Annotated in this window: 55 protein-coding genes and 1 rRNA gene (2 of these 56 only partly in view); 32 read left to right on the forward strand and 24 right to left on the reverse strand. The window is 34.3% G+C overall.

What is annotated here, in order from left to right; translation table 11 throughout:
* The 8 genes from rrf to C8C85_RS17070 form a co-directional block, all read left to right on the forward strand.
* A 5S ribosomal RNA gene (gene rrf / locus C8C85_RS17035) occupies nucleotides 1–101 on the forward strand (it extends 9 nt beyond the left edge of the window).
* Between the two features lie 578 nt (nucleotides 102–679).
* Entirely contained in the window at nucleotides 680–1,510 is an 831-nt protein-coding gene (locus C8C85_RS17040) for a 1,4-dihydroxy-2-naphthoyl-CoA synthase (protein WP_116798084.1), read from the forward strand.
* 88 nt (nucleotides 1,511–1,598) lie between these two features.
* Nucleotides 1,599–2,114, forward strand: a complete 516-nt coding sequence (locus C8C85_RS17045; RefSeq protein ID WP_116798085.1) for a PH domain-containing protein — start codon at nucleotides 1,599–1,601, stop codon at nucleotides 2,112–2,114.
* A complete protein-coding gene (locus C8C85_RS17050) occupies nucleotides 2,114–3,643 on the forward strand; it encodes a PH domain-containing protein (protein ID WP_116798086.1) in 1,530 nt (509 codons plus the stop codon). Before C8C85_RS17045 ends, C8C85_RS17050 begins: the two co-directional genes overlap by 1 nt.
* Before the next feature lie 72 nt (nucleotides 3,644–3,715).
* Complete coding sequence (menA, locus tag C8C85_RS17055; RefSeq protein ID WP_116798087.1) at nucleotides 3,716–4,678, forward strand: 1,4-dihydroxy-2-naphthoate octaprenyltransferase; 963 nt, start codon at nucleotides 3,716–3,718, stop codon at nucleotides 4,676–4,678.
* A 43-nt stretch (nucleotides 4,679–4,721) separates the two neighbouring features.
* Entirely contained in the window at nucleotides 4,722–5,399 is a 678-nt protein-coding gene (locus tag C8C85_RS17060) for a metal-dependent hydrolase (protein ID WP_116798088.1), read from the forward strand.
* A 135-nt stretch (nucleotides 5,400–5,534) separates the two neighbouring features.
* Nucleotides 5,535–6,740 (forward strand): tetratricopeptide repeat protein, encoded by a 1,206-nt coding sequence (locus C8C85_RS17065; protein WP_116798089.1) that lies wholly within the window; start codon nucleotides 5,535–5,537, stop codon nucleotides 6,738–6,740.
* Between the two features lie 90 nt (nucleotides 6,741–6,830).
* Entirely contained in the window at nucleotides 6,831–7,874 is a 1,044-nt protein-coding gene (locus C8C85_RS17070; RefSeq protein ID WP_116798090.1) for an o-succinylbenzoate synthase, read from the forward strand.
* A 98-nt stretch (nucleotides 7,875–7,972) separates the two neighbouring features.
* Here C8C85_RS17070 and C8C85_RS17075 read toward each other — a convergent pair whose 3' ends face one another.
* The 3 genes from C8C85_RS17075 to dnaX form a co-directional block, all read right to left on the reverse strand.
* Entirely contained in the window at nucleotides 7,973–8,530 is a 558-nt protein-coding gene (locus tag C8C85_RS17075) for an acetate uptake transporter (protein ID WP_116798091.1), read from the reverse strand.
* A gap of 111 nt (nucleotides 8,531–8,641) precedes the next feature.
* A complete protein-coding gene (locus C8C85_RS17080) occupies nucleotides 8,642–9,061 on the reverse strand; it encodes a DNA polymerase III subunit gamma/tau (RefSeq protein WP_243412128.1) in 420 nt (139 codons plus the stop codon).
* A 230-nt stretch (nucleotides 9,062–9,291) separates the two neighbouring features.
* The gene (dnaX, locus tag C8C85_RS17085) at nucleotides 9,292–10,377 is read right to left on the reverse strand and encodes a DNA polymerase III subunit gamma/tau (RefSeq protein WP_116798092.1); all 1,086 of its coding nucleotides are present in this window, start codon (nucleotides 10,375–10,377) and stop codon (nucleotides 9,292–9,294) included.
* Nucleotides 10,378–10,603: 226 nt separating this feature from the next.
* On the opposite strand from dnaX, the gene C8C85_RS17090 reads away from it, so the two are divergent.
* The 8 genes from C8C85_RS17090 (at nucleotide 10,604) to C8C85_RS17125 (ending at nucleotide 17,220) form a co-directional block, all read left to right on the forward strand.
* Complete coding sequence (locus C8C85_RS17090) at nucleotides 10,604–11,734, forward strand: NAD(P)/FAD-dependent oxidoreductase (protein WP_116798093.1); 1,131 nt, start codon at nucleotides 10,604–10,606, stop codon at nucleotides 11,732–11,734.
* A 347-nt stretch (nucleotides 11,735–12,081) separates the two neighbouring features.
* Nucleotides 12,082–12,594, forward strand: a complete 513-nt coding sequence (locus C8C85_RS17095; protein ID WP_116798094.1) for a hypothetical protein — start codon at nucleotides 12,082–12,084, stop codon at nucleotides 12,592–12,594.
* A 270-nt stretch (nucleotides 12,595–12,864) separates the two neighbouring features.
* The gene (locus tag C8C85_RS17100; protein WP_116798095.1) at nucleotides 12,865–13,575 is read left to right on the forward strand and encodes a methyltransferase domain-containing protein; all 711 of its coding nucleotides are present in this window, start codon (nucleotides 12,865–12,867) and stop codon (nucleotides 13,573–13,575) included.
* Between the two features lie 45 nt (nucleotides 13,576–13,620).
* Nucleotides 13,621–14,673 carry a type III polyketide synthase gene (locus tag C8C85_RS17105; protein WP_116798096.1) on the forward strand — a complete coding sequence of 351 codons (1,053 nt, stop codon included), beginning with the start codon at nucleotides 13,621–13,623 and terminating at the stop codon, nucleotides 14,671–14,673.
* A 44-nt stretch (nucleotides 14,674–14,717) separates the two neighbouring features.
* Nucleotides 14,718–15,146 (forward strand): 3-hydroxyacyl-ACP dehydratase FabZ family protein, encoded by a 429-nt coding sequence (locus C8C85_RS17110; protein ID WP_116798097.1) that lies wholly within the window; start codon nucleotides 14,718–14,720, stop codon nucleotides 15,144–15,146.
* A gap of 12 nt (nucleotides 15,147–15,158) precedes the next feature.
* Nucleotides 15,159–16,427, forward strand: coding sequence for a beta-ketoacyl-[acyl-carrier-protein] synthase family protein (locus C8C85_RS17115; protein WP_116798098.1), 1,269 nt, complete (start codon nucleotides 15,159–15,161; stop codon nucleotides 16,425–16,427).
* Between the two features lie 50 nt (nucleotides 16,428–16,477).
* The gene (locus tag C8C85_RS17120; protein WP_116798099.1) at nucleotides 16,478–16,732 is read left to right on the forward strand and encodes an acyl carrier protein; all 255 of its coding nucleotides are present in this window, start codon (nucleotides 16,478–16,480) and stop codon (nucleotides 16,730–16,732) included.
* Entirely contained in the window at nucleotides 16,729–17,220 is a 492-nt protein-coding gene (locus C8C85_RS17125) for a 4'-phosphopantetheinyl transferase superfamily protein (RefSeq protein WP_116798100.1), read from the forward strand. Before C8C85_RS17120 ends, C8C85_RS17125 begins: the two co-directional genes overlap by 4 nt.
* A gap of 9 nt (nucleotides 17,221–17,229) precedes the next feature.
* Here the strand turns inward: C8C85_RS17125 and C8C85_RS17130 are convergent, their stop codons facing one another.
* Both C8C85_RS17130 and C8C85_RS17135 read right to left on the reverse strand, forming a co-directional pair.
* Nucleotides 17,230–17,829 carry a 3'-5' exonuclease gene (locus C8C85_RS17130; RefSeq protein WP_243412129.1) on the reverse strand — a complete coding sequence of 200 codons (600 nt, stop codon included), beginning with the start codon at nucleotides 17,827–17,829 and terminating at the stop codon, nucleotides 17,230–17,232.
* Nucleotides 17,829–19,745, reverse strand: coding sequence for a DUF294 nucleotidyltransferase-like domain-containing protein (locus C8C85_RS17135; protein ID WP_116798101.1), 1,917 nt, complete (start codon nucleotides 19,743–19,745; stop codon nucleotides 17,829–17,831). The genes C8C85_RS17130 and C8C85_RS17135 overlap by 1 nt, the downstream gene beginning before the upstream one ends.
* Nucleotides 19,746–19,918: 173 nt before the next feature.
* Here C8C85_RS17135 and C8C85_RS17140 point away from each other — a divergent pair, with 173 nt between their 5' ends.
* On the forward strand, nucleotides 19,919–20,425 hold the full coding sequence (locus tag C8C85_RS17140; protein ID WP_116798102.1) for a DUF2911 domain-containing protein: 507 nt from the start codon (nucleotides 19,919–19,921) through the stop codon (nucleotides 20,423–20,425).
* Nucleotides 20,426–20,645: 220 nt separating this feature from the next.
* Here the strand turns inward: C8C85_RS17140 and C8C85_RS17145 are convergent, their stop codons facing one another.
* Complete coding sequence (locus C8C85_RS17145; protein WP_116798103.1) at nucleotides 20,646–21,107, reverse strand: SRPBCC family protein; 462 nt, start codon at nucleotides 21,105–21,107, stop codon at nucleotides 20,646–20,648.
* A gap of 122 nt (nucleotides 21,108–21,229) precedes the next feature.
* On the opposite strand from C8C85_RS17145, the gene C8C85_RS17150 reads away from it, so the two are divergent.
* Nucleotides 21,230–22,459 (forward strand): multidrug effflux MFS transporter, encoded by a 1,230-nt coding sequence (locus C8C85_RS17150; protein WP_116798522.1) that lies wholly within the window; start codon nucleotides 21,230–21,232, stop codon nucleotides 22,457–22,459.
* A 178-nt stretch (nucleotides 22,460–22,637) separates the two neighbouring features.
* Here the strand turns inward: C8C85_RS17150 and C8C85_RS17155 are convergent, their stop codons facing one another.
* The 6 genes from C8C85_RS17155 to C8C85_RS17180 all read right to left on the reverse strand — a co-directional run bounded on the left by C8C85_RS17155 (nucleotide 22,638) and on the right by C8C85_RS17180 (nucleotide 31,362).
* Nucleotides 22,638–23,894, reverse strand: coding sequence for a PAS domain-containing sensor histidine kinase (locus C8C85_RS17155; RefSeq protein ID WP_116798104.1), 1,257 nt, complete (start codon nucleotides 23,892–23,894; stop codon nucleotides 22,638–22,640).
* A gap of 233 nt (nucleotides 23,895–24,127) precedes the next feature.
* Entirely contained in the window at nucleotides 24,128–25,774 is a 1,647-nt protein-coding gene (locus C8C85_RS17160; protein WP_116798105.1) for an alpha/beta fold hydrolase, read from the reverse strand.
* Between the two features lie 124 nt (nucleotides 25,775–25,898).
* On the reverse strand, nucleotides 25,899–27,170 hold the full coding sequence (locus C8C85_RS17165; protein ID WP_116798106.1) for an NAD(P)/FAD-dependent oxidoreductase: 1,272 nt from the start codon (nucleotides 27,168–27,170) through the stop codon (nucleotides 25,899–25,901).
* 236 nt (nucleotides 27,171–27,406) lie between these two features.
* Nucleotides 27,407–28,741 carry a DEAD/DEAH box helicase gene (locus C8C85_RS17170; RefSeq protein ID WP_116798107.1) on the reverse strand — a complete coding sequence of 445 codons (1,335 nt, stop codon included), beginning with the start codon at nucleotides 28,739–28,741 and terminating at the stop codon, nucleotides 27,407–27,409.
* 445 nt (nucleotides 28,742–29,186) lie between these two features.
* On the reverse strand, nucleotides 29,187–30,725 hold the full coding sequence (locus C8C85_RS17175) for a DEAD/DEAH box helicase (protein ID WP_116798108.1): 1,539 nt from the start codon (nucleotides 30,723–30,725) through the stop codon (nucleotides 29,187–29,189).
* 109 nt (nucleotides 30,726–30,834) lie between these two features.
* Entirely contained in the window at nucleotides 30,835–31,362 is a 528-nt protein-coding gene (locus tag C8C85_RS17180) for a DUF6155 family protein (RefSeq protein ID WP_116798109.1), read from the reverse strand.
* Nucleotides 31,363–31,467: 105 nt separating this feature from the next.
* Here C8C85_RS17180 and C8C85_RS17185 point away from each other — a divergent pair, with 105 nt between their 5' ends.
* Entirely contained in the window at nucleotides 31,468–31,743 is a 276-nt protein-coding gene (locus C8C85_RS17185; protein ID WP_116798110.1) for a DUF3817 domain-containing protein, read from the forward strand.
* Nucleotides 31,744–31,747: 4 nt separating this feature from the next.
* A complete protein-coding gene (locus C8C85_RS17190; protein ID WP_116798111.1) occupies nucleotides 31,748–33,004 on the forward strand; it encodes a mechanosensitive ion channel family protein in 1,257 nt (418 codons plus the stop codon).
* Between the two features lie 150 nt (nucleotides 33,005–33,154).
* On the opposite strand, the gene C8C85_RS17195 is transcribed toward C8C85_RS17190, so the two are convergent.
* A complete protein-coding gene (locus C8C85_RS17195; protein ID WP_111410862.1) occupies nucleotides 33,155–33,541 on the reverse strand; it encodes an acyl-CoA thioesterase in 387 nt (128 codons plus the stop codon).
* A 70-nt stretch (nucleotides 33,542–33,611) separates the two neighbouring features.
* Between C8C85_RS17195 and C8C85_RS17200 the strand changes: the two genes are divergently transcribed.
* From C8C85_RS17200 to C8C85_RS17250, 11 genes are all read left to right on the forward strand, one after another.
* Nucleotides 33,612–34,010 carry a glyoxalase gene (locus C8C85_RS17200; RefSeq protein ID WP_116798112.1) on the forward strand — a complete coding sequence of 133 codons (399 nt, stop codon included), beginning with the start codon at nucleotides 33,612–33,614 and terminating at the stop codon, nucleotides 34,008–34,010.
* A gap of 344 nt (nucleotides 34,011–34,354) precedes the next feature.
* Nucleotides 34,355–34,915 (forward strand): gluconate 2-dehydrogenase subunit 3 family protein, encoded by a 561-nt coding sequence (locus C8C85_RS17205; protein ID WP_116798113.1) that lies wholly within the window; start codon nucleotides 34,355–34,357, stop codon nucleotides 34,913–34,915.
* A gap of 48 nt (nucleotides 34,916–34,963) precedes the next feature.
* Nucleotides 34,964–36,667: a GMC oxidoreductase gene (locus tag C8C85_RS17210; protein WP_116798114.1), complete on the forward strand. Its 1,704-nt coding sequence runs from the start codon at nucleotides 34,964–34,966 to the stop codon at nucleotides 36,665–36,667.
* A 20-nt stretch (nucleotides 36,668–36,687) separates the two neighbouring features.
* Nucleotides 36,688–37,842, forward strand: coding sequence for a Gfo/Idh/MocA family protein (locus C8C85_RS17215; protein WP_116798115.1), 1,155 nt, complete (start codon nucleotides 36,688–36,690; stop codon nucleotides 37,840–37,842).
* 176 nt (nucleotides 37,843–38,018) lie between these two features.
* On the forward strand, nucleotides 38,019–39,071 hold the full coding sequence (locus tag C8C85_RS17220; RefSeq protein WP_116798116.1) for a sugar phosphate isomerase/epimerase family protein: 1,053 nt from the start codon (nucleotides 38,019–38,021) through the stop codon (nucleotides 39,069–39,071).
* 21 nt (nucleotides 39,072–39,092) lie between these two features.
* Entirely contained in the window at nucleotides 39,093–39,455 is a 363-nt protein-coding gene (locus C8C85_RS17225; RefSeq protein WP_116798117.1) for a c-type cytochrome, read from the forward strand.
* Nucleotides 39,456–39,470: 15 nt separating this feature from the next.
* Complete coding sequence (locus C8C85_RS17230; RefSeq protein WP_116798118.1) at nucleotides 39,471–40,934, forward strand: Gfo/Idh/MocA family protein; 1,464 nt, start codon at nucleotides 39,471–39,473, stop codon at nucleotides 40,932–40,934.
* Between the two features lie 25 nt (nucleotides 40,935–40,959).
* Nucleotides 40,960–41,670: a DUF1080 domain-containing protein gene (locus tag C8C85_RS17235; RefSeq protein ID WP_116798119.1), complete on the forward strand. Its 711-nt coding sequence runs from the start codon at nucleotides 40,960–40,962 to the stop codon at nucleotides 41,668–41,670.
* 39 nt (nucleotides 41,671–41,709) lie between these two features.
* Entirely contained in the window at nucleotides 41,710–42,939 is a 1,230-nt protein-coding gene (locus C8C85_RS17240) for a nucleoside permease (RefSeq protein ID WP_116798120.1), read from the forward strand.
* A gap of 20 nt (nucleotides 42,940–42,959) precedes the next feature.
* Complete coding sequence (locus tag C8C85_RS17245; RefSeq protein WP_116798121.1) at nucleotides 42,960–43,853, forward strand: hydroxypyruvate isomerase family protein; 894 nt, start codon at nucleotides 42,960–42,962, stop codon at nucleotides 43,851–43,853.
* Nucleotides 43,854–43,880: 27 nt separating this feature from the next.
* Nucleotides 43,881–44,753 (forward strand): sugar phosphate isomerase/epimerase family protein, encoded by an 873-nt coding sequence (locus C8C85_RS17250; RefSeq protein WP_116798122.1) that lies wholly within the window; start codon nucleotides 43,881–43,883, stop codon nucleotides 44,751–44,753.
* A 106-nt stretch (nucleotides 44,754–44,859) separates the two neighbouring features.
* Here C8C85_RS17250 and C8C85_RS17255 read toward each other — a convergent pair whose 3' ends face one another.
* The 11 genes from C8C85_RS17255 to pckA form a co-directional block, all read right to left on the reverse strand.
* Complete coding sequence (locus tag C8C85_RS17255; protein ID WP_116798123.1) at nucleotides 44,860–46,512, reverse strand: M1 family metallopeptidase; 1,653 nt, start codon at nucleotides 46,510–46,512, stop codon at nucleotides 44,860–44,862.
* Between the two features lie 154 nt (nucleotides 46,513–46,666).
* Entirely contained in the window at nucleotides 46,667–47,266 is a 600-nt protein-coding gene (gene hisIE, locus C8C85_RS17260) for a bifunctional phosphoribosyl-AMP cyclohydrolase/phosphoribosyl-ATP diphosphatase HisIE (RefSeq protein WP_116798124.1), read from the reverse strand.
* A 45-nt stretch (nucleotides 47,267–47,311) separates the two neighbouring features.
* Nucleotides 47,312–48,067, reverse strand: a complete 756-nt coding sequence (gene hisF / locus C8C85_RS17265) for an imidazole glycerol phosphate synthase subunit HisF (protein ID WP_116798125.1) — start codon at nucleotides 48,065–48,067, stop codon at nucleotides 47,312–47,314.
* A gap of 54 nt (nucleotides 48,068–48,121) precedes the next feature.
* A complete protein-coding gene (locus C8C85_RS17270) occupies nucleotides 48,122–48,487 on the reverse strand; it encodes a four helix bundle protein (RefSeq protein WP_116798126.1) in 366 nt (121 codons plus the stop codon).
* A gap of 105 nt (nucleotides 48,488–48,592) precedes the next feature.
* Complete coding sequence (hisA, locus tag C8C85_RS17275) at nucleotides 48,593–49,318, reverse strand: 1-(5-phosphoribosyl)-5-[(5-phosphoribosylamino)methylideneamino]imidazole-4-carboxamide isomerase (RefSeq protein WP_116798127.1); 726 nt, start codon at nucleotides 49,316–49,318, stop codon at nucleotides 48,593–48,595.
* Between the two features lie 7 nt (nucleotides 49,319–49,325).
* Entirely contained in the window at nucleotides 49,326–49,913 is a 588-nt protein-coding gene (gene hisH, locus C8C85_RS17280) for an imidazole glycerol phosphate synthase subunit HisH (protein WP_116798128.1), read from the reverse strand.
* 77 nt (nucleotides 49,914–49,990) lie between these two features.
* On the reverse strand, nucleotides 49,991–51,127 hold the full coding sequence (gene hisB, locus C8C85_RS17285; protein WP_116798129.1) for a bifunctional histidinol-phosphatase/imidazoleglycerol-phosphate dehydratase HisB: 1,137 nt from the start codon (nucleotides 51,125–51,127) through the stop codon (nucleotides 49,991–49,993).
* A gap of 4 nt (nucleotides 51,128–51,131) precedes the next feature.
* Nucleotides 51,132–52,178 (reverse strand): histidinol-phosphate transaminase, encoded by a 1,047-nt coding sequence (gene hisC / locus C8C85_RS17290; RefSeq protein WP_116798130.1) that lies wholly within the window; start codon nucleotides 52,176–52,178, stop codon nucleotides 51,132–51,134.
* Nucleotides 52,168–53,460 carry a histidinol dehydrogenase gene (hisD, locus tag C8C85_RS17295; protein WP_116798131.1) on the reverse strand — a complete coding sequence of 431 codons (1,293 nt, stop codon included), beginning with the start codon at nucleotides 53,458–53,460 and terminating at the stop codon, nucleotides 52,168–52,170. Before hisD ends, hisC begins: the two co-directional genes overlap by 11 nt.
* A gap of 68 nt (nucleotides 53,461–53,528) precedes the next feature.
* On the reverse strand, nucleotides 53,529–54,386 hold the full coding sequence (gene hisG, locus C8C85_RS17300) for an ATP phosphoribosyltransferase (RefSeq protein WP_116798132.1): 858 nt from the start codon (nucleotides 54,384–54,386) through the stop codon (nucleotides 53,529–53,531).
* 434 nt (nucleotides 54,387–54,820) lie between these two features.
* A complete protein-coding gene (gene pckA / locus C8C85_RS17305) occupies nucleotides 54,821–56,440 on the reverse strand; it encodes a phosphoenolpyruvate carboxykinase (ATP) (RefSeq protein ID WP_116798133.1) in 1,620 nt (539 codons plus the stop codon).
* A 285-nt stretch (nucleotides 56,441–56,725) separates the two neighbouring features.
* Here pckA and C8C85_RS17310 point away from each other — a divergent pair, with 285 nt between their 5' ends.
* Nucleotides 56,726–57,671, forward strand: partial view of a putative transporter gene (locus C8C85_RS17310; protein WP_116798134.1) — the 5' portion only. The gene runs 755 nt beyond the window's last position; 946 of the gene's 1,701 nt are visible here — the first part of the coding sequence; it begins with the start codon at nucleotides 56,726–56,728; the stop codon falls past the right edge of the window.

Raw genomic sequence — 57,671 nt, forward strand, 5'->3', positions numbered from 1 at the left:
TATTGCGGCGGGGCTCACCTCTTCCCATCCCGAACAGAGTAGTTAAGCCCGCCTGCGCAGATGGTACTGCAGTTATGTGGGAGAGTATGTCGCTGCCTTTTTTTACAAAACCCTTCATCAATTTGATGAAGGGTTTTTTGTTTTACAACAGTTTTAAATGAACAGATTTTTTGATGTTTTTTCAATCTTATTCTAAAGAGATGAAGACGTAAAAGAAGCGTGAGAATTAAAACAATGATTGGATGAACTGAATTTTCAGCGAATAGTTAATAGAATTTAGAAAAGTTATAATATATAGTGTCTTATATTGTCTTAATTTTTTATTTTGTGTAGGTATTTCGGTTAAATTAACATTTTTTATAGGCGTAAAATTGCAATGATTTATGAAAACATAAGCTACTGTTGTTATTAAAGATGTTATGTGTGCGAGAGGGATAGAAGCAAGCTACCGAAGTAGCGCGAATAGCCCGACCGTATTTTTAGAAAGTGCCGTATAAGTGCAAAGTAGATTTGGCTCTTTCCAAAAATGGGGTCTCGCCCTAATTTCTTGCATCAATAGATAAATATGCTTATTTTGAATTTTATTTATTGGCTGTAATGTAGTTTTAAAATATTTTATGCTTTAAAAATGTAAAAAAATGGTTTATTTTTACAGTAAAATAATTTAAAAGTTAATAGAATGGATTGGATTACCGCCAAAGAATTTGAAGATATAACCTATAAAAAATGTAATGGTGTTGCTAGAATCGCATTTAACAGACCTAATGTGCGCAATGCGTTTAGACCAAAAACAACATCTGAATTATACCAAGCTTTTTATGATGCGCAAGAAGACACATCTATAGGAGTGGTTTTGCTTTCTGCAGAAGGGCCATCTTCTAAGGATGGTGTGTATTCTTTTTGCAGTGGAGGAGATCAAAATGCCCGTGGACATCAAGGTTATGTTGGGGATGATGGACAGCATCGTTTGAATATTCTTGAGGTGCAACGATTAATACGCTTTATGCCAAAAGTGGTTATAGCTGTTGTTCCGGGTTGGGCAGTTGGCGGTGGACACAGTTTGCATGTGGTTTGCGATATGACTTTGGCTAGTAAAGAACATGCTATTTTTAAACAAACTGATGCCGATGTAACCAGTTTTGATGGAGGATACGGTTCAGCTTATCTTGCCAAAATGGTCGGGCAGAAAAAAGCACGTGAGATTTTCTTTTTGGGACGTAATTATTCGGCTCAAGAAGCTTTTGAAATGGGTATGGTTAATGCCGTTATTCCGCACGCGGAGTTAGAAGACACTGCTTACCAATGGGCTCAAGAAGTTTTAGGTAAATCTCCTATGGCTATCAAAATGTTAAAATTTGCTATGAATCTTACAGATGATGGTATGGTGGGACAACAAGTGTTTGCGGGAGAAGCAACAAGATTGGCATATATGACCGAAGAGGCCAAAGAAGGTAGAAATGCATTCTTAGAAAAACGTAAACCGAATTTTGAAAAAAAATGGCTGCCATAAGAAAAGTTTAAAGGTTTAAAAGTTTCAGGTTTTAAGTTTCACATTTGTGCTGAAACCTGAAACTTGAAATCTGAAACAAAAGTTATAAATGGAAGATTTTACAAACGAAACTATCGATACTACGCAACTTCCAAAATATGAGGAAGTTGAATTCTCTGTTTTGCATCCCAATTATTGGAAAGTTATTTTGATAAGCCTATCGGTTTTCTTTTTGATTACTGGAATTGGTTTAGGACTTGCATTATATTTTAATGAGGAATTAGCTGTGTTTATTACGGAATTGAGTATAGCTTATGTTGTTTTGTTGCTCATTGTGCTTTTCTTTTGCAGATTGGGTTTCAAGAAAAAAGGTTTTGCATTTCGTAATCATGATGTGTTGTTCAGACATGGAATAATTGCGACGAATACTCTTGTAATTCCATATAACAGAGTGCAACATGTAGCTTTACATGAAGGGTTATTATCCCGATTTTTTGGTTTGGCAAAAATAGAAATTTTTACTGCTGGTGGTAGCTCCAGTGATATTGAAATTCCTGGAATTGCTAAAGAACAGGCCGAAAATATCAAACAGCTTTTGATGGGTAAAATTCAAAAACAATTGTGATGGAGGAGGATTTCGGTAAGCCTCAGCGACAGTCCATTGTGGGGATTTTTGTAATGTTCATTTATTCTATTCAGGGTTATGCAAAAGCATTTTGGCCTTTATTGGTAATTTGTATCCTTAAATTTAATGAGTTTGATAAATTAAATGTATTAATAGGTGTATTGATTGTTTTGGCTTTTTTTTCTATTATGGGAATTATATCCTATTTAAGATACTTGAACTTCACATTTTATATCGATCACGAAAATAATGAGTTTATTATAACTGAGGGTATTTTAAATAAAACTATAACAACTATCCAGCTTTATAAAATTCAGCAAGTAAATGTCAATCAGTCTTTAATCCAAAGATTAGTAGGTGTCTATGAATTGGTTGTCGATACAGCAGGTTCTAATAAAAAAGAGGGAAGTATCAAGGCAATTTCGCACGCTTTGGCGTTGGACCTAAAAGCTCGGTTATTGGAAAATGAGAGTAAAAAGGCTTTGGTTTTTCATGATGACATCACCGCTTCAGATGAAATTTCAATTGAGAAAAGAAGCGATGTTGAAATTCCGTTTATAAAGATCAGTTTTTTGAGTTTATTGAAAATTGGAATTACCTCAAATTATGTAAAAAGTTTTTTTGTTTTGTTGGCTTTTTTTATTTCGCTCTATGATCATATTAAACAAATTACAGGAAAAGATGTTTTAAATGATCAAAATATTGAGGATTACGTAGACAGAAGCCAGATTGCGACAGCATTTTTAGCATTATTTATCGTTTTCTTTTTGACGGTAATTGTCATTAATTTGGTAAGAACTATTTTTACTTACTTTGATTATAAAATTGCAAGACAAAAAGGCTCTTTGTTACTGTCTTATGGTTTGTTGAATACTAAAAGTACTATTATAAAGCCAGAGAAAGTTCAAATTACAAGTGTTACACAGAATTTTTTCCAAAAGAAAATGAATGTTTTACAGCTAAAAATAAAACAGGCAACTGGTGGAGAAAAAGAAGGCAATAAACAGCTTATCGAAATTCCAGGTTGTAACGAATTAGAAAAAGAGGGAATTCTGAAACTGTTATTTAAAAAAATTCCTGAAAAGGGAGTAATGTTAAAGCCTAATTTTAGAAAACTCGGTTTTTCTGTTTTTCTAACAATTGGATTGCCATTATTAGGGTTCTATTTTATTAGAGATTTCATAATGGAACAATTGCCCATGAGTGATTATTTAGTATTGTTGTATGTTATTTTTGTTGGAATTATTCAATTTTATATATTCAAAAACAACCGACTCTACATAAACAATGACTTCATAATCTTGCAGAGTGGTGCTTGGGATGTTACGAACAAAATTATTTTACCCAGTAAAATTCAGGCGATTACAACTTCTCAACTATTTTGGCATAAAAATATCAATATTGGATCATTAACTTTGCATACTGCTGGAGGGAATATTAGTTTTCAATTGGGTAATTTTACAGCTATAAAACAATACGTTAATCTTTGGTTGTACGAAATGGAAACTTCCGATAGTAATTGGATGTAAAAAATAGTTTCAAGTTTCAGGTTTCATGTTTGAAGCTTGAAAATAGGAGACTTTAAACTTTAAACAAAAAATATGAAACACTGGATTGAAGCAGCAAGATTAAGAACATTACCATTATCAGTTTCTGGAATTATAGTAGGAAGTATGTATGCATTGGCAAACCCTACCGAGAATGTACTTACACCAACAGAAGTTTTTAATTGGGAAATTTTTGCTTTTGCCTTATTGACAACTTTAGGGTTACAGGTACTTTCTAATTTTGCCAATGATTACGGCGATGGAGTTAAAGGAACCGATAATGAAGATAGAGTAGGGCCAAAACGTGCAATCCAAAGCGGTGTGATAACGCCACAAGCGATGAAAAAAGCACTTGTGATTACTTCTGTACTAACTTTGGCTTCTGCAATATTCTTGATTTATGTTGCTTTTGGTGAAACCAATCTTGTTTATTCCTTATTTTATTTAGTATTGGGAATTTTGGCGATTGCTTCAGCGATTCGTTATACAGTGGGAGCTTCGGCTTATGGATATCGTGGATATGGAGACATTTTTGTTTTTGTATTTTTCGGTTTAGTAAGTACTTTGGGAGTTAATTTCTTGTATTCAAAACAATTAGATTTGGTACTTATTTTGCCAGCTATGGCAATTGGATTATTAAGTGTAGGAGTTCTGAATTTAAACAATATGCGTGATCAAGCTTCGGATGCCAAATCTGGAAAGAATACTATGGTGGTCAAAATGGGTGCCGATGCAGCCAAAAAATATCATTATTTTCTAATCGTTACCGCAATGGTTTCAGTAGTTGTTTTTGCTATTTTGGAAGATTTCCGTTTTGATCAATATTTGTTTTTACTAGCATATATTCCGTTGACCAAACATTTAATCACGGTTTCTAAAAACCAAGATCCAAAACTACTTGATCCAGAATTAAAGAAAGTGGCATTGAGTACCTTTTTGCTTTCGATATTATTATCTTTATGTATGATTTCTTTAATTTCAGACATCATTGTGAATGTTTTCTTGGGAGGAAGGTAATTTTATAATTTTTGCAATATTTTAATTTTAAATCTAAAATAAAATGAAAATAACATTCTACGGTCACGCCTCTTTAGGAATTGAAGTTGGTGGTAAGCACATCCTTGTGGATCCTTATATTTCGGCAAATCCAAAAGCCGCACATATTGATATTAATACGCTAAAAGTAGATTTTATCTTATTGACTCACGCACACGGAGATCATATTCTGGATGTTGAAGCAATTGCAAAACGTACCAATGCAGTGATTGTCTCCAACGCTGAAATAGCTGGATATTATGGAAAAAAAGGTTTTCAATCACATCCTATGAATCACGGTGGAAGCTGGAATTTTGATTTTGGGAAATTAAAATATGTAAACGCCATTCACTCTAGTTCTTTTCCGGACGGAAGCTATGGTGGGAATCCTGGTGGTTTTGTAATCGAGGGTGAACATAAAAACATCTACATTGCTGGCGATACTGCACTTACAATGGATATGAAGCTCATTCCGATGCGAACCAAACTCGATTTGGCGATTTTGCCTATTGGAGACAATTTTACAATGGATGTCGATGATGCCATAATTGCTTCCGATTTTATCGAATGCGATAAAATTCTAGGTTATCATTACGATACATTCGGATATATCGAAATCAATCACGAGGAAGCCATCAAGAAATTTTTTGATAAAGGAAAAGATTTGATGTTGCTTGAAATAGGCAGTTTTATCGAATTATAATTAGGAGCTATTTCCTGCTATTCGCTACAATCTTGTGAGCCGAACCCCGGCTCACAAGGATTTTTCCTTCTATCAGGGCTAGGGCATTCCTTTATTTAATATCTTTTATTTTAAAGAAAGATCAATATTTTCATAATGAAGAAAAAATATTTTCTATTATTTATTGCACTTCAATTCTCCATCAACGCCTTCTCGCAACAAGATGGTTATTGGGATAAAGACAGATCCACAACCAAAGAAATAAACGTTTCGGCAAGAGATCGAATTATTATCAAAACCGAAGATTTACCGCTCGGTACTACCGAAATCGTATATAGAATCACACTTTTGGACGAAAATCAGCAACTGGCAAGCAGTTTGGTTTCTGTCTTAAAATCAATTCCCGATCCAACTGGAATCAGTCAGGGTTCTGCTGGAGCCGTTTTTGTCTTGTCAAAAATTTCTGGTGACGATAAATGTACTTATGCTATTTTTTCTGATGATAAATTAGCTGCAGAATATAAAGATTCGGGAAAAACTCTCGAATCCTGTTTGATTCAGGACGAACCTGTCAGTAAAGATGCCAAACGTCTTTCTGTTGATAAATCAAGTTGTCTTAACGGAAATTCTACCGTTTTATGGTTTGGTTTTGAAAGCAAGAACTGGATTATGAAGCAAAAAATTATTCTGGAAGTCGTGCCTTGGGTAGATAAAAAATTAAGCCGAGGATGGAGTTTGGATAACCGAAAATCCATTATTGATCAATGTAAAACCTCCAATTTGGCTCAAAAAATGGTTAATTCGGATAACTTTTGCGTATGCGTATTAGACAAAATTCAAACTAAGTACAAATACCAAGAGTTTCAAAAATTATTACCGGTAGAACGTTCCAAAGTTTTTAAAGATGCTGGAGATAATTGTTTTGGCGAAACGAGCACCTCTAGTGCGGTTTATGCCGACTTGCGTAAAGAAGCATCACTTTTGATAAAAAAGGGCAAATATGGTGATGCAATTGAGAAATTAGGGGTAATTATAAATGATGGTAAAGCTACAGTTCTGGATTATAATGCAATTGGGAGCAGTTATCTTTTGACCAAACAATACGGAAAGGCTTTAAAATACCTCAAAGATGGTGAAAAACTTGATGATACTGAGTTGTTGATTCAATTGAATTTAGCCCACGCCTATTTGCTAAATGATAATTACAAAGAAGCCAAAAAAATCTACAAGAAATACCAAAATCAAAACGTAACCGATAGCTTGAGTTGGACTCAAAAAACAGAACAAGATATTCTGGCTTTCAAAAAAGCAGGAATTCAGAACGAGGATTTTGAGAAAGTGCAGAAATTGATGAAAGAGTAAGCGATAGTTGGCAGTATTCAGTTTGGAGTGAGCAGTATTTTGTTTGCGATAATTTAATTTTTAGTATTCATTAAATCTAAAATCTAAAATATGATAGCGTCTTATCATAAATACATTCTAAACTTCAAACGTCCATCAGGAACTTCCCGTGGTGTAATGACCGAAAAAGAGACTTGGTTTATTGTTTTGGAGCAAAATGGTAAAAAGGGGATAGGTGAGTGTGGAATACTAAGAGGGCTGAGTATTGATGACCGTCCCGATTATGAGGAAAAATTGAAATGGACTTGCGTCAATATTCATCTCGGGAAAGATAAACTTTGGGATGCTTTATTAGAGTTTCCTTCAATACAGTTTGGAGTCGAAATGGCGTTCCTGTCTTTGGCTAGTGAAACTCCTTTTTTACTTTTTCCTTCAAGCTTCACAAATGGTGCAAAATCAATCGAAATAAATGGGTTGGTTTGGATGGGAAAAGAGGCTTTTATGAAGCAACAAATCGAAGAGAAATTAGCCGATGGTTTCCGATGCATTAAACTCAAAATTGGTGCCATAGATTTTGATAAAGAACTGCAATTATTGCGTTTTATTAGACAACATTTCACTGCGGAACAAGTCGAAATACGAGTTGATGCAAACGGTGCTTTTGCTTTAAATGATGCTTTATTTAAATTAAGTCAATTATCTGAATTTAAACTACATAGTATTGAGCAGCCGATTCAAAAAAACAACACTGACAGTATGGCAGAGTTGTGTAAAACGACACCTTTTCCTATTGCATTAGATGAAGAACTGATAGGAGTGTTTACAGCTGTTAAAAAAGAAGAATTGTTACTCAAAATAAAACCGCAATACATCATTTTGAAGCCTAGTTTTGTGGGTGGATTTCAGGGTACTCAAGAATGGATTTCCTTGGCTGAAAAACACAATATCGGATGGTGGATTACTTCGGCTTTGGAAAGTAATATTGGATTGAATGCTATCGCTCAATGGACATTTACATTGAATAATTCAATGCCACAAGGATTAGGAACAGGGGCATTATATACCAATAATTTTGATTGTCCATTACTGGTTTCTCAAGGACAATTATGGTATAGTAGTGAATTGGATTGGAATTTGGAAATTGATGCTTTTTAGGTCTTTAAACAAAAAAAAATAAAACGTATTAAAAGTAAAAAGCACAAAACAGATATTGTTTTGTGCCTTTTACTTTTAGTATAATTAGAATTCTGATATTAGTAAGGTAGTACTCTTTTGTTTTTTGTTTCTTCCAAAAGTTCGGCTACTGCTAAATAAAAAGCACTGCTACCACAAATTACACCAATCATACCAGCAACAGGAGATAAAGCTTCAATTCCGGTAAATTTTTCTATAGCCAAAACGAAAAACAAAATGGTTAATGATAAAAAGACAAATTGCTGTACTTTGCTGCCACCCCAAGTTCCCCACCACATAAAAGCAGTAAAAATCCCCCAAAGAGTTAAATAACAACCGAAAAATGGTGCAGGAGTTGTTCCAGCCATTTCAAATCCAGTATTTGGTAAAAGCCAAATTCCGACCAAAGAAATCCAGAAAAAACCATAGGAAGTAAAAGCAGTTCCTGCAAATGTTTTTCCGTTTTTATATGATAGTATTCCGGCAATTATCTGTGCCAATCCTCCATAAAAAATGCCCATTGATATGATAACGGCACTTACCGGGAAAAATCCCAAATTGTGGATATTTAATAAAATTGTGGTCATTCCAAAGCCCAAAAGGCCTAAAGGTGCTGGATTAGCTGTTTTGTTCTCCATTTTTGGTTTGTTAGTAGTTAATAAAGGTTAATTATAGCATGATGGTTGAATGCTTATTGGTGTAAAAATAACATTTATTGTAGGATTTCCTATTTTTGTAGAATTGATTTTTTAGGCATCTAAATCCAAGCCAAAAGTGGTTCTCAATAATTCAATATTTGGATTGATTTCCAGAAGTCTGTTGTAACGATCCTGGTCAGTAAAGCTTCTTCTTATTTCGATGCTTTCATTTACATTCACTTCGATGGTAATGTCGTGATTGTGTAAATGACCACGCAAATGTCCTAAAAGACCAATCATTTCCTTTTCAAAATCTAATTTTGATCCCTCATTCGGAAGTTCAAAAGTGATGCTGGTACCGTCTAATTTTGGATCATTGATCAATAATAAGGATTCCATTATTTTGAATCCTTTTTCTCCTAAACGCTGAGCATATTTAGTCCATTGCAAAAGCATTTCGGTTTCTGTAAAAGCCTCAGAAGGTAAATTGGTGTTTTCTTCCTTTACAAATCCTTTTAAGTTTTCTTCCAAAGATTTTTTGGCTCGAATACTGGAAAGTGATAAAGCTGAAAACTTAACTTCGTTGTTTGAAGGTGTTGAAACTGCAGGATTTGGAATCTGAGGTTTTTCTTCAGCAACTGCAATTGGTTTTACAGTTTCAATCTTTTCATTTTCATTGGAATTGCCATTGACATTGCTTTCTTTTTTAACAGCTTCAACTATAGAGTAATCTGCAGCTTTTCTAAAATAAGTAGGCGGAATTATAAATTGCTCAACTTTTTTTTTTCTCCATCATAAGTGATAGAGGCTAGTTGCATCAAGCAAAGTTCGACAAGAAGTCGTTGATTTTGACTGGCTTTATATTTTAAATCACAATCGTTGGCAATATCGATTCCTTTCAACAAAAAGTACTGACTACATTTTTGAGCCTGAATTCCGTACATTTTTTGAGCTTGTTCTCCAACCTCAAGTAGTACAAGTGTTGCAGGTGTTTTGCTTACCAATAAATCTCTGAAATGTGTGGCTAATCCTGAAACAAAATGATGACTGTCAAAACCTTTAGCAAGAATATCGTTAAACGCCATCAATAAATCTGGGATTTTGTTTTCCAGAATTAAATCGGTAACGTTAATATAGGTTTCGTAATCTAAGACGTTTAGATTCTCGGTAACGGCCTGACGGGTTAAGTTATTTCCGCAAAAAGAAACTACTCTGTCAAAAATAGACAAAGCATCACGCATAGCGCCATCCGCTTTTTGAGCAATAATATGTAGTGCATCATCTTCAAAAGCGACACCTTGACTGGTTGCAACATCAGCAAGATGTTCTTTAGCATCTTTTACGGTGATTCTTTTAAAGTCAAATATCTGACAACGCGATAATATCGTTGGGATAATTTTATGTTTTTCTGTTGTTGCCAAGATAAAAATGGCGTGTTTTGGCGGTTCTTCCAATGTTTTTAAAAAAGCATTAAAAGCAGCAGAAGATAACATATGAACCTCATCAATGATATACACTTTGTATTGTCCGGTTTGTGGAGGAATACGAACTTGATCTATTAAATTTCGGATATCATCAACTGAATTGTTGGAAGCAGCATCTAATTCGAAGACATTAAAAGCAAAATCTTCGTTGGGATCATCATAGCCTGGCTGATTTATTTTTCGAGCCAAAATACGAGCGCAAGTTGTTTTTCCAACACCACGAGGTCCAGTGAATAATAGAGCGGAAGCTAAATGGTTGTTTTCTATGGCATTAAGTAATGTATTGGTAATCGCTTTTTGTCCCACCACATCTTTAAATGTTTGGGGACGGTATTTACGTGCCGATACTACAAATTGTTCCATAGGTTTTTTTATTCGAAAGCAAATATAGGACTTGAAAAATCAAAAAGCAAGAACCAAAATTTTAATTTTTTAAGCTTATAGTTTTCTTGTCAAAATGCCATTCGAGTACGATTTTCGAACTACATTTGTGTATTTCACTTACATTTTTAATTATTATAACGAGTATTTAGGCTTTTCAAAGACAATCAGAACATTTTATTAACATTCTTTATAAATTTACTTCTATATGATTACTAATAAGTTGGTTACAATTGTTGGAGGAGGATTGGCAGGGCTGACGGCAGCAATACATTTGTCAAAAATTGGTTTACAAGTTATTGTTATAGAAAAAAATGAATATCCAAAGCATAAAGTTTGCGGCGAATACATTTCAAATGAAGTTTTGCCTTATCTGAATTGGCTTTCGCTGGATATTTCAGAATTAAATCCTACTCATATCTCAAAATTGGATTTTTCAACCCCAAATGGAAAATTAATCAATTGTGATTTACCACTTGGTGGATTTGGTGTCAGTAGGTTTGCATTGGATGCGTTTTTATGTAAAAAAGCTATCGAAAATGGGTGTGAAATTGTTCAGGACAATGTAGATGATATCGTTTATAAAAACGGCTTTTTTACTGTTTCGACTTTAAAGAGTCGAATCATTACTTCTGAAATTGTTATTGGAGCCTTTGGAAAAAGATCTAATATTGATCAGAAATTAAAAAGAGGGTTTATTCAAGAAAAATCACATTGGTTAGCTGTGAAAGCCCATTATTCAGGTGAATTTCCTAATGATTTGGTGGGTTTACATAATTTTGAAGGAGGGTATTGCGGTGTTTCAAAAGTCGAAAATAATGCTATTAATATTTGTTATTTGGCAAGTTACGAGTCATTCAAGAAATACAAAAGCATTGAGGAGTTTCAGAGTCAAATAGTAAATAATAATCCTCATTTGAAACAGATTTTTGATACGAGTAAAATGCTTTTTGAGACTCCATTGACGATCAGTCAAGTGTCATTTGATAAAAAAGCAAGCGTAGAAAATCATATTTTGATGATTGGGGATACTGCGGGTTTAATCCATCCCTTATGTGGTAATGGTATGGCGATGGCGATTCATGGTGCCAAAATAGTTTCTGAGTTGATTGGTGATTTTCATACAGGCAAGATAAAATCGCGAGAGGAATTGGAGAAAAAGTACATTGCGGAATGGAATGCTAATTTTAAAAAAAGATTGGGAATTGGTCGTGTTTTGGCTTTTATACTGCAAAAACAAAAAGTCTCGGCTTTTTTGATGAAAATAATGATTGAATTCCCGTCTTTAATGCCATTTATTATAAAGCAGACCCACGGGAAAGTAATTGCCGTGAAATGATTTGAATAAAAAAGCAATTGCAATGTATGTTCTAAAAATAATTTTGTAAAAATATTCTTGAAAGAATACTTGGTGTTTAACGGATAAGATTTTAAGTAAAAATCATACTCTGTTATGTATAAAACAAGTTATGGAGCTTTTAAGTATCATTCCCCAAATTGATAAATCTGAATATTTTAATTTTTTGTAAAAATGCAAATGAGGTTTGTTTCAAATTCTCACTATTGCGCAAAGATGATGCCCCTAAATCATTTTTAAATATTGTTAACACTGCCTACAACTAAAGCTATTCATAGATTCATATGTAATTGCTGTGGAAAACGTAACAACCAAAAAATCAAAATAAAATGAAAACATCAATTTATTTACTATTAGTATCGGGTATGTGCTATGCGCAAACTTCTACAACTACAGTACATTTCTATTACGGAACGTCACAAATAGCTGGAAGTGAAATGACGTTCAATATACGAGGCACAGAATCTTCCTATATTGGCGGAGGATTTAGCGGAGCACTAAATCAGAAAAAATCCGATGGTACCATCGCATACGGACATATAAGTGAATCAGAGATGCAATATGCTACCAAATCATTAAATGAGGAATGGTGCTCAATTTATGGTGTAGGCGGTACCGGATTCATTAGAAAAGTGTTAATCAAATACAAAGCAGGATTGTCTGTTTATAACAAAAAAATAACATTCGATAATGGTCAGTTAATATACAATAAAATTGATAAAGTATTGTATAAACCTCTTGTTGGCGTTGGAGCAATGTATGAAATTAATAAAGATTTTGGTGTTGAAATAGGCGTGGATACCTTCAATAAATTCACTGGTGGATTTGCAGTGTTATTTTAAATAAAAAGCGCAAAAAATCACCTCAAAAAATACTAATTAAGAAAGAAATCATATACGATTCGGTATTTCGGAAGAATTTTGATATGTCTAAAATTAAGATCGTCATGTAACTGAAATAATAGAGTTACAATGAGAAGCATTCATTTTGCACAATTGTAGTTTTTAATGATTTTTGTGCTTGGCCGAATTTTTTTTTCATAACTTACAAGCGATTAGAGCGCTTATGGCAAAAAAAGCAATTGAATTTAATTTTGAAATAATTAAAAATTAATGCTTGTAAACACAGAACATCGGACCGGTAATCCTGAAATAATGGATGATTTTACTTTGGAGGGAGATGCTTTGAAATTAGCATTGGATAAAATAGCGCAAATAAACCAACTTTTAGGAGGGAACCGATTGACTTTGAAAGGTGTTGCGAAATTATTAAAAAATGAATCCAATTCAAGCCCGGTCACAATTGTAGATGTTGGTTGCGGTAATGGGGATATGTTGCGAAAATTAGCCGATTTTGGTTTTCAGAATAATCTAAATCTGGAATTGATAGGGGTTGATGCAAATCCATTTACCGTGAATTACGCTATCGATTTGTCTAGAAATTACCCCAATATTAAATACCGATGTGAGGATGTTTTTAGTCAATCTTTTAATGAGTTAAAGTTTGATATATTACTTTGCACCTTGACTTTACATCATTTTAGTAATGATGAAATCATTGAATTATTAACGATATTCAATAGAAATTCCAAACTAGGTTTTGTTGTGAATGATTTACATCGCAATTCAGTTGCGTATCGATTATTTCAGGGATTTTGTTTTGTTTTTCGAATGAATAAAATGTCACGGGAAGATGGCTTGACCTCTATATTGAGAGGTTTTAAAAAAGACGAGCTGATTGCATTTTCGGAAAATTTGAGATTTAAAAAATACAGTATTCAGTGGAAATGGGCTTTTCGCTACCAATGGATTGTGGAGAAATAAAACGATGTTGATTTTTGAAATTTAGATAAACCCCAAAAGAAAATAATGAGTGTAAAAATAAAATGTGTTGCCAAGCAATTGCCAAAGTTTTCAAGAACTACAGAGGAGATTCTTCCTTTTTTGGATATTTGGTTAGAAGGTCAAGAAGAGCGTTTTATTCGAAAAGTTAAAAAAATTTTTGAAGGTGCAGGAGTAGATAAGCGTTATTCGATAATGGATCCGTTAGAGGTTTTTGAAAACACCTCATTTGAAGATAAAAATGATATCTATATCAGGGAAGTGATTGATTTGGGTGAAAAAGTCCTGAGCAAAGCATTGAAGAAAGCCCGATGGCTCCCTGAGGATTTGGATTATATCATAACTGTGAGCTGCACTGGAATAATGATTCCTTCGTTGGACGCTTATTTGATTAACAGTTTGAAATTAAGGCAGGATATAGTGAGATTGCCGGTGACCGAAATGGGTTGTGCGGCGGGAATTTCGGGAATTATATATGCAAAGAATTTTCTTCAGGCTAATCCAGGTAAAAAAGCGGCGGTTATTGCGATTGAAAGTCCGACAGCTACGTTTCAATTAAATGATTTTTCGATGGCGAACATTGTGAGCGCTGCAATTTTTGGTGATGGAGCGGCCTGTGTTTTGCTTTCATCAGTTGAAGAAGAGGAAGGGCCAGAGATTTTGGCAGAAGAAATGTATCATTTTTTTGACAATATTCATATGATGGGATTTAAGCTTACCAATTCAGGATTGCAAATGGTTTTGGATATTGATGTTCCGGAGACGATAAGTTCTCATTTTGGCGATATTATTCATCCTTTCCTGAAAAAGAATAATTTGAAAATATCAGATATTGATCATTTAATTTTTCATCCGGGAGGAAAAAAAATCGTTCAGATTGTTGAGGATCTCTTTTTCGACCATGGAAAAAATATAGACGATACCAAAGCTGTTTTGAAGCTTTACGGGAATATGTCAAGCGCAACCGTGTTGTATGTTTTAGAGCGATTTATGGATAAAAAACCCGAAAAAGGCTCTAAGGGCTTGATGTTGAGTTTTGGACCCGGATTTTCGGCTCAAAAAGTATTGCTGCAGTTTTAGAATACTAGTGAGATTCTGTGTATTGTTTGTTTTAAGTAAAATCAATGGAAAAAAAAGATATAATTTCAAAATTGCCCTATTCCAAACCTTTCTTGTTTGTGGATGAAATAGTAAGAATTAATGAAGATGGCGTGGAGGGAGAATATACTTTTGATGAAAATCTGGATTTTTACAAAGGTCATTTTAAAGGAAATCCAGTTACTCCCGGAGTGATTTTAACGGAGGTTATGGCTCAGATTGGGGTGGTTTGTTTGGGGATATTTTTATTAAATGAAAAACTAAATTCAATGTCGGTAATCGCCTTAACATCAACTAGTATTGATTTTTTAAAACCTGTTTTTCCAAATGAAAAAGTAACTGTAATTTCTCAAAAAATCTATTTTAGATTTGGAAAATTAAAATGCAAAGTCAGTATGAAAAATGCAAAAGAAGAAATTGTTTGCAGTGGAATAATTGCAGGTATGATAGTTTAAAATTAATTAAAAATGAAAAATCGAGTTGTTATAACAGGTCTTGGCGTAGTCGCTCCAAATGGGGTAGGTCTTGACACGTTTCAACATGCGATTAAGAACGGAATTTCCGGAATAAAACATTTTGAGGAATTGGAAAGATTAAAATTTTCGTGCCAAATTGCTGGAATGCCAGATGTTTCTTCTGAATTGGCGTTGCAATATTTTTCTGAACTAGAACTTAAGAATTTTAATGCGACAGGGATTTTATATGGTGTTATAGCGGGAATTGATGCATGGAAAGACGCCGGCTTGTCAATGAAGGTGCAGGAAGAGCCCGATTGGGACAGTGGGACTATTTTTGGATCGGGAACCTCTGGTATTGAAAAATTCAGAGAAAGTATTTATAAAATTGATGATTTAAAATGCAGGAGTTTGGGAAGTACCACTGTGATCCAAACAATGAATAGTGGGATAAGTGCTTATTTAGCGGGAAAATTGGGTTTGGGCAATCAAGTTACGACCAATTCTTCAGCTTGTACGACTGGAACCGAAAGTATTATTATGGCGTATGATCGTATAAAATCAGGTCAAGCCAAGCGTATTCTGGCTGGAAGCACCAGTGATTCCGGTCCTTACATTTGGGGAGGATTTGATGCTATGAGGGTTTGTACATTTAGACATAACGATTCTCCTGAAACAGGTTCAAGACCTATGTCGACGAGTGCATCAGGGTTTGTGCCTGCTAGCGGGGCCGGTGCTTTAGTTTTGGAAGATTTGGAGGCGGCTATGGCAAGAGGCGCTAGGATATATGCAGAAGTGCTAGGAGGAAATTTAAATTCTGGAGGACAAAGAGGTTTGGGTACCTTAACGGCTCCAAATCCTATGGCTGTTCAAAAATGCATTCAAAATGCGATTAAGAATGCGGGAATTACAGGTAAAGATGTTGATTTGATTAATGGCCATCTTACTGCTACGAGTAAGGATAGTTTGGAAATTTCGAATTGGAGCATGGCTTTAGGTAGACGAGGAGTGGATTTTCCTTATATTAATTCATTGAAATCAACTGTGGGACACTGTTTATCGGCTGCGGGGAGTATAGAAAGCGTGGCCAGTATTTTGCAATTGCATCAAGGTTTTATTTTTCCGAATCGCAATTGTGAAGATTTGCACCCAGAAATTACCGAAATCATTGATTCGTCAAGAATTCCATTGCAACTGATTGAAAAAAATTTAAATATTGTCATGAAAGCCAGTTTTGGATTTGGAGATGTGAATGGATGTGTTGTTTTTAAAAAATATTAATCTTAGTAAATGATAAGTTTTAGTAATTGGTTTAACAAAATATAAACTTTATGAGTAGAGAAGCGACAATAGAACAGTTAAAGAATATAGTAAAGCCTTATGTTCAAAATCAGGAAGCATTTGATTCTCTTACAGAAGAAACTGATTTTGTGAATGATTTGAGAATCAATTCGGCTAATTTGGTTGATGTGATATTAGATATTGAAGAAAAATTCGATATTATAATTGATAATGAATCGATGGAGAAAATGGTCAATGTAAAAGCAGCTATTGGTGTTATAGAGACCGAATTATTAAAACAATGATTGGTAATGATATAGTTGATCTTGATTTAGCCCGAAAAGAAAGCAATTGTAAGCGGAAAGGATTTTTGGATAAAATTTTTTCTCAGCAAGAACAATGCTTGATTCTTAATAATTCTAATCCGGAGACCATGGTTTGGAATTTATGGAGTAGAAAAGAAGCTGCGTATAAAATTTACAATCGAGAAACAGGGATAAGCGGTTATTTTCCACGGCGATTGCAATGTCATTATGAAGACGAAATTTCTGGAACGGTTTCTATTGATGGGTTTGTTTTTTATACCCAAACTTATATTACTGAATTTTATATTTACTCAATTGCTGTTTCCAAAATGGATTTTTTTAGTAAAATAAAGCCTTTGGATTCTTTAGAAAATATAAAAAAAGAAAATGGAATCCCTTATATTTTGGATGCTTTTTCAAATGCAATTGCTCCAGTTTCCATAACACATCATGGACGTTTTCAAAGGATAATTGCATTGGACTGGTAGCTTGAAAATTTATTTGATTCCTAATCTGTTCTTCAGTTTTAAAAACAGCAATGCGATAGTGTATGCCTCTTCAGAAGGAGATTTTCGGTAGCTTTTCGGTAATTTAAAAATTTCTGATAATTCGTCAAGTGAAAACTGTTTGTCGTTGACATCTATCAGTTTACGATACATCACATCAATGTCTAAAGCTTCGTTTTTTAATCTGCCGCAATCCAGTCTCATCAGAGCACTATTGATCATGTCGACATCAAAATCCACGTGATGTCCAATTAAAACGGCATTTCCAATATAATCTATAAAAGCTTCGATTGCCTCTGGTTCACTTAGTTTTTTCATCTTGCTTTCCAAAATGAATTCATTTGATAAACCATTATCGTGAAAATACTTGTATTGCAGTAAAATAGATTCAAAACTGTCACCTATATGAATTTTGTTATTCACGATGGCAAAGGAACCAATAGACAAAATAACATCCTTATCGGGATTAAGTCCAGAAGTTTCAGTAGAAAACACCACATAGCGTTTTGATTTGTGTTCAAACTTAGCGAGGTAAGTTTTCCAAAAATCAGGATATTCTTTATTTATATTTTTTAGCCAATCTAGCATCATTATGAAAATTGCGTTAGTTTGAAATTACTTTTAATTAATTCTTCCAGTTCTTTCATTGGGGCTAAGGCATTCTTTAGTTTTTCTTTATCTAATTTTGTTAGTTCGCTCAGGTTTATATATTGTCCTGAATTTTCATTTTTTAAACCTTCATTTACTCTAAATTTTGATAAAGTCAAAAATGCTTCAGCACAATTTAAGTAAATATCTGCATTTTTCGCATCAATAATTGCTAATTGTTTGAAACGCAGGTAGGTATTATTTAATCCTTTGATGTTGAAATGCAAGGCAAATAATCTGGCTCCGTCAATTAAAGGCATTAATGCTCTGGTTTTTATGTCAAATTTATTTTTGTTAGGTTCGTCTTCTTCTACTACAAATTTCTTGAAAAAGGTAAGAGGAGAATTTTTTCTTAATGCATCATTTCCTAAGAAGTCAAAAAACAATGTGTTATGATCCAAGTCTTTTAGAATCACATTTTCAATAGCTTCAAATATCTTTTTTTCTCCAAAAACAAGTTCCAGGTCAAAAAAGATGCTACTAAGATCATTACTATTTTCACCTGGAGTATTCATCCAGCTGTCGTATTGTTTAGTCCAGTCTGTCAATGATTTACACCAAAGCATATTGCTTGCCATATGACCATTTGGACATAATTCATAACCAACTTTTTCCAGTGTTGCAGTTGTTCTTTTTGCTAATTTCAAGAAATAATCTCGTACGTCTCTATATTTATCGGGAGCTACATCTTCAAATATTAATAAACTGTCTTGATCAGTCAGTAATAATTGCTCTTTTCTACCTTGGCTTCCCGTGCTTAGCCATGCAAAGCGTGCAGGAGGAGAGCCTAAATCCAAAATAGACAATTCCACAGCACGTTTTAATATAGCTGAATTTATTTCGCTCGCAATATTGTTTATATTAGAAAGCGGAATATTTTTATGGATTGAATTCTGAATCAATTCAGTCAATCTTTCTCGTAGATGTTTTAGTTCCTTTCCATTGGATGATCTTTTGATTTCTTTGATCAAAACACCTGGGTTATTGGCTTGGGCTATAATCAGATCATGTTCTGAAATCACTCCTTTCACGGAGGATTTATCTGTTCCGTCTGAAGTGACGCACAAATGGGTTACATTGTTTTTTAGCATCAAAAGCTGGGCTTCGGCCAAAGAGACATTTTCTACAACGGTTACAACCGGAGCAGACATGATAGCTTTCATGGTTACGGTCAAAGGAAACTGCCCTGTTGCAATTTTGGAACACATATCAGTATGGGTAACTATTCCAATGGGTAATTGATTGTCACAAATAACTACACTGGTAGAACTGTTTTCTGTCATTAGTAGAGCAACATCTTTGGCAATGTCATTGATAGTTGCCGTAAGTGGTAGTCTATTATAGGTCAATGACTGAAAATATTGCATTTCAGATTTTTGATCAATATAGACGACATTATCATTGGCTAATTTGCCTCTTAGGTTTTCTTTTTCTTTTGGATTCCAGGTGTTCGTGGCGAAACTTTCTAAAAGAAAATTCAATACATCCGGATTATTGGCTACAAAAGGCCTAAAAGTGATAATTGGTATGGCATAAATAATACTTTCTTCACGGGCTTTGGCCGTCATCATGTAATTATTTTTGGCAAAAAATGGTCTTAAACCCAAGACATCACCTGCATGGCACTTATTCAACAAGGTTTCTTCGGCATCAGCGATAACGGATAAATGAATCACACCGGAGGCAACTACATAGAAACAATCATGCAGTTTGTCATTTATTTGGAATAAAGTTTCATTTTTTTCCAGGTTCAAAACCCGAATACTTGTAGCAATGGCTGATAGTTCTTGAAAAGTCAAGTTGTCGAATGGTGGGTATTCTTTCAAAAAGTCAGCGATATTTTCTGCAATTGTATTCATAGTCTTGTTGTAAAGTAATGCTTGTAAAAATAATAAAAATAGATTTTAAAAGTAAGGCTATAAAAACTAATTTTGATAAATTGCGGTATAGTTAAATTTTTCATAAAATACTATGTCTTAGAATGATATTGAATGCAATTATTTAATTTTAATGCTAAATAAATAAATAAACTATGAAAATTTTAAAAATCTCATTACTAGTGGTGTTCTCGTTTTTTGCGATTTCATTTGTAAATGCCCAAGAGAAGCCCAAGAGTCCCCCAGAAAAAGCGACTGGAACGATTAATGGAGCAACGATTCAAATTAATTATGGAAGTCCTTCGGTGAGAGGCCGAAAAATTTGGGGAGAATTAGTTCCTTTTAATGAAGTTTGGCGTGCTGGAGCTAATGAAGCTACAACTTTTGAAACCGATAAAGATCTTACCATTGAAGGTTTGAGATTGCCGGCGGGAAAGTATTCGTTTTTTGTTATTCCTAATCAAAACGAATGCGTCGTTATTTTTAATAAAGAAGCCAAGCAATGGGGCGCATATAAATACAATGACAAAGTTGATCAACTGCGTGTAAAAGTAAAACCACAAATAGCTGATTCAGCTACGGAAAAACTAACGTATATTATAAATGCAACCGATGTAGAATTAGTTTGGGAAAAATGGATTATTGGTTTTAGCGTAAAATAATTTTTTTTATAATTTTTATAAATCATCGTCATTAAATTGGCGATGATTTTTTTTGCTCTGATTTATTGTGAAAGTGGCAGAATAGAAGGTGTTTTTTTTAATGATAAATATAAAAGAAATACTAAGGATATACCGTGTTCAAAATATTCTATTTTACATAATATAAATTATAGTTCATTTTGCGCTATACAAAAAATAGCGAAAGGAGCCTTTTTTACCATTATTGAGCCATCTTTACCAACTCAACTTCAAGTCTGTCGAAGTTCTCTTCGTTTTTGTCAACTACAAATGGTCTTAATTTATTGGATTCTTCTGCTGTATCGAAAATCATTTTGAAAACAATTTTGGTTTTGTCACTGGAGATTTCTTCAAATGTTGTCAAAATTTTAAAAAGTGGTTTTGAATGACGTTTCCAGGCAATTAGATTTGGTTCGTCAATTTTTATAAATTCAACTTCATTGGGATAATTTCCTTTGTCTGGGCCGTGCATAATAAAACTCCATTTGCCGCCTGGTCGTAAGTCAAATTCATTGAAAGTATTTGTGAATCCTTTTGGTCCCCACCAATTTTTTAAATGATTTGGATCAGTCCAAGCTTTAAAAGAAAGATCTATGGGAAAGTTCATAATTCTCGTAGTTACAATTTCACAGTCTGGTGTTGTTGGGAAAATTTCTGATTCCATTGGTGTATTTTTTATCGGTTGTAATAATTGCGATTAGTTTTCAAAAAACAGACAGAAAGTTAGTAAAAAAAATAGAAACCTCAATACTTCAAAAGCTATCTTTGCAAAAGACAAAAATGATTATGACAAAAGGGAAATACATACAGCTGATCTTAATTTTGGGTTCGATGACTGCGCTTGGACCATTTTCGATTGATATGTATTTGCCCAGTTTTTCAGGGATTGCCAAAGATCTTCACACTACAGTGACTTTAGTTTCCGAATCTTTATCCAGCTATTTTATCGGAATTTCATTTGGGCAATTGTTATATGGGCCGTTACTGGATCGCTATGGTCGAAAAAAACCTTTGTTTATTGGTTTATTGGTTTATATTTTGGCTTCTTTAGGATGCGCTGTTGTGGCTGATATTCATGTTTTTATAGGACTTCGGTTTATTCAGGCTGTTGGGAGTTGTGCGGCCACAGTAGCTTCGGTTGCGATGGTTCGGGACTTGTTTCCGGTAAAGGAAATACCTAATGTTTTGTCCAAATTAATGCTGGTTCTTGGACTTTCTCCAATGTTGGCACCCACTATTGGAAGCTATGTAACAACCTATTACGGTTGGCATCCCATATTTTTTATCCTTACGTTTCTGGGAGGTTTTGTGCTAATCGCATCACAGTTGGGCTTGCCTGATACACACAAACCAGATCGTACTATTTCATTAAAACCCAAACCTATCATTAATAATTTTGTATCAATTATCAAAGTACCGCAGTTTTATACCTATGCTTTGACAGGCTCAATTGCGTTCTCAGGATTGTTCACTTATGTTGCGTCCTCTCCAATTTTGTTTATGGATATTTTGAAAGTGGACGCGACGGTTTATGGTTGGATTTTTGCTTTTATGTCGGTGAGCTTTATTGGCTCCAGCCAATTGAATTCTTTATTATTGAGACGATTTTCCAGCGAACAGATGATTTTTGGTGCTTTGGTTGCCCAAATAACAATCAGTGTAACCTTTTTGATTTTGGCTCTTAATGGACTTTTGGGATTGTATGGTACAATCGCCATGCTATTTCTGTTTTTGGCTTGCTTGGGTATTTCTAACCCCAATACGGCAGGATTGACCCTTGCTCCTTTTGCAAAAAATACAGGAAGTGCCTCGGCATTGATGGGTGCCACTCAATTGGGAATAGGTGCTTTATCTTCTTTCGCGGTGGGTATTTTTGTCAAAGATTCGATGGTACCGATGGTTGCGATAATGACTTGCACTACTATTATCGCTTTTATTATTTTGAATATTGGTAAAAGAAAAATCAAGGAAACCGTTGTGAATTCTGGAGATGATGAGATTATGGTAGGACATTGAGATTACTATAAATCGCATTTTAATGAATTTTCAAGGTTATAGTCTTATTTTTCGATAGGTTTATTCTCGTTCCTTTTTTCTAAATTAATTTCTCGTAAAGTCACGAAGACGTTAAGTTTAGAACTATTTATTTTGGTAGAAAGAATGAGGCTTACTTAATAACATTGATTTTTAAAAACTAGGCACTTTCATCAAACATAATTTCATCTGAACTGCCTATCTTGTATAGAGGTTTCTCAATGGGTAATGTAAAATAAAAAGTAGAACCTTCCCCTTCAATGCTTTCTACCCATATTTCACCGCCATTTTTTTCTAAAAAGCCTTTTACCAATAATAAACCTATTCCAGCGCCTTTATTCTCTTTTCTTGTTTCAGAAAGTGTTTTCATTTGCGGAGTGAAAAGTTTTTCCATGATTTCTTTAGACATTCCAATTCCGGTATCTTTCACCTGAACAATAATTTTATCCTCTTTGCTACTTGCTGAAATCTTTATTGAACCTCCTTTTTCCGTATGTTTTATTGCGTTTGAAACGATATTTTGAATGATGGAAATTAACATTTTGCTATCGGCAAATACTGAAGTGTTCTCTTCGATTTCATGATGAAGATTTATAGTGTTTATTGACGCCGTTTCATTTAAAGTTTCAAAAACTTTTTCAATGTATTCAATAAGTTTCAATTTTGTTGGAGAAAAGGTATCTGATGCGTATTTTATTCTTGCCCATTCCACTAAATAGTCCAACATTTCCAATTCATCTGTTGCCGATTTATAAACCAAATCAAGCATTTCCTGCACAGTATCAGAATTCATTTTGCGAAAATTTTCTTTTAGATATTTTGCAGTTCCTATAATTGCTGACAGCGGACTTCTCAAATCGTGCGAAAGTATCGCCATAACACTCTCTTTATGAGTATTAAGATCTTCCAATTCTTTAATGTAATTTTTTATCGCATCCTCTGATTGTTTTCTGTCAGTCAAGTCCCTTAAAACCTTGACGTAGCCTAACATTTCACCGTTTAAACCGATGAGCGGAAAAACCAATCCATAAGCATAAAACAGGCTCTTGTCTTTGGCAATGTGCCATCTATTGTCTGTTGCTCTACCTTCTTTTAAAGCGGTTTCGATTTCTTTTTTTGGAATACCATTTTTTAAATCTTCCTCTGTAAATATTAGATCAAAAGGTTCACCAATAACTTCATCTGTTTCGTAACCAAATATTTTTGTAGAGCCTGAACTCCAGCTATTTATGATAAAGTCATTGTCTAATGTAAAAATGGAATAATCTTGTAAACTGTCAATTATTTGACTATAAAACTCAGCCGTTGGTATGTATTTGTTTTTAAGGACTTTTGTGAAGTTTTGTTTGGTTTCCATTGGATTTATTTTAGTCATTATGATGAAATAGTAGGTATTATACAAAACACCATTGCTCATAATGTTGCTTTATTCAGCTAGTTTGATGCTAAATTAAGCCTAATCTTCGGATTTGTAACGAGACATCCAATAAAAACTATTTTTTAATTTAGTCAAATGCTAAAATCTATTGTAATTGCAGGAAGTTTCTGTTTTTGGTATTGAGAAACAACAGGATAATCTTTATTGTGGATTTACTTTACGGGGATGGATTGCAAATCTACGCTATCGGGTTCTTAGTGTTATATGTTTATTTATTTTCTTAAGAATTCGAAGATTAATTCATTTAATTTTTTTGGTTGTTCAAAAGGTATATAATGTGTTGCATTCGGAATGATTTCTAATTCAGAATTCTGTATCAATTTCTGTATCTCTTTAGAATGTTCTTCTTTTATTACATCATCGCTTCCAGCAATTATTAATACTGGATTAGTAATATGAATGAGTTGTTTTGAAGTTATATCTGGATGATTTAACATCAGTTTGATTAAACGTTGATTGCCTGCCTCATTTTCTGAAATTTGTTTTTTTAAATCATTTATGAAATATTCACTCACTCCAGAAGGATTTAAATTGGCGCCGATTGTCACCAGTTTATTTACCAATTCAGGATGTTGCGAATTGAAAATCAATCCTGTATTTCCGCCGTCGCTCCAACCAATAATACTCATTTTTTCAAAATTCAGATGCTGAATGACCTTATATAAATCATCAGCGAATTCTTCATAAGTATAGTCCTCTTTTGTTAAGTCTGTGCTTTTTCCTTGACCCCGAGTATCAATTGCAATTACATGATAATATTTTGAAAAAAATGGTATCTGTTGATAGAAATCCGAAATACTCCCATTGTTACCGTGAAGAAATATTAAAGGATGTCCTTTTCCATATTCTTCATAATATATTTTTGCATTTCCTAAATCAATATATTTTCCATCCATACTTTTTCCATAACTTGTTTTTAGCGCTTTTTCTTTATTTGTAATAACTTCAATCAAAGTTTTAGTCTCACTATTATCGGCGGTATTAGTATTATCGGTGCTATTATCTTCTTCAGTTAGATTCTTTTCGTCTTTATTTTTAGTATAACTGATTTTAAGGTTTGAAATAAAACCTCCTTCACTTGACTCCCAGATTCCCTGACTTTGATATCTGAAAAGTAAATTTTTGGAAAGTGTTTTTTTTGCTGACAGTCCAAATATAAATTCAGTATCTTCTAATGGTTTGTAATCAACTAATTGTAGGGTTATAGCAATCTTATCCAGATGATTAAAAACTAGTTTATATTTTGATAAATCAATGTTCTGCCAGCCAGTTGTAGAAGTTTTATAAATGATGTTCTCGTCAAGAAGCGATTGATCAGGAACATTATTTTTGATACTGTAAATATTGAGTTTTAAAGTGATTTCCTTAAATTTTGAACTTGGTATAATATGATAATTATAAGATTTCAGCTTTGTTTTTTGATAAACTGGAAAGAAACTACCTTGTTCAATTGTTGGTACATTTTTATCAAACATCTTTGAAAATGTTAGAAAAGGTCTGGTTTTTTGTCCAACAACTTTTTCTTTCATTTTATTTGTCTTAATGACAACTTCATTAAGATTCGTTGTTTTATAATCTAAAATAATTTTAGGATTTGCTTGTAAGTCAGTTATAGAAACAATCTTGTTATTATATCCAATAGAACTAAAAACTATTTCTTTATTGTCTAAATTATTTGGAATTTCAAATTTATACTTTCCGTTTTCATCAGTAATTGTTCCTAGTTTTGTGTCTTTTATTCCAATTGAGCAATAAGGAACTATTATATTGTCTATGCTTTTTACATTTCCTTCAATTATCGTTTGTGCGTAACAGTTTAAGCTAACTGAAAGAGTAATTGCGAAAAAAAATCTATACATTTTTTGTTTTTAATTTCTGATAAATATAGATATCATCTTGCTTAAAATAGTTTAATTTAATTGAATTTTAACAATTAAATACAGAAGTATCTTGCATAGAATATCAGTTTTTATTTCTTAAGTATCACACCTCCCCTTTCGTTCTCTTCTCAGGTCTGATAATCATTCGTAACGATTGATCTTTGGAAAAATAAGCAATCATCCAATGGTAAAAAGTATTTAATCTATTGCGATACGTTATCAAGGACATCAAGTGAACAAATAACCAAATCATCCAAGCCAAAAAGCCATTGAAATGCATTTTGGGTTTGGGTAAATCGACAACAGCTTTGTTTTTTCCAATGATTGCCATTGAACCTTTGTCGTTGTATTTAAAGGGTTTCAAAGGTTTGTTTTGAATCATTAATTTGAAGTTTTCGGCAAGGTTTAATCCTTGTTGGATTGCCACTTGCGCTACTTGGGGGTGACCTCCCGGGAAATTTGCATCGTTGATTTGGATGCAGGTATCGCCAATGGCGTAGATGTTATTGGTAGCGTTAACTTTGTTGAATGCATCGGTAGCCATTCGTTTGCCACGACCGTAACTTTCTGCCGGAATTCCTTCAAATTCCCTTGCCGAAACTCCTGCCGCCCAAATTAAGTTCTTGGTTTGTATGGTTTTCCCATCGGCGAAGAAAACGGTATCGTCTTTGTAATCAACCACTCGGGTATTTAGTTTGACAACGACTCCAAGTTGAGTCACTGCTTTGAGCGTATCGGCTTGTGATTCCAAGCTCATAGGCGATAACAAGGCATCTCCCCCATCGATCAAATAGATATTACTGGCGGAGGTTTGTAATTCGGGATATTCTTTAAGCAAAATGTTTTTTCGCATCTCGGCAAACATTCCGGAAACTTCCACTCCTGTTGGGCCTCCTCCAACTACAACAATGGTTAAATGTTTTCTGCGTTCGTGTATGTCTTTGCAAATGGCAGCTTTTTCCAAATTTTTCAATAAGGCATTGCGCATTTCGATGGCATCATTGAGGGTTTTCATCGGAATGGCATTTTTCTTGACATTTTCCATTCCAAAATAACTCGTTTCGGCTCCCGTTGCAAAAACTAAGCAGTCATACTGCAATTCGCCGTTATTGAGGATGATTTTGTTTTCGGCAGGAATTACTTTAAGTAATTCGCCCAAGCGAAACTGCAGATTCTTTTTGCCTGCAAAAAACTTTCGGAAAGGATAACTGATGCTCGAGGGTTCCAAAAAGCCTGTGGCAACCTGATAGATGAGTGGCGGAAAGAAATTATAATTGTTTTTGTCAACAAGGGTTACTTCAATTCCTTTTTGGTTGGTGAGTTCTTTGGCTAAATTAATTCCGGCGAAACCTCCGCCTATTATTACTATTTGCATATTGAGACTTTTATTTATAGTGATTAGCAGCTATGAGATTAACTCATAGAGTAAATGTATAAGCTGTTTTTTACCGCAGATTCGCAGATTTTAATAAAAATTTTATCTGTAGATTAACCGCTTTCAGCGGAATTAGCGCGAATTAATTTCTCTAAAATTATAAAATTCAACTTTTCAATAAATAATCTGCGAATCTGCGGTAACCATAAAAGTACAATATATATTAGGAGCAAATATTAGTTTTTGAATTTTTTAACAGGCTTTTCTGCTATTTCAGTTTTGTTTTGCAACAAATAATTGGCCAACAATTTTTCTATTAATTCGTCTTTGGTAAGATGATGAAAAATGGTTTTTATTTTTGTTTTTAATTCGGTGTCAACGTCGTGATTGGGCTTGGTTTTGAAGATTTGTTTCGCCCATAAAAGGGTGTTGTTCTCTTCAATACTAGCTACGGATGGTTTTTTGTATTTGGTAAACTGGATTCCCAATTCTCTTTCGAAATCGGCAATTTCAGCTACTTCTTCGGGTTGCAATACAGTCAAAGAAAGTCCTTTGGCTCCTGCCCTAGCCGTTCTACCGCTACGGTGAACGTACACTTCATACACATCCGGTAAATGATAATTCACTACATAAGAGATTGCTGCCACGTCAATTCCTCTTGCTGCCAAATCGGTTGCCACCAAAATATTGATGTGCCCCTCACGAAATTGCTCCATGATTCGGTCACGAATTCCTTGAGACAAACTTCCGTGTAAAGCTCCTGATGAAAATCTATTGATTGCTAGGTTTTTGGCCAGTTTATTGACAGCAGCTTTGGTTTTACAAAAGATAATTCCGCGTTCTCCATCTTTAGAATTCAGGAAATGCATTAAAACATCCAATTTTTCTATAGGATCTACCACAATATAATTATGATCAATGCCTTGATTACCCACAGTTTCCATACTGGCGCTTACCGTCACTACGTTTTTGTTTAAGTAATTCTGGATTAATTGCTTGATTGTTCCAGGCATAGTCGCCGAAAACAAAAAGGTTCTGTAGGTTTTAGGTAATTCGGTTATGATTTCGTCCAAAGCTTCTTTAAGGATAGACACCATTTCATCGGCTTCGTCGAGAACTAGAAATTTGGTTTCTTTTAGGCTAATGGCTTTGCGCTGCAACAAATCGATCAAACGACCCGGTGTGGCCACGACGATATGTGTTGGTGATTTTAATCTTTCGATTTGTGGTTTGATTGGGATTCCGCCACAAACCGCTGCGATGGAAACTTCAGGAAGATACTTGGCGTAACTTTCTAAATTATTGAAAATTTGTTGTCCCAATTCTCTTGTAGGCACTAAAATTATTGCTTGTACGACAGAAACATTGGTGTCTACCAATTGCAACAATGGTAAACCAAAAGCTGCGGTTTTTCCCGTTCCTGTTTTGGCAAGTCCTACGATATCGGTAGTGTTAGCTAACAATAGCGGAATGGTTTTTTGCTGAATTTCGGTTGGGGTTACAATTTCCATTTCGGTAATCGCTTTTAGTATTCCTTTTGAAACCCCTAAATCTGAGAATTGTGTTGACATGCTTTTTTGTTTTTTTAATTGTAAAATGCTCTTGAATAGCAAAATGTTGTTTTAGCCCGGATCGTAGCGGCATCCTTTTCTTGCCTCCTTTAGGCAAGAAAAGATATAGCGGACAGCCGGAAATAGCTCCTAAAAATTATTTATATAAATCAACATGACTATCCGTGACTAATACCAAACCTATAAAATTGGCCACGGATTAAAAAGATTTACACAGATTTTATTATTTATATAAATGAACATGACTATCCGTGACTAATACCAAATCAATAAAATTGGCCACAGATTAAAAAGATTTACGCAGATTTCTTTAATAATGAGTATGAAATCTGTGAGAATCTGTGTAATCAGTGGCAAAAAAAGTATACTTGGTACACTTTTGGACAGTCATATAAATCAAAATAGAGACACATTGTATTGCGTCTCTATGTTGAAATTTAATGTTTTAATCGGCTTCGTTCATGACTTTTTCACGGTATTTTTTACCGATTAATAAGGTCATTTTTAGTTTATAATCGTCCATTAGCCATTCTCTGTAGTTCTTGCTACATTGGCTAAGGCATTTTGAAAAACGTTTTACGCGATATTCGATATCGGCTTCCAATTCTTTTGAAAGCGCTTTGGCTTCCTGTAATTCTTCGGTATTGTCCACACACATGGCTGCGTGTTGGTCAATTGATTTTTCTAAAACTACTTTGGATCTTAAGTTCTGAGCTATAGCCAGTTTGTGTTCTTCATCTACATCAAAAGTAACGTCTGCCGTTTTGCTGAATTTGGCACGTAATTCTGGTGGCATCGAATATTTGAAATGCGTTTCTATTTCGCTGTCATCCCTTAAATTCTCTAAGTAAAACTCAGGTGATTTAAAAATATGTTGCCAGTTTACTGGATCGCTCCAGAGTCCGAAACGAGCAGCATTATTTCCTAAATCAATTACGGCAAATTCGTCTTTTCCGGGTAATTTTCTAGAACCACGACCAATCATTTGGAAATATAAAGTCAGGGATTTGGTCGCTCTGTTCAAAATAATAGTTTCAACGGTAGGTTCATCAAAGCCCGTCGTGAGGATTCCGACAGAAGTAAGAATAGCATCAGGTGTATGTTTAAACCAATGCAGAATCTCTTTTCGTTCTTCGGTACTGCTAGTGTTATCGAGGTGGCGAATACCGTAGCCTGCTTCCCTGAAAGTCTCATACACATATAAGGATGTGTTGATTCCGTTGTTGAAAATCAAGGTTTTTTTGCCTAAAGATTTCTCGGTGTAAGCATGCAATAATTTTTCTTGCATAGCCATATTGGTATATAAATCATCGGAAGATTTTACAGTGTAATCTCCGTTGATACCTACTTTTAAGGATGTTAATCCAACATCATAACTATAGGTAACCGCTTTTGCCAAGAAACCGTTTTCTATTAATGAGCTAATGGTGTCACCCACGATTAGTTCATCATAGCTTTGGTGCATTGGTAATTTTATGTTTGAACTCAAAGGAGTAGCTGTTACTCCCAGTATGAAAGCATTTTTGAAAGATTTTAATAATTTTCGGAAGGAATTGTAATGCGCCTCATCGATAATAACCAAACCAATATTGTCTAAATGTAGTTTTTCGTCATTGATACGGTTTTTCAAAGTCTCGACCATGGCCACAAAACAAGAGTAATCATTTTGGTCTGGAAGTTCTTTTACTTTGCTGTTGATGATTTTATTTTTTACGTCAAAACCCTTCAACATTTTTGAAGTTTGCTTACACAACTCGATCCGGTGTGTTAGTACCACCACTTTTTTGTTGTGTTGTGACAAATAACGGCGAACGATCTCAGAAAAAATTACTGTTTTTCCTCCACCGGTAGGCAATTGGTATAATAAATGATGTTGTGCAGGGGCATTGTCTATACGCTCAAATATGGCGTCAATGTCTCCTTGTTGGTAAGCGTAAAGTTCTTTTTTGGCTTCGATTTCAATTTCTAAACTCTCTTGATGCATTGTATATTTTTCGATTTTTGCAAAAATACGCCTAAAAAACAGTTATTCGGCCAATTTTTTTTAAAAATATATAGGACGGATTAATTAAAATCAATTACAAATTGGGCTCTCAGTCCTCCAAAAGTTCAATAGTTGTTTTGAAATCAGCGACATTCTTCCATTTTTGGGAAGAAGCTTCATCGCAAATAGCGATTAATCGACTTTTGAATTCACTGATAATTCCATTTGAAATGATGAATTTTGAGGCTTGTTCGAAAGAATTGAACATGCTTTTATAAAATAATTCTTGTTTTATTATGTTTTCTGAAGAAAAAGTTTGGGCAATTTCAATATTATACAACATCACATCGGCTATGACAAAGGGATCAACCCCCAATAAAATAAAATGCTTGATGTATTTTTGAGCAACCGAGCGTCTCATTTTTGGCTTTTTTCTTTTGCCTTTGTTTTGCAATGGAAAATATTCATGGGAGATTTTGAGTTTGCACTCCTGTAACAAGGTTTCTTCCTTTGGATTGAAAACAAAATTGTAATAGACTTTTACGGGAAGGAACTTTTCATACAATTCAAGTATTTGCTCTTCTAATTGCTCTTTATTGAGTTCATTCAAATATTTTTTTAAATCGCGCTTGCTCATTTTCAAAGTTTAAGAATACAAAAGTAATTTAGTTTTCTAATGAATACATCAATAATGATTGATATTGACTAATTTTGCCCTTTATAATTGAAAAAACAACTACAAATGCTTAAAATTTTCAAGATTACTGCCATTTTAGAAGGCATCTCTTTTCTGGTTTTATTTTCGAATATGCTTTTTATTAAAACAAACAATCCCGAACTTTATCATACTATGTTACGTCCGTTGGGAATGACTCATGGTGTATTATTTATTGGTTACGTTTTATTGGCTTTTTTATTGAAAAAGGCTCAAAATTGGAATTTTAAAGCCTTTGGGATTATACTAATTGCTTCATTAGTTCCGTTTGGTACCTTCTATATAGAAAAAAAATACTTGTAAAGTTATGGACAAACTCATTCAATTCATTTTTGAATTCCTCTACCCTATTTTTAGACATTGGGGAATGAGCAGAACTACATCGACTTATTTGAGTTTGTTTTTCAATACTATTTTGCTTTGCTTTTTGGCTTATGGCTTGTACGTGGTTTTCCGATTTATCTTGGTGACTATAATGGCCATTGTCGCCCAAAGAACCAAAACTAGATTTGATGATTTATTAGTAAGCAATAAAACAGCTAAGTATATTGCTTATTTGGTTCCGTTATTTTTTGTCTTTAAGTCGGTTCCAGTGATTTTGGATAAGTTTGAATACTGGGAAAGCATTTTTGGCAAAACCGTGGGTGTTTATATTGTTTTACTTATTTTATGGATTATCCGAACCATTTTTAATTCCCTACGCGATTATTTGAAATTAATTCCGAGATACAGCGACAAGCCGATTGATAGCTTCATTCAGGTTATAATGATTGTGCTGTGGATGTTTGGAATTGCTTTGATTATTTCGAAACTGTTTGATATTGATCAAAAGGAATTGTTGACCATTTTGGGAGCTGTTTCGGCAGTGATTATTTTAGTTTTCAGAGATACTATTTTGGGTTTTGTGGCAAGTGTTCAGGTTGCTATAAACGATATGGTGCGCATTGGTGACTGGATTACGATGGATCGTTATGGTGCCGATGGTGATGTGATAGAAATCAATCTGGCTACGGTTAAAGTTCGGAACTTTGACAATACCACAACCACGATTCCAACCTATAGTTTGAGTTCCGACTCCTTTCAAAACTGGAGAGGAATGCTTAACTCTGACGGAAGGCGTATCAAGCGACATATCATAATCAAAGCCAATAGTATTCGTTTTCTAGAAGATCAGGAACTCCTTGATTTAAAAAAAATAGATCTTCTAACCTCTTATATTAATCTTCGAAAAAGCGAAATTGACAACTACAATTTGGGAAATAAAATCGATAAAACGCTGGCTATAAATGGTCGCAACTTAACCAACCTAGGTTTGTTCCGAAAATACATTACCCAATACCTACAGCAATATCCTGGATTGAATAAAGAAATGCTAATGCTTTGCAGACAATTACAACCCACTCCATATGGTATTCCTCTGGAGATTTATGCTTTTTCTAAAGACAAACGTTTTGAGAATTATGAATACATCCAATCGGACATATTTGATCATATTATTGCTTCAGTTTCTTACTTTGGTTTGGAAATTTTTGTAATGCCATCTGAAAATATTGTTAAGCCGTAAGATAAGACCGAATTTTAAAAAAAAATATAATCTTCTTAAATCTGCTGAATTTGAATGCAATGCAAATTCAATAGATTTAAGAAGATTTTTTTAATGATTAAAGTTATTAAAGATTTTGAAACTTAGCGGCTCAGAAGCTTAGTCTCTCTTTTAACCTATTCTGTCTTTTACATATTCAATTTCGGTTTTTCCATGCGCTTTTGGTTTTCCGTCTTCGCCTAAATTTACCATTGTAGTGCTGTCTATGGTAATGATTGTTTCGCGTGTCATCATATTTCTGGCTTCACATATTAATTCAATAGAACTGCGCCCAAATTTTACAACATCAATTCCAATTTCGATAATATCTCCTTGTCTGGCAGAACTTCTAAAATTAATCTCAGACATGTGTTTAGTAACAATTCTGGAATTTTCTAATTGTATAATGGTGTACAAAGCCAGCTCTTCGTCGATCCAAGCCAATAATTTTCCGCCAAATAATGTCCCGTTAGGGTTTAAGTCTTCTGGTTTTACCCATTTTCTAGTATGAAATCGCATATTTTTTGATTTAATAATGCTAAAATAAGACATTGCTAACAGTAATTTTTATATTTTTAAAGAAAAAAAGATGAATCAGAGAGATCAATTAATCAGAGAAATTCGAGGAGAATCATTGGGAAATGTGAGTAATCAGTCGTCTTCAGATGAGTTGTTTCAAAATGAAGTACTTAGACCCATTTTGAAATTGCAGAACGATTTGTTTATCGCCTCTTTTTTAAATTATATCAGTAAATACAAAAGAGATTTTTACACTAAATCGGTTGAAAACAAATTAGCTATTATTGAAAATGCGATTCAAAAAGACATTAAATTCCGAAATGCCTTAAAGGGAATGATTATCGCATTGTTTACTACTGATGAATATGCACTATATATTCAGAATTCTTCCAGTCTGAATAAAAGGATGATGAATTTATTGGTCGAAAGATTGAAAAGTCAAGTTCAGTTGTTTGATAAGGAGAAATAATTAGTCTAGTTAGTGTGTTGTTTTAACGCAATGAAATGAGTTTTTAATCTTATTGATAATTTTTAATAAGATTTTTACAGTATATAAAGCCTCATAATTATTTTATACCAAAATTTTCTTAAAAAGCACCTTCTTAAATCTTTGCATTTTTTCTTGCTTCTTGGAGCTTGACGTCGTGTATTTTTTATATTATTCACTAAAACGTTTTATTAATTGTGAATTCTTAATTTGTTTTATTTAATTAACGCATTTATGGCGAATATGTTTGTTTTTTATTTATTATTGTAATGTATTGATAATTGCATTATTGATAATTATTAAATAATATTTTTAATATTTCGCAAATGGAAAGACGAGAGGCACTAAAAAAGTTAGCTTATTTGATGGGAGGAGCAATTTCTGCCACCACAATGGGTGTATTATTTGAAAGTTTTACTGTATTCGATCCCGAACAGAATACCTATTCTTTTACGGTTACGGATGAAGAAATTTTAGCTGAATTTTCAGAAATTATTTTACCGACAACTGCTAAATCTCCTGGAGCAAAAGCTGCAGGTGTTGGTGCTTTTATTCCTTTAGTTGTAAAAGATTGTTATCCTCCAAAACTGCAAGAAGTCTTTAAGAATGGATTTGAAGATATGTTGGCAAAATGCAAAACTAAATTCAACAAAGAATTTCTAAGTCTCAATACCGAAGAAAAAAATCAACTCATGAATGAATTAAAGCAACAGGCTATCGATAGCAATAAGGAACCTTCTTTCTTTTTGATTGCTAGAGATTTGACCCTGTTGGGTTATTTTTCTTCGGAAATTGGTTGTACAATGGCTAGAGAATATTTGCCTATACCAGGGAAATATGATGGTAATGCCGAATACAAACCGGGTCAGAAGGCTTGGGCCACATAATGCCGAAGTATTTGTAACTAATTTTATTAATTCCTAAAAAAGAGACTCGTGAATATCAATACTGATTTAAAGAAGCAAAATACTTATGACGCAATTGTCATAGGTTCAGGAATAAGTGGAGGATGGGCAGCCAAAGAATTAACGGAAAAAGGATTAAAAGTCCTAATGTTAGAACGTGGTATGAACATCGAGCACATAAAAGATTATGATTCGGCGATGAAAGCCCCTTGGGAAATACCGTATGCCGGAAAAATGACAGAAGAACAAAAGCGAACTCATCCCGTGCAAACCAGAGATTATCCGTACAGTCAGGCTAATGAAAGCTGGTGGGTAAACGATTTAGAATGTCCTTATACCGAAGACAAGCGTTTTGATTGGTACAGAGGTTTTCATGTAGGAGGAAAGTCTTTAATGTGGGGACGTCAGAGTTATCGCTTAAGTGATCATAATTTTGAAGATAATGCCAGAGATGGTCACGGAAATGACTGGCCAATTCGATATAAAGACATTGCCCATTGGTATGATTATGCAGAAAAATTTGCCGGAATAAGCGGCCAAAATGAGAATTGGCCTTTATTACCAGACGGTCAATTTTTACCTCCTATGGATATGAATTGCGTTGAAAAATCAGTAAAAGAACGCATTGAAAAGCATTATAATAAATCCAGAATTATGACAATTGGACGAACTGCAAATCTTACTCAACCTCATTTAGGTAGAGGTAGTTGTCAATATAGAAATTTATGCAGTAGAGGTTGTCCATTCGGAGCCTATTTTAGTACACAGTCTTCTACATTGCCAGCAGCTATGGCTACTAAAAGACTAACTGTTCGCCCCTACTCGATTGTTAATCATATTATTTATGATAAAGAAACCAAAAAAGCCAAAGGGGTAATGGTTATTGATGCCCAGACTAATGAAACTATGGAGTTTTATGCAAAAATCGTTTTTGTAAATGGTTCAACTTTAGGATCAGCCTTTATTTTATTGAATTCAACTTCCGAAGCTCATCCAAATGGTTTGGGTAATGGCAGTGGACATTTGGGACATAATTTAATGGATCATCACTTTAGATGTGGTGCTGAAGGTAGTGCTGAAGGGTTTGAAGATAAATATACTTATGGACGAAGAGCCAACGGAATCTATATTCCAAGATATCAAAATTTTAATGGAGACAAACGCGATTATTTGCGTGGTTTTGGATATCAAGGTGGAGCCAGTAGAGGAAATTGGCATAAAGAAGTGGCCGAATTAGCCTTTGGAGGTGATTTCAAAGAAACATTATCAAGACCTGCAGACTCTTGGACAATGGGATTAGGAGGCTTTGGTGAAATGTTGCCTTACTACGAAAATAAAGTATATATCGATCATTCCAAAAAAGACAAATGGGGACAACCGGTATTGGCAATTGACTGTGAATACAAAGAAAATGAAGCAAAAATGCGTGAGGACATGATGTATGATGCTGCCGAAATGCTGGAAGCTGCAGGTATGAAAAATGTAAAACCCTATGACAATGGTTGTTTTCCAGGAATGGCTATTCATGAAATGGGTACAGCCCGTATGGGGAATGATCCAAAAGAATCTGTGTTAAATAAATGGAATCAAATGCACGAAGTGAATAATGTGTTTGTGACTGACGGTTCTTGCATGCCTTCAACTGCGTGTCAAAATCCTTCATTAACATACATGGCTTTAACTGCCAGAGCTTGTGATTATGCAGTAAAAGAATTAAAGAAAAAAAATATTTAGATTTTTGGATTATTTAGATTATGAGAAAATTAAAAATGGGAATGATTGGCGGTGGCAAAAATGCTTTTATTGGAGCAGTTCATCGCATTGCGGCCAACATGGATGGATTGATCGAATTGCATTGTGGTGCTTTTAGTTCCAATCCTAATTTATCTCTTGAATCTGGTAAAGAATTAGGTTTGGCAGAAGATAAATGTTATGGATCTTATGTTCAAATGATTGAAACGGAAGCAAAGTTACCTCTAAACGAGAGAATGGATTTTGTTTCAATCGTGACTCCAAATCATGCCCATTTTGCTCCTGCAATGTTAGCATTAGAAAGCGGTTTCCATGTTGTTTTGGACAAGCCGATGACTTTGACTTTAGCGGAAGCTAAATTATTGGAACAAAAAGTTAAAGAAACTGGGCTTTATTTGTGTTTGACACACACTTACGCTGGCTATCCAATGGTAAAACAGGCCCGTAATATGGTAGCTGAAAATGATTTTGGAACCATTCGAAAAATAATGGTTGAATATCCTCAAGGCTGGTTAAGCACTGACTTTGAAAACGGAGGAAATAAACAAGCAGCTTGGAGAACAGATCCATCAAAGAGTGGTATTAGCGGTTGTATGGGAGACATTGGAACTCATGCTGCCCATTTAGCAGAATATATTTCAGGATTAAAAATCACAGACCTTTGTGCGGATATTAATACTGTTGTTGCCAACAGAAGATTGGACGATGACGGAAATGTATTGCTCAAATTTGATAATGGTGCCAATGGAGTTTTGATTGCCAGTCAAATTGCTGCTGGTGAAGAAAATAGCTTAAAAATTAAAGTATATGGAGAAAAAGGAGGTTTAGAATGGCATCAAATGGAACCAAACACTTTGGTTGTTAAGTGGCTAGACTCCCCTACTCAATTGTATCGCACTGGAAATGGATATTTATCAGCAATAGCGGCTTTTAATACTCGAATTCCAAGTGGACATCCGGAAGGCTATTTGGAAGCTTTTGGGAATTTATACAAGAACTTTGCGTTGACTTTACAATCAAAATTAGAAGGCAAAGAACCAACAGCAAGTATGCTTGATTTTCCAACAGCAAAAGAAGGTGTTCGAGGAATGGCTTTTATAGAAAATGTAATCGCTTCGGGGAAATCAACTCAAAAATGGACTGAATTTAGTATTTGAAGATGCTAAGTTGGTAAGGCACTAAGCTGCTAAGTATAGTTAGAAAGTTTAAAAAGAACAAAATAATTATCTAAAAATTAATACAATAATAATACAGGAAGAAAACTGAAAACTATTTTTCTAATCTTAGAGACTCAGAAACTCAGCAACTCAGTCCTCCTTAATAATCACAACAAATGACCACAATGCAAGGACCTGCGGTTTTTTTAGCGCAATTTATTTCTGATGAAGCTCCTTTTAATTCTTTGGATGGAATTTGCCAATGGGCTGCCAATTTAGATTTTAAGGGGATACAAATACCGACTCTGGATTCCCGCTTTATTGATTTGAAAAAAGCCGCTGAAAGCAAAACTTATGCTGATGAACTTACAGGAATTGTTGGCTCTTACGGATTAAAAATATCTGAACTTTCTACACATTTACAAGGTCAGTTGGTTGCCGTTCATCCTGCCTACGATGATTTTTTTGATGGATTTGCTCCGCAGACTTTGCGAGGTAATCCAAAAGCAAGACAAGAATGGGCGGTGCAACAATTGCATTATGCGGCAAAAGCTTCGCAGAATTTAGGACTTAACGCGCATGCTACTTTTAGCGGTTCCTTATTATGGCAATATTTTCATCCTTGGCCTCAACGCCCACCAGGTTTAATTGAAGACGGATTCAAAGAATTGGCTAAACGTTGGTTACCAATCCTCAATGAATTTGACAATAATGGTGTAGATGTTTGCTACGAAATCCATCCCGGTGAGGATTTATTTGATGGTGAAACTTACGAAATGTTTCTCAAAGCGGTAAACAATCATCAACGCGCTTGTATACTGTATGATCCTTCACATTTTGTTCTTCAACAATTGGATTACATTCAATATATCGATTTTTATCATGAACGTATCCGAGCTTTTCACGTGAAAGATGCTGAGTTTAACCCGACGGGAAAACAAGGGACTTTTGGAGGCTATCAAAGTTGGGTAAATCGTGCAGGGCGTTATCGCTCCCCTGGTGATGGTCAAATTGATTTTAAAACCATTTTCAGCAAATTAGCACAATACGATTATAAAGGTTGGGCAGTGATGGAATGGGAATGCTGTTTGAAAAATCAAGAAGATGGAGCTCGTGAGGGAGCCGAATTTATAAAAAAACACATTATCAAAGTAACTGATAAAGCTTTTGATGATTTTGCAGCGGTCGAAACCAATACACATCTTAATAGAAAAAATTTAGGGTTATAAATTGTTTAATTAATTACATATATGAAAATCAAAATTTTAGCAGCAATAATAGCCCTAGGAGGTTTATGTTCTTTTTCGAATTATGAATCAATATCAACTGGATATAGTGGTAAAGAAGAAGTTCAGCCCTCTGAAGGAGAGTTAATAATGAAGAAGCAAGATTGTGCTACTTGTCACAAAATTGATAAAAAAGTAATTGGACCCTCTTTTTTGGATATTGCCAAAAAATATCCTATGAATGATAAAAACATCAACTATTTATCTGATAAAATTATAAAAGGCGGTTCTGGAGTTTGGGGTGCAATACCTATGGCGGCCCATACTGCATTAAAAAAAGACGATGCCAAGAAAATTGCCAAGTACATTCTATCATTGAATAAATAAATTGTAACCTACTTTATGGATAAAGATTTAAATAAAAATAAAGAACCAGAATCGATTGTTCGCAGGGATTTTCTAAAAAAGGGCGCGCTAGCAACAGCTGCGTTTATGATTATTCCAAGGCATGTCATGGGCAGAGGCTTTGTGGCACCAAGTGACAGATTATTAATTGCCAGTATTGGTGTTGGTGGAAAGGGAAGGTCAGATGTAGCTTCTTTTGAAAAAAGTGGCCTCGCTAATGTTGCTTATTTGTGCGATGTTGATACAAGAAGAGCCGCCGATGCTGTAAAAGCTTTTCCGAAAGCCAAATTTTACAAGGATTGGCGCGAAATGTTTGATAAAGAGCATAAAAACTTTGATGCTGTTTCAGTTTCTACACCCGATCATAATCATGCTATTCAAGCCTTTTCAGCTATGCAGTTAGGCAAGCATGTGTATGTACAAAAACCAATGGCACATGATATTTACGAAGCACATATGATGACTCAAGCAGCTGCTCGTTATAAAGTAGTGACGCAAATGGGAAATCAAGGTTCGTCCAATGACGGCACTCGAATCCTAAAAGAATGGTACGATGCAGATTTAATTGGAGATGTACATACAGTTTATGCCTGGACTGATAGACCTGTTTGGCCGCAAGGAATTCCTTGGTCAACAGTAAAAACAGAAATTCCTAAAGAATTGGATTGGGATTTATGGTTAGGAACAGCTCCTAATAAAAATTATGTCGACAAATTAGTGCCATTTAACTGGCGCGGTTGGTGGGATTATGGAACTGGCGCATTGGGAGATATGGGATGCCATTTAATGGAAGCACCATTCTCCGTATTAAATCTAAAATATGCCAAAGACGTTCAGTGTAGTGTAGGTTCTGTTTATGTGGATGAATTCAAAAGAGGTTATTTTCCGGAAAGTTGTCCTCCTTCGAGTCATGTGATGTTAACATTTCCTAAGACAGATAAAACGAAAGGAGATGTCAAAATACATTGGATGGATGGTGGTATTCAACCAGAACGTCCAGAAGAATTAGGAGCAAACGAAATCTTTGGTGATGGTGGGAATGGTACTTTGTTTATTGGAACCAAAGGAAAAATGATTTGTGACACTTATAGTGAAAATCCAAGATTATTACCTTTAAGTCGTAATGAAAATCTAAAAATAGCAGAGAAGTATCCTCGAGTAAAAGATGGCGCCAGCGGTCATCAAAAGCAATGGATAGAAGGTTGTATCGCGGGATATGGCAAAAAAGAATTGAGTTCACCTTTTGAAATTGCAGGTCCTTTAACAGAAGCTTTATTAATGGCCAATCTTGCCGTAAGAGGTTATGATTTGCACAAAGAAGTATTAGGAGAAGATGTGTATCCGGGCCGTTCGGTTAAACTACTTTGGGATAATGATGCCAAGAAAGTAACCAATATCGATGATGTCAATCAATTTGTTAAACGTAATTATAGAGAAGGTTGGAAAAACCTAAGTTTTTAAAACAATAAAATTAAATAGTAAACCCATGAAAAAAATAATAACAACAGTATTAGTCTTCACTTTATTTCAAACCATGCAAGCTCAAAAAGGATTTAAACCTCTTTTTGACGGAAAAACAACAACAGGTTGGCATACTTACGGCAAAACTACCGCTAGTGCCGGATGGAAAGTTGAAGATGGTGTTTTACATTTTGATCCAGAAGCGGCCAAAAATGGTCAAGGAGGAGATTTGGTAACTGATGCTGAATATGAAAATTTTCATTTAAAAGTAGATTGGAAAGTAGCTCCGAATGCCAACAGTGGAATTATTTTTTACATTAATGAAAATCCAACAAAATACAAAAACACTTATGAAACTGGTTTAGAAATGCAAGTTTTGGATAATGATGGTCATCCAGATGGAAAAATAACCAAGCACCGTGCTGGGGATTTATATGATTTAATTCAAAGTAAATCGGAACCAGTTAAACCGGTTGGAGAATGGAATACAGCCGAAATTGTTTGTAAAAACGGAAAGTTGACTTACGTTTTAAACGGGGTTATTGTTGTTGAAACGGTACTTTGGGATGATAATTTTAAAGCTTTGGTTGCTGGAAGTAAATTTGCCGCTTGGCCAGCTTTTGGAACATTCAAAAAAGGAAAAATTGCTTTGCAAGATCACGGCAACAATGTGTGGTATCGTAATATCGTGATTAAAGAATGGAATACGATGGAAACTACAACTGGCTGTAAATAATAGCTCTAAAATAAACTTAACCAAAAATTAACCTCTTTTATGAATACAACTATCCGCATTAAATTATCTGTAATGATGTTTCTGGAATTTTTTATCTGGGGGGCATGGTTTGTCACTCTTGGTACCTTTTTAGGGAACAATTTAAAAGCTTCTGGTTCAGAGACGGCAGCAGTTTTTTCCACCCAATCATGGGGAGCCATCATTGCTCCTTTTATTATTGGTTTGATTGCAGATCGTTATTTTAATGCTGAGAAAATCTTAGGTATTTTACATCTGGTAGGTGCATTTTTAATGTATCAGATGTATCAATCGGCAGATGTTGGGTCATTTTATATCTATGTGTTAAGTTATATGGTTCTGTATATGCCAACATTGGCTTTGGTGAATTCAGTGGCATTTAACCAAATGAAAGATCCAGAAAAAGAGTTTGCCAATATTAGAGTTTGGGGAACTATTGGTTGGATTTTAGCAGGATTCTCTATTAGTTTCTTGTTTCATTGGGATTCTGTAGAAGCTGTTACTAATGGATTACTTAAAAACACATTTCTTTTGGCCGGAATTGCAGCTTTGGTTTTAGGTTTATTAAGTTTCACATTGCCTAAAACGCCACCTAAAGTTAGTGAGGGGAAAATTAAAATTGCCGATATTATTGGTCTTGATGCTTTAAAACTTTTAAAAGATAAAAATTTCTTAATCTTTTTTATTTCATCTATTTTAATTTGTATTCCGTTGGCTTTTTATTATCAAAATGCACATCCATTTTTGACTGCTGCCGGAGTTGAAAATCCAACTGGAAAAATGGCAATCGGACAAATATCCGAAGCATTGTTTTTATTATTCATTCCGGTATTTTTTGCCCGCTTTGGATTTAAGAAAACAATTCTGGTGGGAATGCTCGCTTGGGCTGTTCGCTACGTTTTATTTGCTTATGGCAATGGTGGTGATTTGAGTTTTATGCTTATTGTTGGAATAGCTTTGCATGGAATTTGTTATGATTTTTTCTTTGTTTCAGGACAAATTTATACCAATTCAAAAGCAGGAGAAAAATACAAAAGCGCTGCCCAAGGACTGATAACATTGGCAACTTATGGTATTGGAATGTTAATTGGGTTTGCAGTTGCAGGCTGGATTACGGATAATTATAAAACGGCTGAAGGAGCAATCAATTGGCAAATGGTATGGATAATTCCTGCCGGAATTGCTTTTGCAGTATTCTTGATTTTTGCTCTTTTATTTCAAGATAAAAACAAAGCAATAAATGAAATTTAAGCATTTTAAAAACAAAAAAAATGAGTGCAACTTTTGATAGAAGAACCGCTATAAAAGGCATTCTTGCAGGAACTGTGACTTTAGGGATTCCATCGGGATTATCGGCTCTGGCAATACCGAAAGAAGAATTAAATTTAGAATCTAATATGTTGAAAGGAAGAATTAACCATTCAGTAGCTCGTTGGTGCTTCAGTGATTTTGATATTGAAACGCTTTGTTTGGAAGCTAGAAAAATTGGAATTACCGGTATTGATTTGGTTGGTCCAAAGGATTGGCCAATACTAAAAAAACACAATCTTGTTTCCACCATGTGTAATGGGGCAGAATTAAATTTAGTGGACGGTTTCAACGATCCAAAGTTTCATGAACAATTGATTAAAAATTATGCGGAAATGATTCCTTTAGTGGCTGAAGCGGGTTATAAAAACTTGATTTGTTTTAGCGGAAGCAGGAGAGGAAAAACTGATGAAGAAGGCTGGAATAATTGTGTACTCGGGTTGAAAACATTGATTCCATTGGCAGAGAAACATAAAGTAACTTTGGTTATGGAGCTGTTAAACAGTAAGATTGATCACAAGGATTATCAATGTGATAAAACCTATTGGGGAGTAGAATTGGTGAAACGAATTAATTCGGAAAATTTTAAATTGCTATATGATATTTACCATATGCAAATTGATGAGGGTGACGTAATTCGAACTATCAAAGAAAATCACAATCACATCGCCCACTATCATACTGGTGGAGTTCCGGGACGAAATGAAATTGACGAAACCCAAGAACTCAATTACAGCGCTATAATGAAAGCCATTGCTGATAGCGGTTTTACAGGTTTTGTGGGACAAGAGTTTATTCCTAAACAAAAAGATAAAATAGCCTCTTTGAAAAAGGCAATTGCGATTTGTGATATTTAATTTTTAATCTAGTAAAAAGTAAAAACAATGATAAAGAGAAGAGATTTTATAATTAACAGCGGTTTGGCGTTGGGTGCATTGGCAATTGCCCCTTCCCTAGCCTTTTCAATAAAACCAAAAAATATTGGTCTTCAATTGTATACTTTGAGAGAAGCATTTTCTAAAGACGTAAAAGGCGTTTTAGAACATGTGGCTAAGTCTGGGTATAAAGAAGTGGAAACGTATGGATTTTCAGCTGAAAAAGGATTTTTTGGCACTTCTCCAAAAGATTTCAAAAAGATACTAACTGATAATGGACTAAAAGCAACAAGTGGTCATTATGATTTTAAATCATTTATAAAAGACAATAATGTCGATTTTCTGAAAGCATCTATTGAATGTGCCAATGTATTAGGAAGTGAATATGTTACTGTTCCTTGGTTGGAAGAAAGTTTAAGAAGCAATTTAGACGATTATAAACGTATTGCACAAAAAGTAAACGAAGCGGCGGTTTTATGTAAACAATCCGGATTGAAGTTGGCTTACCATAACCATGATTTTGAGTTCAAGAAGTATGGTGATCAATGTGGTTATGATATTTTATTGAAAGAAACAGATAAAAAGTTAGTTGATTTTGAATTGGATCTGTATTGGGCAGTTCGCTCAGGAAATGATCCTTTGCAATTATTTAAAGCTAATCCTGGTCGATTTACAATGTGGCATGTAAAAGATATGGATAAATCCAAAGTAGAATGGAATACAGAAATTGGAGAAGGAAGTATCAACTTTAAATCCATTTTTGCAGAAGCTAAACTTTCGGGTATGCAACACTTTTTTGTAGAACAAGAAACTAATTACTCTCCAAATCCAACTGATTCTATTAAAACAAGTTGGGATTATGTATCTAAAAATTTAATTTAAACTTATTTTGCTATTTCTTAATTAGAATCAGTTGTAAAACAAAAGTTTTTTAATACAAAAAGACCAGCAATTGCTGGTCTTTTGTATTAAAAAAAAGTAATATCAATTAATTAGCATTCTTAGAGAAAACATAGAAATCTTTATTTATTTCTACTTTTTCAATTTTAGAAGAATTTGTAAATTCACTCCAGTCTGCTTTTGGGTTCAAAGTAACTTCCGTTCCATTTAGGGCAACTTTTACAGGCATATCAAAACCAGGGACAATATTTGTCCATCGGTACTTTATAGTGTTTTCTTGAAAAGTATATTCCAGTGTTGGAATTCGAATATCTCTCAAGTATTGATTAAAGAACGGATTCAGATTCATGCCAACTTGCTGGCTTAAATAATCTTCAACTTGTTTAGTAGTTACCGTTTGGTGGTAAAAAGTACTGTTTAGACCTCTCAAAATATTTCTCCACTTTTCGTCATTATTTACCAATTGGCGCATTGTATTGAGCATATTGGCGCCTTTATAGTACATATCGCCAGAACCTTCATTGTTTACGTCATAATGACCAATGATAGGTTTGTCGTTTTGAATGTTTTTTCGAATACCTCTTACGTATTCACCTCCAGCTTCTTTTCCATAATAATATTCCAAGAATAGACTTTCAGAATAGCAAGTAAAGCTTTCGTGAATCCACATATCGGCAATGTCTTTGTAGGTAATGTTGTTCGCAAACCATTCGTGTCCTGATTCGTGTACAATAATAAAATCAAATTTTAATCCCCAACCAGTTCCACTCAAATCGCGTCCCAAATAGCCATTCTGATAACCATTTCCGTAAGTCACGCAACTTTGGTGTTCCATTCCTAAGTAAGGAGCTTCCACTAGTTTGTAGCTGTCTTCATAGAACGGATAAGGACCAAACCAATGTTCAAAAGCTTTTAACATTCTAGGAACATCTTTAAATTGTTCTTTGGCTTTGGCCAAATTATCTTTTAAAACATAATAAGTGCAATCTAAATCACCTTTTTCACCTTTGTATTTCTCTGAAAAAGTCACGTAATCACCAATATTGATATTTACTCCATAATTGTTGATCGGATTTTTGACCACCCAAGTATAGGTTTTGGTACCGTCTTTTAATGTTTTTACATTTTCCAAACGACCATTAGAAACATCGGTTAATTTTCCGGGAACATTCACACTAATTTTCATTCCTTCAACCTCATCATACATATGGTCTTTGTTTGGCCACCAAACACTTGCTCCCAATCCTTGACAGGAAGAAGCAATAAAATTGTCCCCATTTTTGTCTTTTTTCCAAGTTAATCCGCCGTCCCATGGTGGTCTAACAGCTACTTTTGGTTTGCCGTGATAAAAAATCTTTATTTCTTTTATGGCCCCCGTATTTTGCGCAGAAGCTAATGTTATGAAAAAGGCATTACCTTCTCTTTTGTATTTTAATGCTGTACCGTCTTGTGTAATTTTGGTAATTTCCATTGGAGTTTGCAAATCAATTTGCATTACGTTATAAGGCTGTAAAACTTTATATTGAATGGTGTTAGAACCTATAATTGTGCTGTCTGCAGGATTTACTTTTACATCTAAGAAATAACGTTTTACATCCCACCAAGCTCTTTCTTTGGTGATACTACCTCTTAAAGAATCTTGTCTTGTAAAGACAACTTCAGGCTTGCCAAGAAGTCCTTGGGCTTGTATTCCATTAGAGATTAAAAATGAAATTAATAATAGCTTAAGATATTTTTTCATGTATTTGATAATTTTTTACCAAAACTACACACTTTTTTTATTTTTTAGAACCAAAAAAAAGCCCAAAAGCAATTAATTTTGCAATCGGGCTTTATAACTTAATTATTTTAAAATTTAAAGTTTCAGTACAATGTTTAAAACCGAAAACTGATTTTTACTTCTGACGGCTTTTCAAAACATCAACCACATCATTCAATTGAAAACCTTTGGCTTGTAGTAAAATTAAATAATGAAAAAGTAAATCAGCACTTTCACTCAAGAATAAATCATCGTTATCATCTTTGGCTTCAATTACCACTTCTATAGCTTCCTCTCCAACTTTTTGGGCAATTTTGTTGATTCCCAATTTGAATAAGGAAGCTACATAGCTTTTCTCGGAATCGGCATTTTCTCTTCTAGTTTTGATGGTGTTTTCTAGATTCGAAATAAAACCATAATCTTGCTTGTTTTCGGTTGCCCAGCAAGTATCTGTTCCTTTGTGGCAAGTTGGTCCCACAGGCTGTACTTGAATTAACAGCGTATCGTTATCACAGTCGTTTTTGATATCAACCAAATTTAAGAAGTTACCGCTTTCTTCACCTTTTGTCCAAAGCCTTTGCTTAGAACGGCTGTAGAAAGTCACTTTTTGAGTATCGATTGTTTTTTGATAGGCTTCTGCATTCATATAACCCAGCATCAAAACGTTTTTGGTCTCGCTATCTTGGATTATGGCAGGAATTAACCCGTGTGCGCTTTTTGAAAAATCTATGTCCATTTTTTTTAAGTCTAAAGTTGTAAAGTCAAATGTCTTAAAGTAAAACTAAATCCGAACTTCAATATTATTGTTTTTTAATTCTTTTTTCAATGTCTTAATTTCAATTTCCTTAAAATGAAATACGCTTGCCGCCAATGCTGCATCAGCTTTTCCTTCAATAAAGGTGTCAACAAAATGCTGTATATTGCCAGCTCCGCCTGAAGCAATTATTGGAATATTTACTAATTCTGATAATTTAGCCAAAGCTTCATTGGCAAATCCATTTTTGGTTCCATCGTGATTCATTGAGGTAAAAAGGATTTCTCCAGCTCCCCTTTTTTCTACTTCTTTTGCCCAATCGAATAATTTTATTTCTGTGGGGACTTTTCCTCCAACTAAATGTACGATCCATTCTCCGTCAATTTGTTTGGCATCTATGGCGACAACCACACATTGGCTTCCGAATTTTTGTGCCAAATCATTGATCAACTGCGGATTTTTTACTGCCGAAGAATTGATGGAAACTTTATCAGCACCATTTTGAAGCAAAACTTCCACGTCTTCCACTGCTGAAATTCCACCACCAACTGTAAATGGAATATTGATGGTAGCCGCTACTTTGCGAACCAAATCCACCAAAGTTCTTCTTCGCTCTTCGGTTGCCGAAATATCCAGGAAAACCAATTCATCAGCACCTTCATCCGAATAGATTTTGGCTAATTCCACAGGATCTCCGGCATCACGCAAATCTACAAAATTAACGCCTTTAACGGTTCTTCCGTTTTTAATGTCGAGACAGGGTATTATTCTTTTTGTTAACATTATTTAAAGTTAGAGGTTAGAGGTTAGAATTTAGAAGTTCATAACCGAGAAAAATCACTTTAATTTACTTTTTACTGTATTTATAGAAGCTACTATTATTGCAACTAATTCGTTAGCTTCTTTGCATAATCTTATCATTTCATTTTTTACATTTTCATCGCCTAAGTCATATAGTTCCAACAAGATTTCAATAAAAAAATGACTTTCATCTGCTTCTTCTTCAACTATTTTTAATTTATTAATAAAATCTGCTGTAGATTTTCCTCTTTGAGAGGCTCTGTAATTTGCACCAACTGAACTCGAACATCTTATTAACTGATTAACATAAGCATTATATTCTCTGGAATGAGGAAAATTTCTGCACAGTTTGCCACAATCAATGGCGAATTTTTTAGTTCTTGCTTTTAAATCTTGAGCCATAATTATAAAGTTAGAAGTTAGCAATTGGAGGTGAAAAGAGAATAACTTAGAATAAGAAGTGATAATTTTCCATCACAACCACTTCTAACCTCTAATTTCTTATCTCTAACCTTGAATTATATAATTTTCCAATTGTTTCAACGAAATTCTACCTTCGTAAATGGCTTTTCCAATGATAGTTCCTTCGCAACCCAATTCGGCAAGTTTAGGCAATTCATCAAATGTTGAAATTCCTCCTGATGCAATTAATTTAATACCTTTTGCTTCCGCTAAAATTTTGGCATATAAATTAAAACTTGGTCCTTCCAGCATTCCGTCTTTGGCAATATCGGTACAAATGACATATTGAATTCCTTTCTTTTGATAATCTTGGATAAACGGAACCAAATCTTCATTTGAATCTTCCAACCATCCTGAAACGGCTACTTTTTCATTGTTAGCGTCAGCTCCCAAAATAATTTTGTCCGAACCATATTCTGCAATCCATTTCTCGAAAATGGTTCTGTTTTTTACGGCGATACTCCCACCTGTGATTTGGTTTGCACCAGATTCAAAAGCTATCTTCAAATCAGAATCGGCTTTAAGACCACCACCAAAATCAATTTTCAATTTGGTTTGCGAGGCGATTTGTTCCAATATTTTATAATTGACGATTTTGCTAGATTTTGCGCCATCCAAGTCAACTAAATGTAAATATTCAATTCCGTGAGCTTCAAATGATTTTGCTACTTCAAGCGGATTTTCATTGTATATGATTTTAGTATTGTAATCGCCTTTCGACAAGCGAACACATTTTCCTTCTATGATGTCTATTGCGGGGATTATTCGCATAATTTGTTTAAAGTTTAAGGTTTAAAAAGTTGTTTAAAATGCGCTCACCAACATCACCGCTTTTCTCAGGGTGAAATTGCGTTCCGTAGAAATTATCATTCTCTAAAGCTGAAGAATATTCCAAGTCGTAATCAGTAGTTGCGATAGTTTCTTTGCAAATTGGCGCATAAAAACTATGTACCAGATACATATATTCGTTTTCCGCAATTCCTTTGAATAAATCTGATTTTAGGTTGTAAATGTTGTTCCAACCCATTTGCGGCACTTTCACTTTTGAAGAAAACTTCACTACATCCACATCAAAAATTCCCAATCCTTCGGTATTTCCTTCTTCAGAAGAATTACACATCAATTGCATACCCAAACAAATTCCGAATACGGGTTGTTTTAGTGTTGGAATCAAAGTGTCTAAACCACTTTCTTTAAGCATTTTCATCGCATAACTCGCCTCTCCTACTCCAGGAAAAATTACTTTGTCAGCAGACTTAATTTCTTCCTGATCGTTGCTTAAAACTGCTTTGAATCCCAATCTTTCGATAGCAAACATAATGCTTTGAATGTTTCCTGCTCCGTAATTTATAATTACTATTTTCATGTTTTTAAACCATTAAGAAATTAAGTTATATTAAGAATTTAAATCTAAATAATTTATAATTCTAAATTTATAATTATCTACAACATTCCCTTCGTGCTCGGCAAAATCATCTTTTCTGTATCGCGTTTTACGGCTACTTTTATCGCTTTCGCAAAAGCTTTAAAGATGGCTTCAATTTTGTGATGTTCGTTGGTTCCTTCGGCCTTGATGTTAATATTGGCTTTGGCTCCGTCCGAGAAAGATTTGAAGAAATGATAAAACATCTCTGTTGGCATTTTACCTACCATTTCACGCTTGAATTCGGTTTCCCAAACCAACCAGTTTCTGCCTCCAAAATCAATGGCTACTTGGGATAAGCAGTCGTCCATTGGCAAACAGAAGCCGTAACGCTCAATACCTAATTTATTACCTAATGCTTTTGCAAAAACTTCTCCTAATGCAATAGCTGTGTCTTCGATTGTGTGGTGTTCATCTACTTCGAGGTCACCTTTCACCAAAATTTCCAAGTCCATTTGACCGTGGCGTGCAATTTGGTCGAGCATATGATCGAAAAATGCAATTCCCGTTTCGATTTTGCTTTTTCCTGTTCCGTCCAAATTTAGGTTGATGTAAATATCAGTTTCATTGGTTTTTCTTGTAATCGATGCCGAACGCGCTTCTAGTTTTAAAAACTCATAAATAGCTTTCCAGTCGGTTGATTGCAAGATGATGACTTCGTCAAGTTCCTCTCTTTTTGCTGCAATTTCAGTACTTCCAGCTCCTTCAGAGGTATTCATGAAAATAGCTTTGGCACCCAAGTTTTTCGCTAATTCAACATCAGTCAAACGATCACCTAAAACAAATGAATTGGTTAAATCATAGTTTGGATTGTCAATATATTTAGTTAACATTCCTGTTCTTGGCTTGCGGGTTGGTGCATTGTCTTCCGGTAAAGAACGATCCACGAAAATATCGTCAAAAAGAACTCCTTCGTTTTCAAAAGCTCTCAAGATGAAGTTTTGGGTTGGCCAAAAAGTATCTTCTGGAAAACTGTCAGTTCCCAATCCATCCTGATTGGTCACCATCACCAATTCGTAATCCATTTCTTTGGCAATTTTTGCCAAATACTGAAATGCTTTTGGATAAAATTCCAATTTTTCCAAGCTGTCTAATTGATAATTTTCAGGTTCTAAAACAATGGTTCCATCACGATCTATAAAAAGTACTTTTTTCATTTTGTTAAGCTTTTAATGCTTCAATTAATTTTTTATTTTCTTCTTCTGTTCCAATAGTCAAACGCAAACAATTTTCACATAAAGGCTGAGTTGTTCTGTTGCGGATTACGATTCCTTTAGCAATCAAATCATTGTATCTTTTATTGGCGTCGTCCACTTTTATCAAGATAAAATTAGCTTCAGTCGGATATATTTTTTCAACGTATTTTACATCAAGTAAAACTTTAAGTAATATTGATCTTTGCTCTATAATTTCAGAGATTTCAGATTGTATTGCATCGGTATCATCCAATCTTTCCAAAGCTCTTTTTTGGGTTAATTCGTTTACATTATAAGGTGGTTTTATTTTGTTTAAAACCGCGATTATTTCTGCTGAAGCATAACAAATTCCTAATCTTATTCCGGCTAAACCATAAGCTTTTGAAAGTGTCTGCGTGATAATCAAATTAGGGCATTGATCCATTTTTTTCAACCAACTCGCTTTTTCTGAAAAATCGATATAGGCTTCATCAATCACAATTAAACCATTAAAATGTTCCAATAAAGTGGTTACGCTTTCTTCCGAAAATGAATTTCCTGTTGGGTTATTTGGCGAACACAAGAAGATCATTTTGGTATTGTCGTCAATTGCTTTAAAGATTTTCTCAATTTGAGGCTGAAAATCTGTTGAAAGCAATACTTCTCTATTTTCCACCGCATTGATATTAGCCAAAACACCATACATTCCGTAAGTAGGCGGTAAAGTAATAACATTGTCTATTTTTGGCTCACAAAACGCTCTAAAAATCAAATCCAATACCTCATCACTGCCGTTTCCTAACAGCATTTGGTTCGGATTTACTTTATTTTGCTTTGCTAATATGCTTTTTACTGAAGCTTGTTGAGGATCAGGATAACGATTTACTCCATTGTTGAATGGATTTTCATTGGCATCCAAAAAAATCATATCGGCGGTGTCAAAATCCTCAAATTCATCTCTTGCTGACGAATAAGGCTTTAAAACCTTGACATTGTCACGAACTAAACTATCTAAATTAAAACTATTTGTCATTTTCAAGGGCTTTTAATCGTAAAGTAACTGCATTCTTGTGGGCTTGTAGTCCCTCGGCTTCTGCCATAATTTCAATCGCAGAACCAATGTTTTGTATTCCTTTTTCAGAAATTTTTTGGAAAGTCATCGATTTGGTGAAACTATCAAGGTTCACTCCACTATAATTTTTGGCGTAACCGTTTGTTGGCAAGGTATGATTGGTTCCCGAAGCGTAATCACCTGCGCTTTCTGGAGTGTAATTTCCAATAAAAACGGAGCCTGCATTAGCAATATTATCAACATAGAAATTTTCGTCTTTGGTACAAATGATAAAGTGCTCAGGTCCGTATTCATTGATTAATTCCAAAGCAATGGTATCATTTTCTACAAAAATCAATTTTGAATTGGCAATGGCTTTTTCAGCAATAGCTTTTCGGGGTAGAACGTCCATTTGAGATTGGATTTCCGTTTCGACAGCATCAATTAATTCTTTTGAAGTAGAAACTAAAATCACTTGACTGTCTGTTCCGTGTTCTGCTTGAGAAAGTAAATCGGAAGCAACAAAAGCGGGAACTGCAGTTTCATCAGCAACAATCAATAATTCCGATGGACCCGCAGGCATATCTATGGCAACACCAAACTGAGTTGCTAATTGTTTGGCAACAGTCACAAATTGATTTCCGGGACCAAATATTTTATACACTTTCGGAATGCTTACAGTTCCAAAAGTCATACCGGCAATAGCTTGAATCCCTCCTACTTTCAGAATTTTGGTCACACCACATAAATAAGCGGCGTATAAAATGGCTGGATTGATGTTTCCATTTTTATCAGGAGGAGAACATAATACGATTTCGCTGCAACCTGCAAGATTAGCTGGTACTGCCAACATTAATACAGTTGAAAATAAAGGAGCTGTTCCGCCTGGAATGTATAAGCCGATTTTTTGGATTGGTCTTTTTTCTTGCCAGCAATTCACACCTTCGATGGTTTCCACTACTATGCGATTCGTTTTTTGTGCAGCGTGGAATTTTTCAATATTTGATTTTGCCAATTGAATGGCTTCTTTTAACTCTTTGGAAATAGTTGCGATTGCAGTTGCTATTTCGGTTTGTGAAACTTCTAAATCAGGAACTGAAACACCATCAAAAAGCGATGTATATTTTGCAACAGCAAAATCCCCTTTTGACTGTACTTCCTTGAAAATTCCTTTTACAGTTGCTTCGATATCATCAACTGTTTTAGTTGGTCTTTCTAAAATTGCTGACCAAGTTTCTGGTTTTGGATTGTATATTTTATTCATTTTTTTTAGCTACTAAGTTTCTAAGATGCTGAGCTTTTAAGTTTAGATTTCTTTAGGTGATTAACGGATTAAAGTACCATTTTCTCAATTGGACAAACCAGAATTCCTTCGGCACCAACTTCTTTCAATTGATCAATTACTTCCCAAAAGGTGTCTTTGTCGATTACTGAGTGAACACTACTCCATCCTTCTTGCGCCAAAGGCAAAACAGTTAAGCTTCGTAATACCGGAAGGATTTTCCCAACTGCATCAATTTTGTCATTTGGAATATTCATCAGAATGTATTTTGATTTTCTTGCTCTTAATACTGATTCGATTCTGAATTTTAACGTGTCTATTATTTTTTGAGATTCAGGACTTACTTTTGGGGAAACTGCTAATACCGCTTCACTTTTGAAAATAACTTCAACTTCTTTTAAATTATTTTTGAATAAAGTACTTCCACTGGATACAATATCTACAATTGCATCTGCCAAACCTATATTTGGTGCAATTTCTACCGAACCGGATATTTGGTGAATATCAACAGTTATTCCTTTAGAGCTAAAGAAATCAATTACAGTGTTTGGATAAGAAGTTGCGATTCGCATCCCTTCTAAATCTTTTACTGATTTATAATTAAATGTTTTAGGTACTGCTACAGATACTTTGCATTTTGAAAAACCTAATTTTTGAATTACCTCAATGTTTTTTCCTTTTTCAACTAATAAATTATCTCCAACAATAGCAATATCTACTACTCCATCAATTAAATATTGAGGAATATCTGAATTTCGTAAATACAAAACTTCTAAAGGAAAATTGGAAGCTTCTGCTTTTAATTGATCTATTCCATTATCGATTGAAATACCCGCGTCTTTAAGGATTTGGATGCTTTCTTCGTTTAAACGTCCTGATTTTTGAATTGCAATTTTAAGTGTACTCATTTGTAGTTTTTTAGTTTTTAGTTTAAATTAATGCTTGAGTACAAAGAATAGGTAATAAAAAACCCGTTTGATGTACTCAAACGGGTTTAGATTATTGTGATTTACACGCATACCATTAACACATCGCTTGAGAGCAATTATGAGAATGATGATGATGTAATAGAATTGATAACATAACTTTATAAAATTAGATAACTCTTTGTTTCTTTTGCAAATATAGAGGATAAATCAGTTACAATCCAATTTTTATTTTAACGTTTCAATAATTATTTGTTAAATTAAAAAACACGAATTGAATGAGTTTATTAAATTATTACAAAACGAATTAATCTTGGGTAATATTTTTACTTTTAAATATAAAACACCTATCAATACTGTTTTTTACGCATTATCAATAGGTGTTTAACCAACCCTAAATAATTATTAGTAAGCTACTAATTTAAAACTGCTTCCAAAGAAGGTCCCGCAGCGACTAAACGTTTTCCTTCTTCAGTATCTGTGTATTGTTCGAAATTTTTTATGTAACGCTCTGATAAATCTTTTGCTTTACTTTCCCATTCCTCGGCATTTTTATAAGTATCTCTTGGATCAAGAATTCCTTCGCTAACATTTGTTAATGCGGTTGGGATAGTCAAGTTCAAGTATGGAATTGTTTTTGTGTCTGCAGAATCGATTTCACCGCTGATGATGGCATCAATGATAGCTCTTGTGTTTTTAAGAGATATTCTTTTTCCTGTTCCGTTCCAACCTGTGTTTACCAAATATGCTTTTGCTCCGTGTTCTTTCATTTTTCCAATTAATGTTTTAGAATACATTGTTGGGTGTAATGTTAAGAAAGCTTCACCAAATGCTGGAGAGAAAGAAGGTTCTGGTGCAGTAATTCCTCTTTCAGTTCCTGCTAATTTAGAAGTATATCCACACAAGAAGTGATATTGCGCTTGATCTTCATCTAAGATAGATACTGGAGGCAATACTCCAAAGGCATCAGCAGAAAGATAAATGATTTTGCTTGCGTGTCCAGCTTTTGATGGTAATACAATTTTGTTGATATGGTAAATAGGATAAGAAACTCTAGAGTTTTCAGTGATTGAATGGTCAGAGTAATCAATTTCTCCGTACTCGTCAACGATTACGTTTTCCAATAATGCATCTCTTTTGATAGCTCTCCAGATGTCTGGCTCATTTTCTTCGGATAAGTCAATTACTTTAGCATAACAACCACCTTCGTAATTAAACACTCCATTGTTATCCCATCCGTGCTCATCATCACCAATTAAATATCTTTTTGGATCGGCAGAAAGTGTAGTTTTTCCTGTTCCAGAAAGCCCGAAGAATACTGCAACATCTCCTTTTTCGCCAACGTTTGCAGAGCAGTGCATTGAAGCCATTCCTTTTAAAGGTAAGTAGTAGTTCATCATAGAGAACATTCCTTTTTTCATTTCACCACCATACCAAGTTCCTCCAATAATTTGAATTTTTTCAGTAAGATTAAATACAACGAAATTTTCAGAGTTTAATCCTTGTTCTCTCCAATTTGGATTTACCGTTTTTGACCCGTTCATTACAATGAAATCTGGTTGTCCAAAGTTTTCCAATTCATAAATTGAAGGTCTTATAAACATATTAGTTACAAAGTGTGCTTGCCAAGCCACTTCCACTACGAAACGGACTTTTAGTCTTGTGTCTGGATTGGTCCCGCAAAAGGCATCTACTACATATAATTTTGGAGATGTTGAAAGTTGTTTTAGAACTAGTCCTTTCAACTCATCATAAATTCCTTGAGTTGTAGGGAAATTTACTTTATCATCCCAGTAAATGGTGTCTTTTGAAACGGAGTCTTTAACAATGTATCTGTCTTTAGGAGAACGCCCGGTAAAAACTCCTGTTTTTACCGCAACCGCACCTGTATCAGTTAAAGCACCTTTTTCATATCCTTTTCTTTTATTAGAAACTTCTGCTTTGAATAGTTCTTCATAAGAAGGGTTGTATACAACTTCATGGTATCCTGTGATTCCTAAATTGTGTAATTCCTGAATAATTTTGATGTTTTTCATGGTTTTCTATTTATGTAATTTGATGTGTTAATTTCTTTATCAAAAGTACTCCAGTTATCAAAGAAAAAAACTGATTTTTATCATGTTTGTCAAAAAAATATACGCAAACGTTTTCGCTTTTGCGTTGTTTTACAAGGAGTTAGAAAGTATTTTTTTAAGTGATACTAATTTTTGTTAACGAGTTGATTCTTAGTATTAAAGTAAGTCAAAACTGATTTTTATCATATTAATATAACAAAATTATTAATTTATTTACATCATTATTCACAACTAAAATATAATATTATGTTTGATTGGTTTAAAATATTGTTTACCCCGACTGAGACCCCGGAGATGACGCAGTCTTTAATTGTATTGTTCATGGCAATAAGTGTTGGTTTTTTTGCAGGAAAACTCAAAATAGGCAGTGTTTCGCTTGGGGTATCCGCGGTAATGTTTGTAGGTCTTTATTTAGGTCATTTAGGCTTTAGCATGGATGCTGAATTAATTCAATTCGTACGGGAATTTGGATTGATACTGTTCGTTTATGGTATTGGTATTCAAGTTGGCCCCAGTTTTTTTTCTTCGTTTAAAAAAGAAGGGTTGATTTTTAATGCTTTGGGAGTTGGAACCGTTTTTTTGGGTGGAATTATTGCTTATTTAATTCATTTATTAGCCAATGTTAAAATTGAAAATGCTGTTGGATTAATGTCAGGTTCTGTAACGAATACTCCAGGATTAGGAGCTGCCAAATCGACTTTGATTGAAATTCAAAAACAATTGAACCTTCCTTCTGATCACTTTTCGGATCCCGCCATTGCGTATGCGATCACGTATCCAATTGGAGTTTTTGGGATTATCGTAATTATAATTTTAGCCAAAAATTTTTTAAAAATTGATTTGTCGAATGAAGTTATTTTACTTAATAAAAAAAATAAAGACTCTGAAAATAAAATAGTTCGCCAAAAATGCAGAGTTACACAGCCTAACGTAGTAGGAAAAACAATCCGACAAATATTTAAAGAATACCACATTGACGACGTAATTATTTCGAGACAAAAACAAAGCGGAACCAAGGAAGTGTTTTCTCCTGCATTAGATTCTATAATAAAAGAGAAAGACGTTTTGATGGTTGTGGCTAAACAAAAAGATATTAATAAGTTTATTGATACTGTTGGAAAAGTATCAACGGATTTATTTATTGAATCTGAAGATGATGTTACAACCAAAATCCTTAGTGTAACTAAAAAAA

The sequence above is a fragment of the Flavobacterium sp. 103 genome (assembly GCF_003096795.1).
GTDB lineage: Bacteria > Bacteroidota > Bacteroidia > Flavobacteriales > Flavobacteriaceae > Flavobacterium.

What these genes read in the sequence shown, in the direction of transcription:
- C8C85_RS17040 (WP_116798084.1), top strand. Translation starts at nt 680, where the DNA reads ATGGATTGGATTACCGCCAAAGAATTTGAAGATATAACCTATAAAAAA.
- C8C85_RS17045 (WP_116798085.1), top strand. Translation starts at nt 1,599, where the DNA reads ATGGAAGATTTTACAAACGAAACTATCGATACTACGCAACTTCCAAAA.
- C8C85_RS17050 (WP_116798086.1), top strand. Translation starts at nt 2,114, where the DNA reads ATGGAGGAGGATTTCGGTAAGCCTCAGCGACAGTCCATTGTGGGGATT.
- menA (WP_116798087.1), top strand. Translation starts at nt 3,716, where the DNA reads ATGAAACACTGGATTGAAGCAGCAAGATTAAGAACATTACCATTATCA.
- C8C85_RS17060 (WP_116798088.1), top strand. Translation starts at nt 4,722, where the DNA reads ATGAAAATAACATTCTACGGTCACGCCTCTTTAGGAATTGAAGTTGGT.
- C8C85_RS17065 (WP_116798089.1), top strand. Translation starts at nt 5,535, where the DNA reads ATGAAGAAAAAATATTTTCTATTATTTATTGCACTTCAATTCTCCATC.
- C8C85_RS17070 (WP_116798090.1), top strand. Translation starts at nt 6,831, where the DNA reads ATGATAGCGTCTTATCATAAATACATTCTAAACTTCAAACGTCCATCA.
- C8C85_RS17075 (WP_116798091.1), bottom strand. Translation starts at nt 8,530, where the DNA reads ATGGAGAACAAAACAGCTAATCCAGCACCTTTAGGCCTTTTGGGCTTT.
- dnaX (WP_116798092.1), bottom strand. Translation starts at nt 10,377, where the DNA reads ATGGAACAATTTGTAGTATCGGCACGTAAATACCGTCCCCAAACATTT.
- C8C85_RS17090 (WP_116798093.1), top strand. Translation starts at nt 10,604, where the DNA reads ATGATTACTAATAAGTTGGTTACAATTGTTGGAGGAGGATTGGCAGGG.
- C8C85_RS17095 (WP_116798094.1), top strand. Translation starts at nt 12,082, where the DNA reads ATGAAAACATCAATTTATTTACTATTAGTATCGGGTATGTGCTATGCG.
- C8C85_RS17100 (WP_116798095.1), top strand. Translation starts at nt 12,865, where the DNA reads ATGCTTGTAAACACAGAACATCGGACCGGTAATCCTGAAATAATGGAT.
- C8C85_RS17105 (WP_116798096.1), top strand. Translation starts at nt 13,621, where the DNA reads ATGAGTGTAAAAATAAAATGTGTTGCCAAGCAATTGCCAAAGTTTTCA.
- C8C85_RS17110 (WP_116798097.1), top strand. Translation starts at nt 14,718, where the DNA reads ATGGAAAAAAAAGATATAATTTCAAAATTGCCCTATTCCAAACCTTTC.
- C8C85_RS17115 (WP_116798098.1), top strand. Translation starts at nt 15,159, where the DNA reads ATGAAAAATCGAGTTGTTATAACAGGTCTTGGCGTAGTCGCTCCAAAT.
- C8C85_RS17120 (WP_116798099.1), top strand. Translation starts at nt 16,478, where the DNA reads ATGAGTAGAGAAGCGACAATAGAACAGTTAAAGAATATAGTAAAGCCT.
- C8C85_RS17125 (WP_116798100.1), top strand. Translation starts at nt 16,729, where the DNA reads ATGATTGGTAATGATATAGTTGATCTTGATTTAGCCCGAAAAGAAAGC.
- C8C85_RS17130 (WP_243412129.1), bottom strand. Translation starts at nt 17,829, where the DNA reads ATGATGCTAGATTGGCTAAAAAATATAAATAAAGAATATCCTGATTTT.
- C8C85_RS17135 (WP_116798101.1), bottom strand. Translation starts at nt 19,745, where the DNA reads ATGAATACAATTGCAGAAAATATCGCTGACTTTTTGAAAGAATACCCA.
- C8C85_RS17140 (WP_116798102.1), top strand. Translation starts at nt 19,919, where the DNA reads ATGAAAATTTTAAAAATCTCATTACTAGTGGTGTTCTCGTTTTTTGCG.
- C8C85_RS17145 (WP_116798103.1), bottom strand. Translation starts at nt 21,107, where the DNA reads ATGGAATCAGAAATTTTCCCAACAACACCAGACTGTGAAATTGTAACT.
- C8C85_RS17150 (WP_116798522.1), top strand. Translation starts at nt 21,230, where the DNA reads ATGACAAAAGGGAAATACATACAGCTGATCTTAATTTTGGGTTCGATG.
- C8C85_RS17155 (WP_116798104.1), bottom strand. Translation starts at nt 23,894, where the DNA reads ATGAGCAATGGTGTTTTGTATAATACCTACTATTTCATCATAATGACT.
- C8C85_RS17160 (WP_116798105.1), bottom strand. Translation starts at nt 25,774, where the DNA reads ATGTATAGATTTTTTTTCGCAATTACTCTTTCAGTTAGCTTAAACTGT.
- C8C85_RS17165 (WP_116798106.1), bottom strand. Translation starts at nt 27,170, where the DNA reads ATGCAAATAGTAATAATAGGCGGAGGTTTCGCCGGAATTAATTTAGCC.
- C8C85_RS17170 (WP_116798107.1), bottom strand. Translation starts at nt 28,741, where the DNA reads ATGTCAACACAATTCTCAGATTTAGGGGTTTCAAAAGGAATACTAAAA.
- C8C85_RS17175 (WP_116798108.1), bottom strand. Translation starts at nt 30,725, where the DNA reads ATGCATCAAGAGAGTTTAGAAATTGAAATCGAAGCCAAAAAAGAACTT.
- C8C85_RS17180 (WP_116798109.1), bottom strand. Translation starts at nt 31,362, where the DNA reads ATGAGCAAGCGCGATTTAAAAAAATATTTGAATGAACTCAATAAAGAG.
- C8C85_RS17185 (WP_116798110.1), top strand. Translation starts at nt 31,468, where the DNA reads ATGCTTAAAATTTTCAAGATTACTGCCATTTTAGAAGGCATCTCTTTT.
- C8C85_RS17190 (WP_116798111.1), top strand. Translation starts at nt 31,748, where the DNA reads ATGGACAAACTCATTCAATTCATTTTTGAATTCCTCTACCCTATTTTT.
- C8C85_RS17195 (WP_111410862.1), bottom strand. Translation starts at nt 33,541, where the DNA reads ATGCGATTTCATACTAGAAAATGGGTAAAACCAGAAGACTTAAACCCT.
- C8C85_RS17200 (WP_116798112.1), top strand. Translation starts at nt 33,612, where the DNA reads ATGAATCAGAGAGATCAATTAATCAGAGAAATTCGAGGAGAATCATTG.
- C8C85_RS17205 (WP_116798113.1), top strand. Translation starts at nt 34,355, where the DNA reads ATGGAAAGACGAGAGGCACTAAAAAAGTTAGCTTATTTGATGGGAGGA.
- C8C85_RS17215 (WP_116798115.1), top strand. Translation starts at nt 36,688, where the DNA reads ATGAGAAAATTAAAAATGGGAATGATTGGCGGTGGCAAAAATGCTTTT.
- C8C85_RS17220 (WP_116798116.1), top strand. Translation starts at nt 38,019, where the DNA reads ATGACCACAATGCAAGGACCTGCGGTTTTTTTAGCGCAATTTATTTCT.
- C8C85_RS17225 (WP_116798117.1), top strand. Translation starts at nt 39,093, where the DNA reads ATGAAAATCAAAATTTTAGCAGCAATAATAGCCCTAGGAGGTTTATGT.
- C8C85_RS17230 (WP_116798118.1), top strand. Translation starts at nt 39,471, where the DNA reads ATGGATAAAGATTTAAATAAAAATAAAGAACCAGAATCGATTGTTCGC.
- C8C85_RS17235 (WP_116798119.1), top strand. Translation starts at nt 40,960, where the DNA reads ATGAAAAAAATAATAACAACAGTATTAGTCTTCACTTTATTTCAAACC.
- C8C85_RS17240 (WP_116798120.1), top strand. Translation starts at nt 41,710, where the DNA reads ATGAATACAACTATCCGCATTAAATTATCTGTAATGATGTTTCTGGAA.
- C8C85_RS17245 (WP_116798121.1), top strand. Translation starts at nt 42,960, where the DNA reads ATGAGTGCAACTTTTGATAGAAGAACCGCTATAAAAGGCATTCTTGCA.
- C8C85_RS17250 (WP_116798122.1), top strand. Translation starts at nt 43,881, where the DNA reads ATGATAAAGAGAAGAGATTTTATAATTAACAGCGGTTTGGCGTTGGGT.
- C8C85_RS17255 (WP_116798123.1), bottom strand. Translation starts at nt 46,512, where the DNA reads ATGAAAAAATATCTTAAGCTATTATTAATTTCATTTTTAATCTCTAAT.
- hisIE (WP_116798124.1), bottom strand. Translation starts at nt 47,266, where the DNA reads ATGGACATAGATTTTTCAAAAAGCGCACACGGGTTAATTCCTGCCATA.
- hisF (WP_116798125.1), bottom strand. Translation starts at nt 48,067, where the DNA reads ATGTTAACAAAAAGAATAATACCCTGTCTCGACATTAAAAACGGAAGA.
- C8C85_RS17270 (WP_116798126.1), bottom strand. Translation starts at nt 48,487, where the DNA reads ATGGCTCAAGATTTAAAAGCAAGAACTAAAAAATTCGCCATTGATTGT.
- hisA (WP_116798127.1), bottom strand. Translation starts at nt 49,318, where the DNA reads ATGCGAATAATCCCCGCAATAGACATCATAGAAGGAAAATGTGTTCGC.
- hisH (WP_116798128.1), bottom strand. Translation starts at nt 49,913, where the DNA reads ATGAAAATAGTAATTATAAATTACGGAGCAGGAAACATTCAAAGCATT.
- hisB (WP_116798129.1), bottom strand. Translation starts at nt 51,127, where the DNA reads ATGAAAAAAGTACTTTTTATAGATCGTGATGGAACCATTGTTTTAGAA.
- hisC (WP_116798130.1), bottom strand. Translation starts at nt 52,178, where the DNA reads ATGACAAATAGTTTTAATTTAGATAGTTTAGTTCGTGACAATGTCAAG.
- hisD (WP_116798131.1), bottom strand. Translation starts at nt 53,460, where the DNA reads ATGAATAAAATATACAATCCAAAACCAGAAACTTGGTCAGCAATTTTA.
- hisG (WP_116798132.1), bottom strand. Translation starts at nt 54,386, where the DNA reads ATGAGTACACTTAAAATTGCAATTCAAAAATCAGGACGTTTAAACGAA.
- pckA (WP_116798133.1), bottom strand. Translation starts at nt 56,440, where the DNA reads ATGAAAAACATCAAAATTATTCAGGAATTACACAATTTAGGAATCACA.